The organism is Paenibacillus sp. p3-SID867 (genome assembly GCF_025142895.1).
GTDB lineage: Bacteria > Bacillota > Bacilli > Paenibacillales > Paenibacillaceae > Paenibacillus_AQ.
The window spans coordinates 1-57,671 of sequence record NZ_JAMBDM010000009.1; the positions used below are offsets into that span (position 1 = coordinate 1).

Sequence of the window (57,671 nt, forward strand, 5' to 3'; positions counted from 1 at the left end):
AGGATGTACCCGTTCGGCGGAGGGCATGCGCGCCGATTGCCAGAGGCTCGAGTAGAGCCGCCTGATCCAGTGACAGTCCTTCCATCCGGAATAGATGGGGGACGGGAACAGAAATCCGCTCGCGCATGCCGCCGCAGCAGTTCGTTTTGCCGCTTAGGCAGGCGACGCAATGGCCGCAGTGCAGGTACGGAATCATACTGACCTGAGCGCCCACTCTTAACCCTTCCGGATTATCGCCAATCTCTTCGATCACCCCGGAGAGCTCATCCAAGGATGCGAGGGTAAGTAAAATAAGGCTGGTTTCCCTGGTATGCGTGCAGATCCGTGCTACAGATGCCGATGCGCCGAATCGCGACGATCGCCTCCCCTTCGCCCGGGCAGTACAGAAACCGATGCCGGTCTGTAAAACGGCGAATACAATTACCTGGGAGAGTTGAGGGTGTCTCTGCGTTCGGGAGGGATGGATCAATTCAAACGTGAGAAGAACAATAAACCTAATACTGAAGATCGGCACTCTAGGGTATTTAATTGATCCTTTGTATAGGGTGAATTTCGCTATAATAGATAATGTGCCGACATACACCATCCATATTTCGTATTATTTATACATGTCTTATGGATACAGTTAAACAGCGGTACAGAATCAGATAATTGAAAGATAGGAGCTGGCCCTAAATCTGATTTTCCCAAGGTCAGTAGGTAAATCAAAGATGCTCTAAATTTGCAATTATTAACTTAAAATGCAGATGAGGGATGTGAAATGAAAGCACTTCACTCTAATGATGAGTGAAGTAATCAAAAAGCCAATCGCCCTCACAGTTTCGAAACGTCCACAATCAAACCATGCAAATCTAGAGAGGATGTGTCTCGATTGACTTATATACAATCCCTCGACTTGAACAGAAGTTTGCTAGATTTTGCCTACAAACGAAAAAGTACGGGCAAGGATCAATACCAAGGCACGTTTCATGCCCATCAAGGCATCGAGATATTAGTTATCCATGAAGGGAAAGGTACCCTTATTTTAAATCAAAAGAGCTACGAAGTAGCGTCCGGGACGCTGTGCGTATTTCAGCCGTATCAGCTGCATCATGTTCAGATGGACATGCAGCCACAGACGCCCTTCGTTCGCACGGTCCTTCATTTTGAGCCTTCGCTCTATGAAGCCTATTTCAATAAATGGCCGAGCTTGATGGCTTTCTTCAAACATATTCATACGAGCAAGTTGCCCCAGCCATGTCTTTATAACCTGGATGAACCGGATCAGTTTCACGCCCTGTTTCAAAGCTTGGAGCGGAAGCGATCCACTCTCAGTAAGAAGGATGAACTGGAAGAGTATTCCTTGTTTATACTCCAATTTTTCCATGCTTTCAAATCGATATGGGAGCAAAGCTCCGGACAGATCAGCCCCAGCTCTACACGCAAGGTGCATCAGGCGGAGCGCATCCTCGTTTGGCTGGAGGGTCATTACACGGAGCCGCTGCGCCTAAAGCAAATGGCCGCCGAGCTCCACCTGTCACCGTACCATTTGTCCCATTTGTTCAAAGAATGTACGGGGTCTAGCATTTCTGACTATGTTACGGCAAGGCGCATGCAGCAGGCCATGAAGCTGCTGACCTCAACGGATCAAGCCGTCGCTCGAATCGCTGAGGCTATCGGCGTGACGAACTGCTCCTACTTTTGCAAGCTGTTCAAAACCCATTTTGGCGTCACCCCGCATCAATACCGGAAGCAGCTGCTCAATTGGTCCGGCGTTACCGCTGGCCCGCATTCGTAATCATAATCGCATCGCGCTGTGTAATGAGGCAGAGCTCCGCCGCCTTGAACGCATGCTCTTGCGTCATGGCATTCTCCGTGCGGTTCAGGCAATCCAGAATCCATTGGCCGAAGTAAGGGTAGCCGACTTTGCCGTTCACAGCAAAATGCTGCTCGCCATCCCGGTTCACCAGATAAACATGATTGCCTGTGTTCTCGCGAACGATATCGACATATTTGCGTATCTTAATAAATCCGTCGGACCCGAGGATGGTCATTCGGCCGTCTACCCCAAGTGCTGAGACCGTCCGGCGTCATCCAGTCCACCCGGAAGTACTCGGTCGCGCCGTTATCGCCAATCAGTGTGGCATCGCCAAAATCCTCAAAGTTCGGGTATAGCAGATAGTTACAGTTTGCGACCTTGCTATGAATCACTTCAGCATCCTTTGCTCCGGTAAACTGTAGGAACTGCTCGATCTGATGGCTCCCAATATCGCATAGAATACAGCCGAACTTCTCTTTCTCAAAAAACCATGCCGGCCTATTCTTCGCATTTGATCCGATGCGCTCCAAGTCCGATTACCTGGTGGACGCGACCGATCGCTCCTTGCTTAATGAGCTGTTCCGCATAAACCGAGCTTTCCACATGCAGGCGCTCGCTGTAATATACCGCATATTTGCGTCCGGTCTCGGCGACCTTCGAGCGAGCTTGCCACTCGAACCTCCGGATTAGTGCTGACGAACGCTTATCCACCTTCGCCGGGTCAGATCGTACACCCACATAACTGACCTCCCACTTCCCGAAGTCCGCTGCACATGCCGTAGATGTGTCCGTGATCCAAAGCCGCGGCGGCAAATATAAACTCTACAGGCTGACAAACAGCATTGAAGTGGCTCTTTGGGTGCGTAATTCATTCCGTCGCTTTTTGCATGTTCGGTCACTCCTCCTATTTAAAAGTGACGCCGGTTGTAATCGTCTGCGGCGCAAAATTCTCGATTGCGTTTTTCTTCTCATAGAAATGAGTTGCATTTGCCTGCACGCCGCTTCTTGTGTAGAACGAGTCCTCGCTCGTGAGTGGAAGCTTGACAAGCGCGCCGGTGCTGGCTGATTTATAAATAGCTGTAATAAGCTCCAAGGTTTGCCGGCCGCTTTCGCCGTCGATCAACACCGGAGTGCCCGTCTCGATGGCTGTCAGCACATTATCGATTTGCCCTGCATGTGCTTCATACGCAACTTCCGGCAGCCCCTCGTACAAAGCATGCAGTTGGGCCTCCAGCTCCTCGTTCTTCTCAGGGAAACCGTTAGACTTAGATGTCGACGCTTTCACCTTCCAAGGGGCGGACACTCTCGCCTTCTCTCCCTGGAAAATGAGCTGCTGCTCCTCACCGTGATGAACGACGGAGCTCGTCACCTGACCAAGCGAGCCGTTCGGAAAACGCAGCATGCCGATGGAAATGTCCTCTACCTCTGCGTTATCGTGCGCGACATTGCTCATGAACGCCTGCACTTCCGTCGGACTTCCCACCATCCACAGCAGCGCATCGATGTGATGCACGGCATGATTCAGCGTCGGTCCGCCGCCTTCCTTCTCCCAAGTGCCGCGCCACCAGAGATCGTAATAGCAGTGGCCGCGCCACCAGAAGGAATCGACCTGAACATGGCCGATTTTGCCCATGAGTCCGCTGTCCAGCACGGATTTTAATTTCATCATTGGTGTTTTGAACCGATTTTGGGCCACCACGGACAAGATGTTGCCGGTGCGCTTTTGAGCTTCGATCATCAAATCGCACTCTTCCAGAGAAGAAGCCATAGGCTTCTCCACGATGACATGGGAGCCTGCCTCCAGAAATTCCGTCGTAAGTGTTGCGTGCGTGTATGGCGGTGTACAGATCGATACGAGATCGATGTCTTCCTGCAAGAGCTCCTTATAATCCTTGACCACCCGTGCATTCAGCTGAAAACGATCCATGCTCTCCTGTGCTTTATCCACATAAATATCACTGATCGCCACAATCGTGCATCGCTCCGGAAATTGTAAATATCCCTCAATGTGAGCTCTTGAAATCGCGCCTGCTCCAATGATCGCTACCTTCAACATGCTTATCAGCCTCCTGTGCTTTGACTGATCCTAGCATACCAAGAATAAGCTCTCCTAAGTGACACTACTTTGTGCAAAAATACTACTACTTTGCGGTCGGATGTTGAAATTAAGTCATGAGGAGGGGGAGGTATAGCCGAACTAGAGATTGTTCTTGTCTTCCTAACCTGATGTTGTTTGCTGGAGGGATTTATTACATGAGAATACAGGGCGTGCAAACAAGAGTTATTCTGAGGAAGTTAACAAGGACGATATGAGGCTGGCTATTGAGGAGAACTTGTCCTTTCGAGAAGTGGCCAGGTGATTAGGGATTCGGAATAAAACACATGTTGAGGTACGGGTGTAATGGTATCAACAATTTGTAAGAATGCCGTTGTACCCCCAATGCCAGTATTTAGAACCGTGGCTTTTTCCACTCGCTTGCTAAGCTGTTCATCACTAAGCCAGAGTTAAAGCAGTGGATACTGCGGCATAGCGGGCAAGTCGAGTGTCGTGCGTCGCTTCTACGAAACACTAATGTCTCTTTTACGTAATTTCTTAAATACCGAGTATTCCTTATTGGACTTAATAAAACTTAATATCTTTTCGGCACATTCTGTTGGATTCATCTCTTCCGTATTTACTTCGAGGTCATATTCATCAAAGCAATATACTTTGCTTATCTGTGAAGCTGCTAGTCCAATCTGTCTATCTCCTCTTGTTTGCTCTCTTCTTATGAGTTCTTCTTTCGAGCATATTACACCTATAAAAAACGTAGACTGGTCGAAAAATAGATCAAGAAACTCATTAAACCTCTTGTCATTGTCAATTACGGTATCAGCTATTACATTAAAACCAAATTCTAATAACAATTTAATTGTCGAATTGTACACTGAGAATATGGAATCATCAAGTATTTGTGAGACAATTTGATGATCTATTTCTTTTGGAGGTTCATCTGGAAATTTATTATTAAAAAAATCATTGTAATTATTAAAAAAATCATCAATTGATAAATGATAAAAAAGTATCTCTTTCTGATTTATCAGTTCAGTCGATATGGAGGTCTTTCCGGAACTTGAAGTTCCATTTAGAAAAACTAATATTCCTTGCTTCAATTTAATCATCCCTTCAAAAAAATAATCATTTCGTATCATTCAGACAACGTTATATTCACAAAGTTCATTAAATAATCCAACTGATAAAATATTCGAGAAGCGATTAAACTTTCCTGCCCGTTCGTATTATGAGGTAAACCCTTGAATTCGTTTGTCTGCCTCATAACAAGCACAACTTCAATTCATTCTCATCCATCAACGTCAAGGCATTCCTCCATAAGATAATTACATATTCTCTCCAAAATTCTCGAAAGGGTTGACAATCCGAAATAAATGCCATATTTTAAGAATGAATCATTCATTCATAAAACTCAAACTTTCTTTTTAACTTTTTTCAGGGTTACTTGCACTCAGCATTTATTGAAAGGAGATAATTTCATGAAATTAATACTAACGTGACCATTTTTACTCCGTTCGACAGGACCCTCTGACCATTTCGACAATTCTTTGAAATATCAGTCGTAATTATAAAATAGGAGGAATGAATTTATGAACACGGAACGCGCGATTATTATTGGCGGAGGTATCGCCGGACTGCTGGCAGCCAAAGTACTGTCAGGATTTTATGGTGAGGTTATCATTGTGGACCGAGACGCTTTTCCTGAGGAGCCTGAAAACCGTCCCGGAACACCTCAGGCCTTCCAGCCCCACCGGCTTACGCCTCGCAGCAGGATTATTCTAAACCGTTTATTCCCTGGATTTATTAATGAATTAATCAACAATGGAGCTCACCCCACGCTTGGGAAGACCACGCATCTTATCAGCCCTTACGGGCGGATGATCGCAGTCGAACAAAATCACGATGCGTCCTTCAGCAGGGCGTTGTTCGAATGGGTCATGCGCAGCTATATTCAGGGTATCGATAATGTTCTTTTGCTTGGCTTGAATGATGTGATTCATCTTCAAACGACAGAAGATCATTCACGAGTAACAGGCATTGTTATCAGGGAGCGTACCTCGGGTGAACGTCAGCAGTTCACGATGGCGGCAGACCTTATCATCGACACGAGCGGCCGTTTCTCCAAAACCGTTCAATGGTTATCCGAGCTCGGGTATGAAGTTCCGCAGGCTGAGCGACTAAAAGTATCTTTGGGGTACAGCACACGACGTTATCGCATCCCTGTAGGGCGCAAGGAAGAGCTGGATGGGATTCGCATGGAAGGCGATCCTCACGCAGCGTCACATGCAGGCGCTTTTTCGATCATTGAAAACGATATAGCAGAAATGGTACTCTGGAATTTGAACGGTCGTTATCCCTCCACCGATCCGGCATTATTCGAACAAGAAATTCGGCAACTAGGGAACCCATTATTGAATGAAGCGCTGCAAGGACTGGAACCGATCGGGCAACCGCGTGGTTTTCGGGTTCCGGAACTGTCAAGGCAGCGATTTGAACAGATGGAGCGATGGCCTTCCGGATTGCTGGTCATGGGAGACGCCTTCTGTCAACTTGATCCTGTTTACGGACAAGGAATGACGCTTGCGGCGATTGAAGCGGAGATTCTTGAAGCATGTCTTCACCAACAGGTGAGTCGCCCCAAACCTGACTTCGAACTCGAAGTCCTTACTCGGATACAAGAAATCATCGAGCCGGCCTGGTGGTTAAATGTCGTGTCTGACCTCCGCTGGGAAGGCGTGGAGCACATCGGTGCACAACCGATTCAAGGTTTGACGTTCGTGCAGCATTATTTCGAACATATCCTTAAATGGTCTACGGAGCATGACAATTACGACATTTTCGGATTATATTGGCTCGTCAACTCCTTGTTCTTATCCCCGCGGGAACTGTTTAATGCGGATATGGTCACATCCTTGCTGGCTGCGGGTGGTTCCGGTGAAGCTAAGCAATGGTTAGACCGATGGATCGAGGATTCGGATCGACCGCTGCATGAACGACTGGAACAAACGATTCCTTCATTTGAGCGAGCTCCCTTCGCAACCATAGAGCAACTTATGCCATCATCATGATCATATACAGCAAATAAGTAGTAAAAGGAGTGCTAACCAGTGACACCATTATCCGAAGAACAGTTGATTAAACGGCGAGAAACGCGAAGACAGCAAATCTTAGAAGCTGCCTTAAAGGTATTTGCCCAACGTGGCTTGCATGGAGCCAAGATGAGCATGATCGCTGAAGAAGCCAATCTTAGTGCTGGCCAGCTCTACCGGTTTTTCGAATCGAAAGAAGAGCTGTTCGTCACCCTGATCCGGCAAGTTGCCGAGGAAACTGCTCGGGAGATGGAGAGGATCTACGAGATCCCGGGTTCCCCTTTTGACAAACTTCGCATCTTTACTGCGAGCATTCTGAAAGAGGAAAGCACACAATATCCGTTCAAGCTGATCCAGCACGCCAATTCGGCTGAAGATGTGCCGACTGAAGCTAAACAACTGCTGCAGCATTTTTCCGTGAAGCGCTATATGGATCAGCTGCTTCCTTTGTTCGAGGAAGGCCAGCAGATTGGGGATTTCGCACAAGGCGATGCCCGCCAGCTCATCTCCGCATTTTTGACCATACTGTCCGCATTGATTACACTCAACATGCCAATCGATGACGATCATCAGCTGCCAGATGCGGATATACTCATGCGAATTGTAGCGGGTCCGCGCGTCCAAGAGCGCTAAACCATACTCAGGAATTAAAAGGTGATTGATCAAGTTCCGTGGGATCCTGATCAATCACCGAAACCTTTCCGGCCCAAGTCCCATCTTAAACTAATCGGTTACTAACGGATTGCCATTTCTCGCTCCAGTGTCGTTTTTCCTCAATAAAACTTTAAGAGATTGTGCCTTTTTCATATTAAGTACTTTTTCAAGTCTCGGTCTATTTAGAGGTCATCTTTAAATGTCTGGTTTACGGGGGTTAATGAGTATGTACGGTGAGGGATCCCTTAATGATGCAACTGATCTTCTTTCTGTTGTTCTGAAGCCCAACCTTTCTCAGGATGGTAACCCGAATCAGGCACACTCCCCATTTTCCGAAAAAAAGTTATCCTGCTCCTCATGCGTCACATATCCAAGATATAGGCCTATCGCCCTTGCAATAAACGGGTCGATTGCACATAAATCAGATGTAGAAATCTCGGATAGACTTGTCAAGATGGACTGTCATTTTTGCATTGTACACAACAAGGTCCGTTGGCGGTTCAAAAAGCCATTTGATCTCCAACAGGCGCCATCATGACAGTAGTGCCCATATAGATGGCATCAGCCCCGAGCGCCATCGCTTTTAGAACATCCCCCGGTGTAATTCAATCCCCCCGTTGCAATTAAGCTTACTTCACGGGTTGCACCTTTTTTCGCAAGAAATTTGGCCGCCCTGGTTATGGCAAACATCGTAGGAAATCCGAGGTCATCTTCCATAATAGGCGCAGTTGCATGAGTGCCTCCTTCGGCCCCGTCCACTGTAATAAAATCAATCCCGGCCTCCAGTGCAATGCCTGGGCTCCCGGTTTTCAATAACATCCATCCTGGAATATTTGTCTCTACTGTTTAGCCAACTCCCTCGGTACCATCATCGATACATCGATTCCTTCGAGGAAGATCGCTCCGCACAGATTGGTCGACCATCCTAACACGATTAGTGCTGGTGTAAGCTGATTATGTCGCATATACTGTGTCTATGGAAAGAACGCACTTTATTGTGCTATTAGCACCAGTAAGTGATATAGGTACCAAAAAGTTCCTGTATTTTATTGAAACGATCATTGACAGGAGGAGACACCTCATGGAACTGCAACCGAAACGAAAGTACATGATACCGGCAGAAGCCACAATCAATGTTATTGGAGGCAAATGGAAGACGCTGATTCTATGCCACTTGTCTTATGGACCCAAACGAACGAGCGAGCTTAAGAAGGCCATGCCGGACATTACGCAAAAAATGTTAACGCAACAGCTGCGCGAGCTGGAAGAAGACGATATTATCTTCAGGACGGTCTATAATCAAGTCCCGCCGAAAGTGATCTATGAAATGACCGAAACAGGTGAATCATTGAAATCGATTTTGGATCTGATGTGCGAGTGGGGAGAGAAATTTATTCAAGGCAGTTTCAAGAAAAGCAGGACCGAATAAAGACAGCAACGGCAGCCTGGGACGTGAACATTACGTCCTGGACTGCCGTTGCTGTTTGCAGAGGGATACCCTGCCATAAACGAAGTCAATATCAGCTTCTATTTTGCCAAATTCAGACCCAGATTATAAGCTTGCGTCAGCATGTTGATGATGAAGACTGCTATTGCCGTAAGCAAATCCGTTGTTCCACCTCGGTTGAATATTGCTTATGCTTACCTGTCCAATCGGGCTCGTCAGCGTCCCCCAATACAGGATCAAAGCCGCTGCGAAGCAAGTCCAACACCTCCGTCTCATGCCCTGCTTTTATAAGGCCTTGTACAAATCGATCCGCAACTGCAAAGCTTAAGGAATTTGTTCTTGGATGCGTAACAACCGTGAGTACTTTCATTAGGGTACACCTTCCTTTTCTAAACTAAGAACTTCGATTTTCATTTTCTTTGAGTAAGGTGTATAAAATCGTACGCACTCTTCTGTTATATAGGTACCAAAACGTACCTATTAGAACAATAGCATGACATATACAGGCACAGGTACTAATCAGTACCTATATCACTTTTTGGTGTTAATAGCACAATAAAGTACGTTCTTCTCAATTCTATTTCCATGCTTTAGAGTTTGATTTGCAGGAACATACACTTAACCGTTTTGAGGAGGATTTATATGAACAAGTATACAGGTAAGAAAGCCGTTGTCACAGGTGGTACCCATGGCATGGGGTTAGCAATTGTCAAGGCGCTCCTTGAGGGGGGAGCTGAAGTCGTGCTCACTGGCCGAAACGAGAAGAAGATCAACGAGGCCCGGAACGAGCTCAATTCGAGTTCGGCGCATGTCGTACGATCTGATGCCGCGAGCATGGCGGACATCGAAGCGCTCGGAGTATTTGTAGAGGAAAAGCTGGGCCGCATTGACTATTTGTTCGTCAACCACGGCATTGCAGAGATCAATTTGCTTGAGCAGGTGACTGAGGCTTCATGGGACCGCCACTTTAATATCAACACCAAGGGCTCGTTCTTCACCGTTCAGCGTCTTGCTCCCTTCATTAATGATGGTGGCGCGATTGTCTTCACTACAGTTGCCAATGATAAAATCTTCCCCGGCTTGAGCGCCTATTCCGGTTCGAAGGAGGCTGTGGTAGCGATTGCTCAGGTGCTCGCCGCTGAATTCCTGCCTAGGAAGATTCGCGTAAATTCAGTAGCCCCCGGTTACATTGATACCCCGTCTATGGGCGTTCCTGGTCTGACCGATGAGGAACGAGCGGAGTTTATGAAACAGGGAGACGAGATCACTCCGCTGAAGCGCCACGGCACAGTTGAGGAAGTTGCTGCCGCCGCCTTGTTTTTGGCCGCTGACGCGACCTTCACCACTGGCGTCGAGCTGCATGTTGACGGAGGGTTCGCTAGGGGTCTCGTGTAACATGAAAGGGGCTGTCCCCATAAATAACAAGTTTAAAATAAATAAAAGCATTAAATGACGTATCAATATAGTTTCTTTTTCGCCTACCCCGTTACTTAGGGAAATACGCACATTCAATTCGTTCAAGTCATATTTATAAAGATGTATTGAATCACGAAACTTCCCAACCCAACGAAGTTGATGAAAATAGCTTCGAACGAGCGTTTTCAAACCACTTATTCGAAAGGGGGGTTCTCATGGAGCCCGAGGAAGAGATAAAACAGTTGGAAGCATACGGCAAGCTTCCTCTGACGTTTATTCCCAATTCCGGGCAAGATGATGACCGGTTTTCGTTCTATGTACAAGGCAATGGCTTTCGTTACGCCTTCGCTCCGGACCACGTGATGATGACTTTTTATGTTATCGCCCCGCTCTCCTTGCCTTTTACCAAAATCGGGGCCGCCGGTTCACGTATTCGGGAACGGACGGATCAAGAACATGAGCGCCAAATAGATGGCGTCAACTTGATATGGCGTTTCTTAGATGCCCATTCCGCCATTACCGTGGAGGGCACCTCGCAGGAGCCGGGAAAGGTCCACTTCATTCACGGAACCGACTCCCAAAAGCATTACACGAATCTTCCGCTATATCGGGAAATTACTTACCGGAACATATGGTCCGGCATTGATGTCGTATTTCAAGGAATCGAAGGCAAGCTGAAATATGATGTGGTGATACAGCCGGGCAGCCGTGTGGAGGACATCCGGCTTGTATGCGAAGGTAGCGTTGATATCCTGATTGATGATGCCGGTAATTTGCAAATCTTTACTCCATTAGGAACGTTGACAGATCAAAAACCGGTCGCTTATCAAGTGGTAGATGGAAGCAGAAACATGTTAGACTGTGCTTTTCTACTCTCCGGAGAAGCGGATGGGAATAAGATCGTTGGCTTTAAAATGAAGGAAGAGTATAATCCGAACCTGCCTTTGGTGATTGATCCGATTCTGCTTTATTCCACTTATCTCGGCGGAGGCGGCGGTAATCTGCTTCTTACTCAGGCTCAAGGTATCGCTGTCGATGATTCGGGCCATGCGTTCGTAACAGGATATACGGATATCCCTAACTTTCCGACGACCCCGGGCGCTTTTCAAACGACCTCTCAAGGAGGATTTGACGCCTTTGTGGTAAAGCTGAATCCAGCCGGGACCGCCCTTGTCTACGCCACCTATCTCGGGGGAAGCGGTGAAGATCAAGGCTTCGCTATAGCGGTGGATGCTGCGGGTAACGCGTATGTAACGGGTTATACGGAATCCGCCGATTTTCCGGTGACCCCCACCGCCCTGGATCCAACCTTCAAGGGCATGCGGGAAGTTTTTGTGACTAAATTGAACTCATCCGGTTCCGCTTTGATCTACTCGACCTTTTTAGGGGGACTCGGTTCCCTTCGTGATGAGGGCCACGGTATCGCAGTAGACGCTTTGGGTAACGCGTATGTGACGGGATTCACAGATGCTACCGATTTCCCGGTGACCCCGGGCTCTTTTAACACGACGTTCAATGAGGGTATAAATGTATTCGTGACGAAGCTGGATCCAGCCGGCTCTTCACTCGTATACTCCGGTCTCCTTGGTGGAATGATGACGCCCAATAGTCAGGGTAGGGCTATCGCCATCGATCCTTCCGGCCATGCGTATGTAACGGGTTCTACCGAATCTCCCGATTTCCCGGTGACTCCCGGTGCTTTCGATGTCAGCTTCAATGGTGTTCTTGATGTTTTTGTCACAAAAGTGAATCCTGCCGGGACCGGTCTTGTGTACTCCACTCTTCTCGGTGGAAATGCAGCGGATGAAGGGTTTGGCATCGCGGCGGATATCTCAGGAAATGCCTATGTAACCGGGATGGCAACCTCAACCGATTTTCCGGTGACTCCGGGCGCTTTTAGCATAACGAACGGCGGTGGTGAAGATGGATTTGTAACCAAGCTGAACCCAGCGGGTTCCGCTCTCGTCTATTCCACCTATCTCGGGGGAAGCGCGAGCGATGCGGGGCGCGGTATTGCGGTAGATGCTTTCGGTAACGCAAGTGTGATCGGCGCGACATTTTCTGCCGACTTCCCGACCATTCCCGGCGCCTTTCAATCCAATTTGAGAGGAGCCGAGGACGCCTTCTTTACCCGGATAAGTTTAACGGGTACATCTTTGCTGTATTCTTCTTATCTTGGAGGAAGCAGTACTGACGGTGGTTTCGCAATCGCGATGGATGAATTCGGCAATGTTTATGCTGCTGGTCATACGGAATCGGCTGATTTCCCGGTGACCCCGGGTGCATTCGATGCGACACAAAGCGCATTTGATTCGTTTATCGTGAAAATAGGGGAAAATCTTGTGCCCGGACCACCGGGACCACCGGGACCACCGGGACCGCCTGGACTACCAGGTCCGCCGGGATCCGAAGGTCCTCAAGGGTCAACAGGTCTGCAAGGGCTGCAAGGACCGCCCGGGCTAAGAGGACTGCCGGGTACTGAGGGACCGCCCGGGTTACAAGGGGGCCCTGATCTACAAGGGGCCCCAGGACTGGAAGGGCCACCAGGTCTTAGAGGGCCGCAAGGGGATCCTGGACCACCTGGACCACCAGGTCCGAAAGGGCCGCCTGGCATTCGGAAAAAGTGTGCAAAGCGGATCCGCAAAAAACCGATCAAAAAGAAACGATTTCGAAGGGTATGCCGCAAAATTAAAAAACTCATTTAGGTCTATAGATAAATAGTTTTAGTGAAAACAATTCCCCCCTCCATCTTTCTTATAGATGTGGCAGTTCGGAAGAGCTACAGCTGACATGAGCGTAATGAAATAGCCCTGATTAAACCAAATAAATTGGTATGATCAGGGCTTTTAAACTTGTTCGCTTCGGGATCAGTCCACTATTAAAGCAAAATATAAATCAACACGATATTGCTTTAGAGATCAATACAGTTCCATTTGGGCGGATTCCTACCTCTTCGATTAACCTTCTACTGCTGTGAAAATGTTCCTACGCCCACCCATATCTTGAACTACAGCAAGTTCGAGAATAGCTGTAATGAGCTGGGCCAAATTTAAATTCTCGGCATCAGCAATGAATGCAACGGTTCCTCCACCAATTGGGAAGTTATTACATCCAATAATATATAATTGTCCGGGTGCAACATCGTAATTTTTTACATCTGGAGCTCCTGGTCCGGGAAACGTACAACCGGACTCTACTTGTTCACCAACCGTAGTTAAAACAATAACGTCTCCTATTGTTGGAACCGGTACTGTAATAGCCATGATAATTTTGTCCCCTTTCTTATCTATTTTTTTGTCAGCTGACATAGGTATCATATGAAATATAAAATAGAAAGTGTGGACTCAATACTAGTTTTTATGAGATATTCTCCTTGCTACTAACGAGAACTCTATCCTATTCTACCGCCCCTACCAGCTCAAACATGGTTTTTTGGAGGTCGTGAGAGAACCGTTTTTATTACGGGATCATTGCCCCTAAAGCCGCAACGTTCTCCCGGCTCCCCCATCGTAAAACGACTACAAAAAAAAAGCCAACCAGAAGATTCTGGCTAACCTGATAATACGAAAAGCCTGATAATACGAAAAGCCTGATAAGTCAGGCTTTTCAGCTGTAATAAATGTAGACACTTTTGTGTCATTAGACAGAATGTTTTCTTCATTCAAAACTATGGTCTCGTTAACTAACACATTTTATGGGTCCTTTTGTTCATTGCAGGATTAAATTCAGGATGATGGAAGTGGAAGAAATACCGTACTGCTCAATTTATATGGTAATCGGCGTAATTGCGATTCCCCGAGGGCTATCTCCAACCGGAATCACAGTTCCAATGACCGCGTTGGTGGCCGTACTGATCACCGAAACGGTATTATTGTTTAAATTGGCTGTGTAGGCGCGGGTACCATCCGGTGTGATGGCAATGCTCTCAGGACCATCCGCTGCGGGCGCTAGATTAATAGTGGTTATTACTGTATTCGTTGTCGTATTGATCACCGAAACCGTGTCGTTAAAATTTGCGATATAAGCACGTTCACCGTCGGGAGTGATCGCAATATCACTAGGACTGTCACCTGCGGGCGCAAGGCTAATGGTAGTTATCACCGTATTCGTTGCTGTATTGATCACCGAAACATTATCAGTACCAGCGTTGGCCGTGTAGGCCCGGCTGCCATCCGGAGTGAACGCGATCCCCGACGGATTGGTACCTGCTGGAGCCAGAGGAATCGTTGTCAGAACAGTATTTGACATGGTGTCAATCACAGTTACCGAATTGGTTCCCGTATTAATAGAATAGGCACGAGTGCCGTCAGGAGTTATGGCAATGTCATTGACACCGGTTTCCGGAGCCAGGGAAATCGTGGTGATGACCATATTGATTGTTGTGTCGATTACGGAGACGGTATTGTTCCCGGGATTTGCTGTATAAGCACGGGAACCGTCGGGTGTTATGGCAATACCGGTAGCATTGATTCCCCCAGGAAAAATAGAAATGGTCGTTAGGATGTTATTGGTTGCCGTGTCGATAACAGAAATTGTGTTTCCGCTATTTGCCGTATAAGCTCTTGTCCCGTCTGGCGTAATTGCTATTCCTTGAGGAGTATCTCCTACTGAAATCAGATCGATGACCGTATTGGTTGCCGTATTGATAACCGAGACCGTGTCATCGGCACTATTCGTTACATAAGCAAACGGACCAAAGTCAACGGAGCTAATTGTACAAATCGGGAAGATCCGTGTGCCAGACTCACCAATGAGAATCAGGCTTCCTTCATCGACCCGGAAAATTCGCCCTTGAATCGTATCAGGAGAACCCTCAGTTATTAGAGAAATAAACTGACCCACTAACCCTTGAAGCTTCGAACGAAGGTCTTGAAAGCAGATATTCTCAGTAGAGATTCCTGGTGGTCCGGAAGGACCTGGAACCCCTTGGGGTCCGGGTGGTCCAGCGGAGGCAGGAACTCCTGGAATTCCCTGAGTTCCTGGTGGTCCTGGAGGGCCGGGAACTCCTGGATTTCCCTCAGGCCCGGAAGGTCCCACTTCTCCTCGTAGACCTTGCAATCCAGGCGGTCCGATAAGACCTGTCTCACCCTGCGGGCCTTGCAATCCAGGTGGACCATGAATCCCCTGCAGGTTTTGAGGTGCAAGCGGAACATGAAATGACGGATTCGACCTACGGCGAATTCTCTTCTTAATATTACGAACTTTTTTCCTTTTCCATTTATATTTAAGAATGTTTCTAAGTTTGAATTCTCGAAGACGTTTGGTTTTTCTAAACCTAGATCCCATCCGCTGACACCCCTCATGACATTTGTATATTCTATGTATTCATTTATCAAATGGGTGTGCATAAACCTATTGACTGATTAAATGGGCATCCATTCATAACCTAGGTGGGGCTGTGATTTTTAGTATATTCTTATACATAATGCTAGGCGGTCTAAGCCGAGGAAAAGGTCCCACATAGTACTCCAGGTTACGTGTGGGTAGTATAGAATCAAACAATCGTTTGGAGAGAATACTCATAGTTATGGGTCCTAAATATCTAAATTAAATTCAAGAAGACGTGTCTGAGAAGAAGGCAAAAGAAAAGCACCCCAAGGATGCTACTTCTCCATCACAGGCCCCATATATTCCGCTTCGCACGAAACACAGGACCAAAAGAATGGATTGGGTTGATATTGCTTTACTTCCCCATCACATTTGTAACACTTGTACGAATTTTCTGAAACCTGAGTTAGTTTAAGAACCCTATGTGAGAGACCCTGCCTAAGAGTAAAATGTCGCTCGTGGAACATTAGAGATCCCCCTATCCTACTTGAGAATCATACTTCTTAAGTGATTGAACGGATTAAACAAGAATGGTTTTCTAACACCAGAGGCGATATCTTAGCTGGTATCGTGGTAGCTTTGGCTCTTATACCAGAAGCGATTGCATTTTCAATTATTGCTGGTGTTGATCCAATGGTAGGGCTATATGCTTCATTTTGTATTGCTGTAATTATATCCTTTATAGGTGGTCGGCCAGGAATGATTTCCGCTGCTACCGGAGCAATGGCCCTACTTATGGTTCCGCTCGTAAAGGAACATGGCATTCATTATTTATTGGCGGCAACGGTCCTCACTGGCATTATCCAATTGCTGTTTGGAATATTCAAAATTGGTAAACTCATGAAATTCATACCGAGAGCTGTCATGATTGGTTTTGTTAATGCTCTTGCCATTCTAATATTTATGGCTCAAGTACCTCATTTTGTAGGAATTTCAACGCTAACCTATATTTTCGTTGCCGTTACCTTGATTATTGTATATGTTTTACCCCGTTTCTTCAAAGCAATTCCAGCACCTCTTATCGCTATTGTCGTGCTAACTGCCGCAGCAATATGGGGCAATCTAGATTTGGGAACTGTCGGTGAATTGGGAGTCATCACTCAATCCTTACCCTCTTTTCTAATCCCTAACATCCCATTTAATCTTGAAACGTTACAAATCATTTTCCCCTACTCGATTTCCCTAGCTGTTGTGGGTTTGGTTGAATCTCTTCTAACCTCTTCGATTGTAGATGATATGACTGAAACAGACAGTAATAAAAATAAGGAAGCTCGTGGACAAGGCATCGCAAACATCATTACGGGTTTCTTCGGTGGAATGGCTGGCTGCGCGATGATCGGACAGTCTGTCATCAATGTAAAATCGGGCGGTCGTACTAGGTTGTCGACATTTGTAGCCGGTGTGTTTCTGATGTTTTTGATTATTGTTCTAGGTGGAGTTGTGGTACAAATTCCAATGCCTGTCTTGGCTGGGATTATGATTATGGTATCAGTTGGTACCTTTGACTGGTCATCATTCTCCTATTTAAGAAAAGCCCCTAAAAGTGATGCCTTTGTCATGCTGGCTACGGTCATTGTTGTTGTTGTTACCGATAACCTTGCAATTGGGGTTCTCTTAGGAATCATCCTAAGTGCCATATTCTTCGCTTCTAAAATATCAAAAGTAAGTGTTACAACCGATATCAGGGGGAATAAAACAACGTTCAAGATCTCTGGCCAACTCTTTTTTGCATCTGTAGAAGGATTCGTCAACGCATTTGATTACAACGTCACAGAGAGGGACATTGTTCTAGACTTTTCGAATGCACATATTTGGGATGACTCAGGCGTCGGCGCCGTAGATAAAGTTGTAATTAAATACCGTGCTAATCATAACCGTGTCACCATTAAAGGACTCAATGCATCAAGTGAAAAAATTGTAAATAGATTAGCTGTATACCACGATTCTAACGCGCAATTAAAATCTCATTAGAACAGGAGTGATATCCATGTATCAACATATTTTACTTGCTGCGGACGGTTCTAAAAATTCAGTTCGTGCTGCAACTGAAGCAGCTAGAGTCGCATCTCTTAGTGATGGTGCAACCGTTGAGGTTTTCTTCGCTGTAGATCCAACCAAAATAAAAGAAGAAGTGCTCCATTCACAGAACCATGAGGAAATTGAGTTAAAACGGAAACAAAAACTATTACCAGTTACAGAAGAACTGGGAAATAAAAACGTGAATCATCAAATCACAATAGTCATTGGTGATCCGGGTCCCACAATTGTTGATTACTCAAAAAAGAAAAATGTTGATCTGATCATTATAGGAAGTCGCGGCCTTAACTCATTCCAAGAATTTGTTTTAGGAAGTGTCAGCCATAAAGTAGTAAAGAGAGCCCGGTGCCCTGTTATGGTGGTAAAGTAATAATAATGAAATTAAACATGACCTATGTCAAAAGGAATTGTTAATCAGCTTCCGAGAAACTGCATCTAGGAACGCCACCGGAATTTGGCGGTAACATGAAGGTTTTCAATGGTTTGGCCGCTCGGACGAAAGATCTCTTTCATGCGGGAATATTTATATGCTTTATTTGCTTGGCGCAATACCTTTTATCAGCAATTCCGTCCATTGGGCGGTATAAGGGAGAATCTTCGGGTAGATATGCGGGCTGGAGATCCCTTCAACCAGTGCCTGGAAATAAATCAGAAGAAATTCATCCGAATATTTCAGATCAACCTTGCCTTCTTTACGCCCGCGGTGAAACAAATCCAACATAAGACTGTAGCTTTCCTTGACGTATTGCTGCATCATCAGAGATAATCCGTCATCATCTTTCTTTGTAAAATAATCCATTAAACCCAAATAAAATTGTTTGTTGATTTTTTCCAGATAATTGATTTTGTTCTGACTCATGGCAATGATCGTTTCTTCAAAAGGTTTATTCTCGGCCATGATTTCTCGGGCCGTTTCCCCCATTTGAGTTAAAAAATATTTAAAAACCTCATGAACCAGGTTTTCTTTGCTCCCAAAATACTTAAAAATCGTCGTTTTACCGACATGAGAATGTCTAGCAATCTCATCCATCGTTACATTTTCTATGCCGGCATCGGTATTTATCAATTTAAAAGCTGCTTCTAGAACTTGATTTTTCTTCGCTTGTGTCCTCTTTTCAAAACCGTTCATTCCTTATTCCTGCTTTCTAACTATTATGTCTAAAAAAATATTTTAAGGAGGATTTAGTTCGCATTTCCCCTTCCTATTTATTATATAGCTATAATTATGAATTATCAAACATAAAGGAGTTCTAAACTTATAAATTTTTGCGTTGACTATACGGATAATCGGGTGTATAACTGAAACTGTAAATGAACTTTGGTTTAAAACAAAGCAAATATTTCGAATTTACGAACTTAATATCATTTATTAGTTCGTTATTTATCAGCTTTGCTTTAAACTGGAAAGCACGTTACTAAAACTGGTCTAGAAGGAGTTTTAGTGCTATGACAAATATTGTAGAAGTGCAAGGCTTGCAAAAAAGATTCGGGAAATTCAAAGCGCTGCATGACGTGTCATTTACGGTAAATGCCGGAGAAGTTGTCGGCTTTATCGGACCGAATGGCGCGGGGAAATCCACAACGATTCGCACTTTGCTAGGAATCATCCATCGGGATGCCGGAGATGCAAAAATCTTCGGCAAGGATGTATGGAAGGATAGCCTTGAGATTCATAAACGAATTTCTTATGTTCCTGGGGACGTGGCTCTTTGGGGCAGTTTAACAGGCGGCGAAATCATTGATTTGTTTATGAAATTGCATGGCGGCGGAGACAAAAATAAACGCGACTATTTGATTAAACGGTTTGAATTGGATCCTAAGAAGAAAGCCAAAGGCTATTCCAAAGGAAATCGGCAAAAAGTCGGCTTGATCGCGGCTTTATCCGTTGACTCCGATTTGTATATTTTCGACGAACCGACTTCCGGCCTTGATCCGTTAATGGAAGCCGTCTTCCAGGATGAGGTCGAAAAAATCAAGCTTGCGGGAAAAGCCATCTTGCTGTCCTCTCATATTTTGAGCGAAGTGGAACGACTGGCCGATAAAGTAGTTATCATTCGTCAAGGCATAGTGGTTGAAACCGGGACATTGGATGAGCTGCGTCATTTAACGCGTTCTACAGTAACTATGGTAACGCAAGGCAATGTGGCTATAATGGCATCCGTTAACGGGGTTCATGATTTCAAGCAATCCGGCAATCAAGCGACATTCTCTGCGGATAACGAATTTATCAATGAGATTTTGTCCGAAGCGGCAAAATTGGGGGTTAAGAAGTTTGAGTCCGTGCCGCCTACGCTAGAAGACTTATTCATGCGTCATTATGAAGTCTAAGAGCGGAAACGGAGGAGATTATAATGCAAGAAAAATTTGCTCGTTCGCGAGTACTATTCGTCCAATACCTGAAACGTGATTGGAAAAAAATCATCATCTGGGTTTTAGGTTTAGGCTTGTTTTCAGCCGGATTTGTTCCGGCTTTTGAAGAAATCGGCAAAGGGCAAGGTTTGCAGGGAATGTATGAAACCTTGCAAAATCCTGCTATGATTTCCATGGTTGGTCCTACACCGATTGAGACCGCAGCGGATTATACTTTGGGTGCAATGTATGCGCACGAAATGTTGTTATTCTGCGGTTTGTTTGCGATGATTATCGCTGCTTTGCATGTGGTAAGCCATACTCGCAAAGAAGAAGATCTTGGGCTTACTGAACTCGTACGCTCCTTTCAAGTAGGCCGTCAAGCCAATTCGCTTGCGGTGATTGCCGAAGTCGTCATGATCAATATTCTATTAGCGCTCGTTATTGGCGGAATGATGACTAGCTTTGGCATAGATACGATTTCGGCCGAAGGATCCTTTTTGTTTGGCGCATCCATAGGGATGGCCGGGATCTTGGGAGCCGTAATTGCCTTAGTTATGGCGCAAATTATGCCGACTTCATCCGGTGCAACCGGTTCATCGCTCGGAATTGTAGGCTTGCTTTATATTATCCGCGCCGGAACGGATGTGTCGAATGTTGATTTTTCCATGATCAATCCGATGGGTTGGACTTATCTGACTTATCCATTTACAGAAAACAATGGGGTCCCCCTGATTTTGGCTATAGTCTTCAGCGTTATTGTCGTGATCATCGCTTTTGCCCTCGAAGGCGGTCGAGATATGGGTGCCGGTTATTTACCAGAAAGAGAAGGCCGGGAGTCGGCAAAAAAAACATTGCTTTCCGTACACGGCCTGTTTACCAAGCTGAACAAAGGCGTAATGATCAGTTGGTTGATTGCTTTCATCATCATGGGAGCAGCCTATGGTTCGATTTATGGAGATATGCAGACGTTCCTTGAAAGCAATGAAATCATGAGTCAGATGTTTACGATATCCGGCGTTTCCATCGAAGAAGCCTTCACCGGGACCATTATGATGGTCATGATTGGATTGGTTTCCATTTTGCCGATTGCGATCGTGAACAAACTTTTCTCGGAAGAAGCGCGGCAGCATTTAAGCCAGCTTTATGCAACAAAAGTGACGCGAGCTCAGCTCTATTGGACGAGTGTCATATTGGCCATTGTTGCTGGAATCGTTGGCATTTTGCTCGCTTCAAGCGGACTTGGCGGGACGGCCATTTCTGTCATGGGTGACGGCTCGTCCATGAATATGAGGGATTTTCTCGCCGCTGGCTATAACTTCCTGCCTTCCGTGTTGTTCTTTACCGCACTTGCCGCTTTGGCTTTAGGTTGGGCACCAAGATTAGGCAAAGCCGTATACGCGTATCTAGGCTATTCTTTTGCATTAAACTATTTCGGCGGCATTCTGGATTTGCCGGAATGGTTCTCGAAAACAGCCGTTCAAAGTTGGATTCCGCGGATGCCGGTAGATTCGTTTGATGCAGCAACCTTTATTACGATCACAGTGATCAGTATTGTTTTGATGGTTATGGGCTATATTGGATATCGCAAGCGGGATATGGTTGAAGGAGCTTAGCAGGAAAATAAATTCGTGATTTACATTATACTTTGAAATGAGAATTGAGCAAAAAACGGGCTGAAACGTGTATTTTCGGCCCGTTTTTTTGCATTTTATAGATAGCCAATACCGGTTCGGTGTCTAATCAAAACCAACTTATGCATCCAATAGACGGCGCAAACCAAAGCGTAAACCAAGAAGAATCCGTGCCGCCATTGGAAACGCAGATCGAAGGTAAATAGAACTAAACCTTTCATAAATGCTTCTTCCCTGTTACCTCGATGAATATTTGTTCCAATGACGCCTCCCTCCTGCGAATGAATGGTTTCAGGAGGATACTCCTGGATGAATCTAAGTTTTTGGCGAATCTAATCCCGTTCTTGATCGGAATTGTTTGGGCATAGCAATCCATCTCCTGGTTAATAATGATTGTATGAATAAAATCATTTTATATTCACAAAACACACCCTCTATGCTCGAATGTCAATCGATTTGGCGTTAAACGGGCTTTCGAGTACAATGGTTGGAGAATTTATCCTTTTGATGAGGGGTGCCTTATGCATCATTTTAATGAGGTTTTCGTTCAAGTGCTGATCTTGCTCGCCATATCGATGGGGGTTATCGCAATAGCCAAAAAAGTAAATCAACCTTACTCGATTGCTCTCGTTGTGGTTGGTTTGCTGCTCGGACTCATTCATGTGCCTGTGTTGGAAGAAGCCGAAACGTTCATTACGCAATCGAATGTGTTTCAGGCGATCATAATCTCGTTGTTTCTGCCTATCTTGCTAGGAGACGCAACTTTAAAGCTTCCTTTCTCGCATCTTCGTGAGCAGAGCAAGCCAGTGATTGCCTTGGCATTCGGGGGCACGTTGCTGTCTTTCCTTCTCATCGCCTTGGCGATGTACGGATTGATGGGATTGCCGTTGATTGTCTCTTTCACGTTTGCTGCACTTATGAGCGCCACGGATCCGATCAGTGTTATATCCATCTTCAAGTCCCTTGGCGTTCCCAAGAAAATTGTGACCATTATTGAAGGTGAATCTCTTTTTAATGACGGCATTGCCGTTGTCTTGTTTCAGATCTCTTCCATATACTTACTTACCTATATGGAAATGGGGTGGGTAGGAATCGGCAGTGGTGTATTGCTCTTCCTGAAGTTTAGTTTGGGGGGAATTGCAGTTGGGGCTGTTTTGGGATTCCTCTTTTCGCAGCTTATTCGCTTTTATGATGACTATCCACTCGAAATCGCCTTCTCAATGCTGCTGTTTTTCGGAAGTTATTTTATCGCCGAGCATTTTCACGTGTCCGGTGTCATTGCCGTAGTCGTAGGTGGCTTGATCTTCGGCAGCTACGGGGCTCGTATCGGTATGTCGGAAACCAGGAAGATGAACATCAATTCGTTCTGGGACGTCATCACCCTTGTAGCAAACTCGTTGATATTCTTAATGATCGGACTTGAAATCAAGCACATCGACTTCACGGACAAATGGGCACTTATTGGTGCTTCGATTCTTATTGTTCTGATCGGAAGAACGTTAGCCGTTTATGCGAGCATGAAATTCCTGAAATCCTTCCCCGCTTCCTGGCAAGTGATTTTGAATTGGGGAGGATTAAAGGGTAGTTTATCGATCGCGCTTGCCTTAAGCTTGCCCACGACCTTCGAAGGCCGTGACGATATTCTTGTGCTAACCTTCAGTGTCGTCCTCTTCTCTTTGCTCGTACAAGGACTCACAATCAAACCATTGGTTAAGAAATTGGGGCTCGGCAAATCAATGAAGGTAAGTGAATAGCTATAGAAACTGTAGAATGAGGCCGCGGTCATATTTTAAGTACCCAAAACAGAGTAAAGATATGGGGAATTTGCCGATGACCCGGCTTAACTTCCTCATACTCTTTACGCCGTCACACCTCTATGTACATTGCTACTACGTAAAACTTAATTCTAAGCGCTGCTTCAGCAGCCTTATCCTATGAGCACCTTCTCTTCGGGCAAACGGTATTTTTGTTTGAACATTCGCTGCGACAACGCGAATGCAAGTGTTAAGGGTCCAAGTCTGCCAATATACATGGTCAAAATAATGATCCCTTTTCCTAAGGGTGAGAGTTCTGGTGTTAATCCCATCGATAAACCGACTGTTCCGAAAGCCGAAGTCACTTCAAAGAGAACCTCCATAAAATCCTTCTGCAAACTATGCTCACTAATGGTTAGGACAAAAGTAGCCAAAATAACCACCCCGACTGAAATTACCATGACGGCTAGCGATCGAAGGATGATGGATTGAGGGATTCGCCTGTTGAGTATTTCAACATCTTGTTTGCCCCTTATAATACTTATCAAAGTGAACAAAAGAACTGCGAATGTGTTTGTCTTTATCCCCCCTCCTGTTGAACCAGAGGAAGCGCCGATAAACATTAAAAAAATCATAAAAAACTGAGAAGCCGTCATCATCTCAGCGATATTAATTGTATTAAACCCAGCGGTACGAGTGACTACGCCTTGAAAATAGCCCGCCCACATCCGTTCTGCCCACGTTAAGGAGCCAAACGTATGGGTGTTGAACAATTCGATGATGAATATAACCAAAAAACCCGTGAAACAAAGGAAGCCGGAAGTTGATAACACAATCTTGGAATGTAGGGATAGCTTTGTCCACCGCCTATGCTTCCACACATCTAAAACTACAGTAAATCCGAGGCCGCCTATAATAAAAAGCAGAGTGATGACGATATTGACTAATGGATCACCGACGTATCGGCTCAAACTATCGGACCAAAGACTAAATCCAGCGTTATTAAAGGATGAAATGGAATGAAACACACCGTAATATACGGCTTGGCCCAAACCCAGCTCCTCATTCCAGCGAATGATTAACAAGGCTGCTCCCATAAGTTCAATTATGAACGCTATAAGAAAAATACCCAGTGACAACTTCACAACACCTTGTGTCGATAAAGAGTTTGTAGATTCTTTTATGAGAAGGCGGTTTTTCAATCCGATTTTCTTACCCAGGACTACGGCTATCAACACACTAAATGTCATGAATCCAAGGCCGCCAACTTGAATCAAGCACATAATGACGATTTGACCAAAAAGGGAGAAATCAGTTCCGGTATCCAGCACAACCAATCCTGTAACACATACTGCAGATGTTGAAGTGAACAATGCGTTTAACCAACCGACACCGGTGCCTGTTGATGATGATATGGGTAGTGCCAACAAGATAGCCCCTAATACAATCGGGAAAGCAAAGCCTAACAGAATGAGACGCGAAGATGTTAAATGAAATTGCTTCATTGATATTTGGGGCTGTGATTTGCTCCGAAACATTAGATATCCTCCTTCTTGTCCTAATTTTCAATAAACGAAACCGTGCTGGGCTGCTTCTGCGTAGTATTAACCATATCAAAGCATTGATGCTACTGCAAAACAAATTTTCACAAAGCTGCTATACTGTATTTCGGTTACATTGACGGTATGGCAAACCAGATTCTTTGAATATGGAGCAGCATTTATCGCCAAACCAAACAAAAATCGTAAAACCTCAGAAATTATCGCGGAGACTGCCAACAGTTATCAAATAACGCAATTGATTATCGGTCAATCCGGACAAACAAGATGGCCACATCAATGATACTCATGAACGAGGAATCCAAGTCACTCTAATGAAAAATGGCCAACATTACCTGCTCAGCAAAGAGGAATCTGAAGGCGAACCATTGCCGCTGTTACCCCCTGCTGGGATTGGGATTCGAGTTACATCCGCTCCTTGCATACTGGGTGGATCCATGATTGCTCGGAATACGAATGTTCAAATGATCGAATCCCCGCTTATGAAGGTCCCAACCGTTTTAAACCGGGACGCTGGAGCTTCATTAAGAGGTCCGCTTTCGAGATCTACCTTTTAGTGCTGGAGAACATAAGTGTATTGGAAGGAACTTTGCCACACAAGAAATGAAAGTCATCGGTCCTCCCTTTCTCAGCAAGCAACAGACGTGAAGCAGGAAAAAAATCTAGAAAGACGGAGTAATGCTTACTGTTAGAAGTCAGCAGGAGCCATCGTACATAGGTTAAAATGACATGGGATTTTTTCATGGATATTGATGATATTTCAAATGGAAAGTATAATCAATATTTAATAGACGCTATTATCCTTTTTAGATGTTACAAAGAAACTCACCGGGATATCCAAGTTACCGGAATCATCGGGCTCATGGATAAGCGTTGACACCAACCATCTTTGCATAGCTATTCAACAATGGAAGGAGCAGTTTAGAATGACAACCGTTTCGCAGATTTTGGAGTTCAACCAGCAGTTTGTACAAAATAAAGAGTATGAAAAATACGTCACTGACAAATTCCCCGAAAAAAAACTCGTCATCGTAACCTGCATGGATACACGCCTTGTGGAGCTTCTGCCCAAGGCGTTGAACGTCCGCAACGGCGACGTGAAGCTCATCAAAAACGCCGGAGCGATCATCTCGCATCCGTTCGGAAGTGTCATGCGGAGCGTCCTTGTAGCTTTGTACGAGCTAAAAGCTGACGAAGTTATCGTCGTTGGGCACCTCGAATGTGGCATGGCAGCGCTCAACGCGGATCAAATGATTCAGCATATGAAGGAGCGCGGCATATCTGATGAGGTACTGTCGACACTGGAGAACTCCGGCATAAAATTGAACGAGTGGCTGCGAGGATTCGATAACGTACAAGAAGGCGTTAAAGGAACGGTGGGCCTGATTAAGAACCACCCTCTTCTTCCGCCCGGTTGCAACGTTCACGGGATGGTTATCGACCCGAAAACCGGCCAGTTGGAGCTAGTTATCAACGGTTACGAAGATTAAAATACGCTTGGCTTTAACCCCACACAGGTAGAGACTGACCTATAGTATGGTACAAATTAAACACCTTCAAGAGAATGCGCGTAAGTGCGTAACCCTTGGAGGTGTTTTTTTAGTGTTAACAACAAATCGTAATCTACCCCGTAGAAACTAAGATGGAAACGATCCTCGCTAGCAGTATTCCTGTAAGATGCCATCAGGGATAGCATCGCAGTGAATGACTTGCTTAGCAATGATTTATGCGCTTTCATATGTGATTAATGAAGCTCAGCGGCTAAGTGCCTACAAAGCGGTTAGTGAAATAAAGTTTTCAGTAAAATCCTTAAGGTCCATATGGTTTTGGACTTCTTCCTCTAAGTTTTAACCTCTCGTAAAATCCTTCTCGGTCATAATGAGCATCCTCTTCGAACCATTCTATCGTGGGTACTACGCTTGAATTCGATATCATATGTCTTTCGTATTATTGGGACTATGTTCTTATCCTTCGTCATTAGTGAAACCATTTTTAATGGACAAGAAATGGATAAATAAATGGATGATTACTTATACTAACAAAATCTAAAAATAAAAATGGAGAAATCTCTATATGATGAGTAAGTTATCGGAAGTATTCAATGATTGTATGGATTTTCAGAAACGCTCATTTTGCGAAGATCATTTACAAGTCGCGTATCTTAGCACGTTAATTGGCAATGACGAACTCGTGCGTGAACTTCTTCATCCTTTGTCAAAATTGGAAGAAAGGGACATTCTAAACCTATTAACCACCCCCCCTTTCCAATCGGCAGTTTCACTTGATGAATGTATTAAGGGTGTGTTGGAGGGTAAAGCTGCTTTGTGCTATAAGGAGCGAGGATTTCTTATTGATATCCACCACGTGGAAGGCCGGTCGATCCAAGAATCATCCATTGAGGGGGTCATCTCAGGTCCACATGATGGTTTTGTCGAAAATATTACGCAAAATATAAGCCTCATTCGCAATCGTGTCAAAAGCGAGCATCTTAAAACGTTCAAGCTTACGGTCGGATCATTAACTAAAACAGATGTCGTGTTAGTATATCTGGATGATATTGTCAACCAAAATCTGCTGGAGGATATTAAAAAGAAGCTTCAAGCAATTCGGATCAAAGCCATTTATGGGACACCGATGATTACGCAGCTAATCGAGGAAAATCCAGGGTCCATCTTTCCTCAATTTGTCATGACGGAACGGCCAGATTCTTCATGTTCTCAGATCGTTCAAGGCCGAATCGTTTGCCTGGTCGACGGCTCTCCTTCGGCTTTTAGTCTACCTACTTCTTTTTTTGAATTTTTCTCTTCTCCAGAAGATTATTATCAGCGTTGGCTGGTTGGATCGTCGCTACGCCTGTTTCGGTTTCTTGGATTGTTCATATGCCTGGTTTTTACTCCGTTGTATATTGCGGTAACCACATTTCACTATGAGATCATCCCATTCAATATGCTACTGAATTTAACCGAATCCAGACGCAAGGTTCCGTTCCCTCCGTTGCTTGAAGCATTGATCATGGAACTGACGATTGAAATGCTGAAGGAAGCCGGTGGAAGAATGCCTGCAAAAATTGGACAAACCATCGGGATCGTGGGCGGTATTGTCATCGGACAAGCTGCTGTGCAAGCCGGTATCACGAGTAATATCTTGATTATCTCGGTAGCGGTATCCGCCATTGCTTCTTTTATGATTCCTAATTTCATCATGAGTAATTCCGTCCGTTTCTTACGCTTTCTCTTGCTATTCTTGGCAGGTTTCACAGGAATATATGGAATCGTCATGGGTATAGGACTCATCATCGCTCATCTTGCTTCGATTTCAAATATGGGAACTTCCTATTTAGATCCTGTAGCACCAATGAAATTTAGGGAATGGCTTGATACGTTTATTCGTGGTCCCATACAAACTTTGAAAAATGAACCCACGCAGCCTAAGGAGAATAAATGAAACCGACATTAAACAGCTTCCATGCCTTTGTTATTGTCTACATGCTAGAAGTGAATGTCAGCATCTTCCACAATCCCCGCATCGGTGTCGAAAATATCGGAACGAACTACTGGCTGGGCATGCTCATTTTATCCTTGGCAGCCATGATCAACATATATTTCATTTCTCTTGTCATCCGCAAAGCGAAAGGAAGATCCGTGTTTGAAATCATGGAGGCCTCGATTCCGAAACCCCTGTTGTACCCAATCTATGCCGGGTTAGTCCTGCTTTGGGTCTCGTTTAGCAGCGTTTCTCTTAAACACTACGGACTGATTTCTCAATATATTGCTTTTCCGGTTCGAGATGGAATCGTCATTTATTTGATGTGCATTTTACTTGTTTATTATTTACTGCTACAGAATATTTACGGGCTGAGCAAAGCGATTACGTGCTTCTTTTTTATCGTGGTCTGGATACCGCTTATAATCTTGTATTGTATTCCTAGCTGGGATTTTTTGCGGTTAACTCCTTTTCTATTTCAAGGGACAACGAAACCAATCACTGTTTTCTCGTGGGCTGAGGTCTATCAGGTGTTTGTTGGCTATGAGATGGCGTTGATATTGATCCCCTATTTCGACAAAAAAGGAAAGTGGGTCAAGGGACTATACTGGGGGCAAGCACTTGTATCCGCAACGTACCTATTTACGGCAATTATCATTAGCGGTTTTTTTAGCTTTGAGCAGCTTCAGAAGATCACCTATCCGGTAATCACTCTTCTGTCTTATATTGAATTGCCATTCTTAAACCGTGTAGAAATCCTTTCATTTACCTTGTACACCTTCAATATTATATCTGTCACGACAATATATTGCTTTGCTGCTCTCCTGGTATTGAAGCGGCTATTCCCTGCTGGAAAAGTTAAATGGATGGCATTAGCGATCGTCTTGGCTTTGTTTGGTTTGGTAGTCGGGTTCGATATAAGCAGACACACTGAACGGTTCTTTCGAATATTGAACAACTTCGAGATTAGCCTTGCTGTGATAAGCCCGTTTGTTCTTTTAATTCTGTTGATGATACATCAAACGCGCAAAGAAAGGAGAACGTGATAAATGCGCCGAGCAGCTCTATTACTGTTATCCTTGCTCTTATTGTCAGGTTGTGAAGATCAACGAATACTTGAGAAGTTAGGCTTTATTTTGGCAGTTTCTTTTGATATGGAGAAAACAAAATCAGAGGAAGATACCTTAAAAATCGGCTTTAGCATTCCACGCTCTCAACAGGATAAACAAATTTTCATATCGACCCTCGCACAAACTTATAAGAATGCGATCTTGAATCTATCTCGAGAAAATAACTATGAGTTGGTGAACGGTCAATTGCGATTGATTCTTTTTAGCAAGGAATACGCCCAGTCAGGCTTGGACAAGCAGTTGGATACTTTTGAAAGAGACCCGAAAATAGCGGGGAATGCCAAACTAATTGTAGTCGACGGCGACGCCGGTGATCTTCTTAGCAAGGACTTACCGCAGTACGATCAGACTGGACTGTTTCTCAATAATATGCTTGAAACTGTGAACAAAGTTCACCTTATTCCCTTGGCCGACATCTATACTTTCACTCGTGATCTCTATGATGATGGAATCGACCCGGTCATCCCTGTTCTAAAAGCGAGCTCCGAAAAAATCCAAATTACTGGAATCGGCTTGTTTCATGACGCTCGTTATATCGATAAACTCGACCCTATGCAATTTCCAATATTCTCATTACTTCAGGGAACGTTCAACGGGGGCGCTCTCGTAATGCGAGTTAACGAAGAAACTGATAAAGCTATCCAGATTAGTCTAAATCATATATACGGTAAGCGAAAAGTAAATGTTACCCTTCAGCATCCGATTCAAACGGGCCATGATGTGAAAATCATGATCGATTTCAATATCAAAGGGGCCCTTACCGAGTATACGGGTTCACTAGATCTGGATAATCCTCAAAATCAAGTGAAACTTGAATCACTAATGAACAAGTACCTGGAACAGGAAGTCGCAAAAGTTATCCGTTCGTTCCAAGAGCTTAAAGTTGATCCCATCGGACTCGGAAAGTTTGTTCGCATAAAAACCACCTATCCCGAATGGAAAGCGAACGACTGGAGAGATATATTCGAATCTGCTGAAATAACAGTTAAAAGCAACGTGAAGATAAGAAACTATGGGAAAGTGCAGGAATAATCGGGCGAATATGTCTGGATAATCCACAATGACTGGGCTTCGAGGATTGCCGGGGTGCGGAGAGACCGCCCGAGAAGCAAGGGTTGCAATATAAAATAGAAAATGCGGACTCAATAATAGTTTTCATGAGATATTCTCATTGCTACTAACGAAAACTCTCAATGATACCGCGAAATTAAAAACGGGGGGCCACAACTCCACCACGGGGCAGCTTATTGTATTGTCTAAACCCTATTCATTGAACACAAGCAGACTCCGCGAAAATGCTATTGTTACGTCAGTCGGCACTCCCTAAGGACAACATCCTACATGCTGAATAATATGTGTGTGATGTGATGATGAAGTGCCAGAACAAAAAGAAGTAATTATTGTCTTTCGTAAAGAACATAATTTAAAACTTGTGACAGATTTTAGTATAGTTCATATTCTAAGCGCTAATATGAAAAGCACCAAATTTGGTTTGAAGTGCACCGCTTAGAACGGACATTGGAATAAACCCCTGGTTTATCCGATGAAATTCTAGGGGGGCATATTTTAAGATCTCTGAGACATCAAAGATTCTATGTGCAAAAGTAGGGTTTTCAACGGAGCTGACAGATGTTTGTCTCGATGGCGAACGGCAATCATTTCGTTTTTCAGCAAAAGGTCTTGAACAGACAGCGAAATCAGTTTCCCCTGCGATAGCGGCTCACTTACAAGAACATCCGGCAGAATCGTTATGCCGAATCCGGACTTGGCAGCTTCAATCAGTGCCTGGGAATTTACGCTTGTCCATGCAGGTTGTGCGGTATATCCGGATAAAAAAAGAACGCTGTCTAACGTATCACGGATCGCACTGCCCTTTTCACGAAGCAATAGTTTTTCGGAGCAAAATTCTTGTAGAGTCAATTCCCTGTGAGTGATGCGGTAGGCGGGAGCACAAACAAAATATAGCGGATAGGAAGCAAAAGGAGTACATATAAATGGTCCTTGAGGAGCCGCCCCTTCAATCAAAGCGATGTCGGCTTTGCCGTTCCTCAATATTTCAAGGGCATTTGCTGCGCTGACCACATCGACATTGATCTGTATATCAGGCCAATCTTTATGAAAGGCTTTCAATATTTTCGGCAACCAGAACGCTGCTATTGTAATACTGGAAACAATGTGCAGAGGGGCACGTTGTTCCAAACAGTTGATATGTGCCTCCAAAGTTTCGCACGCAGATAAAATCGGTAAAGTTTCCTCCAGCAAAAGCTGGCCGCTTCTTGTAAGTTGAACACTTTTTGACAATCGATCAAATAACGCAGTGCCTGCCTTTTCTTCCAATTCTCGTATCGCATGAGAAACTGCTGATTGCGTAATATACAGCCTTTCTGCAGCTCTTGTAAAGTTCCTCGTTTCAGCAACTGCCCTCAATATTTCAAGATGCCGAAGCGTCATCATAGATGGTCCCCCCTCCTTATATCATGAATAAAACTAATCATTATTATAAAATCATATCATTTCAATAATTGATTTACCATCTTTATAATGGAGAGGTGAAAAGGAGGTGACCAGATGATCAGCCAAAGAAACAAACTATGTATCTGGCTTCTGGGTATAAATATGTTTATTAGCGCATTTACATTTGGCGGCGGATATGTCGTTGTTCCAATGATTCGGAAGTATTTTGTATTCAGAAGAAAACTATTCAGCGAAGATGAACTCGTCGATATGGCTGCTATTGCACAGTCATCACCAGGAGCTATTGCAATTAACTTGTCAACTCTGGTAGGGTTTCGGGTAGCGGGGGTGACGGGGGCTGTAATCAGTTGCTTTGCTGCTGTCATTCCATCGCTCGTCATATTGATCTTCATCTCCATGTTCTATATTGCTTTTGCGGCAAACCCTTTGATCACGGCGGTATTGAAAGGAATGCAGGCAGGCGTGGCAGCCCTTATCGTTGATTTTGTTGTTGACATGAGCTGTATGGTTATCAAGGAACGTTCGTTACCTCTTATTCTAATGATTCCAACAGCATTTTTGGCAAACTTTATCTTTGAAATCAATGTGGCAATTATCCTCGCAGTGTGCTGTATTTTATGCATTACTCGAGTATGGTTGAACGAAAGGCGGAAGAAATAATGGCGGAACTTTTGAAACTGCTAATGGTCTTTTTTCAGATCGGTTTGTTCAGTATCGGGGGAGGGTACGCAATCATTCCGTTTATTCAGCAATTGGCAGTTGAAAAATACGCTTGGGTTTCGCAACGGGTTTTTACCGATATTATTACCATTTCGCAAATGACCCCAGGCCCGTTAGCAGTAAACACCTCCACGTTTGTAGGCTTACAAATTGCGGGGATACCTGGCGCAATTATCTCAACCTTCGGTTGCGTGATTTCAGGTGTCTGCATTTCTATTATGCTCTACCGTTTTTTTCAAAGATTCAATCAATCTGTCTATGTGTTGGAAGCTTTGAACGGCTTGAGGTCTGCTTCACTAGGACTTATTATTTCCGCTGCCGCAACAATATTGCTATTGACGTTTACTGGAACTTCGACAATGAGCGTGGCCACCAATGTGGATTGGATTGCCGTAGCAGTCTTTATAGGCTCTTTGTTTGTTTTGAGAAAATGGAAGATGAACCCTATTTTTCTCATGGTTTTGACGGGGATATTGGGCGGCATTATTCAATAAACATGGTATTGTTTATTATTTAAATAAATAGTAAGGAAACAAGAAAGCAAGGTAGCCATTTCTCACGACGCGCTTGTCTTTTCACGGCATGAGTTCGGCTACCAGTGGGGCCCTCTCGCATGTGGGTCGTTTTCGCTGATTATGTCTTTCTTCGCTGGAACTTGCCCTCCCTTGTGATATGGCTTAGCTTAACAAGTCTATGAATGGGTAAGCCGCTTCTGCTTCGGGTTTAAGCCATCCATCGCAAAGCATCCATCTGATCAAAAATAAATAAAAAACATCACTTCGTGCCAACGTTACGGTATCAGCGACAGCCTTTATTGCGCAAAGACGTTTCGATGAGATGTTATCAGGTGAATCCTTCGCTGCAACCCGTTTACCGCAGAACTCCCCGTAGTTCCATCAAATAAAACATATGATCGGTCGGGACCCCGGCATAACCCTGCTGCCTCAACATCGCGGTCACATTGCCTCGGTGATACGTCCCGTGGTTGACTACATGACATAGAATGTCGGAGAAGTTCGTATTAAATCGGCCGTAGCTCGGATGCTCAAGTGTCATCGCCTTATCACTGTCGGGCATCCGCCTCAGCAAATCGCGAAACTGTTCAGTAACGCTGGCGAACAGCCCCTGCATTTGATCAACTGTTTGGCCTCGTACCTCCTCCCTCCAGCTCGGGAATTTCTCAAAAATGTCCTCGTTAGGTACTTCCGCGAGCACAGACATATAGAGCCTTTCGGATACGTACATATGTGCAAACGTTTGTGATACGGACGGGAATACACTCGTCACTTCTGCATGAAACGCCTCCTTCGGGAGCAGCTCCAAATGGGCGAACAATCGGTCATTTGCCCAAACATGATAATCGTACAACTTATGCTGATGTTGAAGCATGGATGAATCACCTATTCCTTTATTCGTCGTCGTTTGGCTGCCACTGCCAGCCTTTCTCTATCGTATACCAGCTTCGCTGACAACGGTTGTCAGCGAAGTTAAGGAGGAATCATCTTTCGTCTTCGTCTGCCGCAAGCATGAGCTGAACTATTTTTCGTGTCGTATTTAAATTCCTGATCGTCATTTGTCGATACAACTCCGTGCCTATCAACTTTGTCATGTTGCCTTTGTTTACGTTTATTTTATCAATCGCCCATATAATCGCACCTGGAGCATATTTCACCGTTTCGATCTCCGGTTTGAAGATCAGCTTATCGAGAATGGATTCGTCATTGATAGCTTCCCATAAAAAAAGGATGTCGCATCTCAATTTATCATTACTCATCCATGATTCTGGGACCATGTATATCACTTTTTGCATGTCTTCTAAATGAAGCACCAGCACCTTGATATGCAAACTGAGGGTATCCATAATCGCCTTTTCGAGAATTTGCACGATAATGATTACTATGGAACGTACCGTGCGATGGAGGAACTCTATAAAGAGGGTAAAATCAGGGCGATCGGGCTTAGCAACTTCTATCCGGATAGATTGTCGATCTGGTGGAGTTCAGCGAAGTGGTGCCGGCTGTGAATCAGGTAGAAACCCATGTCTTTAACCAGCAGGCAAAAGCACATGAAATTATGAAAAAGTACAATACGCAGATTGAATCCTGGGGTCCCTTTACGGAAGGAAAGAACCATTTATTCACTAACTCAACCTTACAAGAAATTGGCGATAAATATAACAAATCTACAGCCCAGGTTGCTTTGCGCTTCTTGATTCAGAGAGACGTCGTGGTCATTCCCAAAACGGTCAATAAAAATAGAATGGAAGAAAACTTTAATGTATTTGATTTTACACTGACAGTGGAGGAAATGGAGAAAATAGTCGCACTCGATACAGGCGAAAGCTACTTGATCCGTTTTACTTATCCAACTCTCCTGAACTTAGTAGAAATTGACCACTGTCCATCCTGTTGTTCATGATGGCTGTTAAAAACCTGAGATCGGTTATGGTTATGATGCACCATTAAAAATAAAAAACTCTACTACCTGAGGTACCTAAGGACTCTATTTCTCCTAAGAAAACATCTCCTAGTTCAATCATTTTTAAATCCGTTGCCTTTAGGAATTTGAGGCTGCATATAACCCCCTCCTCAATTCAAATCATTATTCTAATATATGCATCGTACCTAATTCAGTACTGACAATTTACATACATCTGCCCAGCGCCCGATAGCTGAGAAAGACAATTGCCTACATATGTCTTTATTATGTTTATCCCCGCTCCCCTGCCCGTTAGCTTAATGAATAACTGTAGAATTTACGGAAATCGGAACATGTTCTTGTCCTCCGACACTTCCCTATCTAAATCATCAATGAGTTTTTAAAAATTTAATTTTCTTAATCTAGAAATTGTATTTTTCAGGATTTCTAAAAAAATCAAGATAATTATATCTTCCAATAGGTTCAAAGGTCTTCCTATCCTCATTGAACTCTTAAACAATTATATCTCCACTCAGTCCAAAATTAGTTTCTGTTTCAACTATGGCTATTCTGTTCTCAGCTAGCTGTACAACTGACTCGCTAGCGGATGGTGGAAATGGAACATCAGGTTCATTATTTTGGGGGTACGGCTTAAAAGCAATAAGTATAAGACAAATTAAGATTCCAATCAAAATATTTGTTTTGATTTTCTCCTGCATTGCTTCTCCTCCTACTAAGATTTTTTTAAGTATCTACATATGTAAAACACATTGTATCAAGTAAAGTTTGAAGTTATGTATCGGGACATATTTAAAGCCGGTAACTTGCCACAGCGGTAGCTACTGATTTCGGACATCACTACGAAATATGAGCAGAATACATTCTGTTTATGCGAGGTGTGTAAATGTTGGAACCAGAGTAAGCTTACGAATATTAATTAGATTTCTGTATAATCGGTTATCGGACCAAGTTCTTGCCCTTGACTCAGGACAAGAATTTGGTCCGATAAAACAAAAAAGCCGCTAAAATAGCGACTCTCAATGGGACTATGTTCTTGTCCCCCGACAGCAACATACCCGATTCTGCTTAATTCATCGTAAAGTGATTAGCAATACCATACTCTTTCAAACAAATTTAATACACAAATTAAATTCTCCCCTAGTTTTGGGATGAAGGTATATGCTGGACGTATAATCTATCTTTATGTTCGAAGAAAATAAAGTGTGAGACTGAGGTTGTTGATATGAAGCCGTTATAGAGTTGGAAAGTCGTCAGCATTTAAAAAATAAGTTCTAGAAGACTAACACATAGTACCCCAAACAGTGGAATGAATGGAAAAATAAAGTCATTGATCGCCACTGTTTTATTGAACTATCGCCCCTTTAGGTCACTGGGCCAATCGCAAAACTAAGCTGGAACGTAGGTCAACCTGATCACCTGCTCGCCAATTCGATCGCTTGCCACGAGTCGCAGTGGCGGCCGTGGACCGACGAATAACGGCTTGCCGCCACCCAGCACGACTGGATGTAGATAGAGTCGATACTCATCAACGAGACCGAGCTCCGTTAGACTGTGCGCCAACTCTGGCCCGGCAACTTCAATCTCCCCTTCATGCTGAGCCTTCAACCCACGTATGGCCGCCGAGAGGTCGCCCTCAATCAGAGAAGCGTTGGGACCGACGGACTTTAACGTCCTCGACACCACCCACTTGGGTTTGCTTTGCCACGCAGCTGCGTATTCCCGTTCAGGCGCATCCCACTCAAAATGGTCTCCGTCCCAATACCGCATGGTCTCGTACATGCGGCGCCCGTACAGGCAACCCGTCAGACCGCGCACGTCTTCGATGAAATGACGGAATAGCACCGGGTCGGGCTGAAATTCCATATGGTCGACGAACCCGTCCAGAGACTGGTTTAACGCAAAAACAATTTTTGCCATGCAACTACTCACCTCCCTGGTTTTTCTAGCACACTCATCATCAGGATTACACGTTCCATTTGCACCTCCTCTAGGTCTACATTTTATCATCCAACAGCATGCCCGGTTTCTCATGGATTGCTAATGTAATTGGTGGCTTGTAGAATACATTTAAGCCAGTTCTTCACCGAAATGCAATCCTGCAAATCGTACTCGTTGTGAAATAAAAAAGGCGCTAAATCCAATATCCAATCTCAAACTTAGATTGTTCATATCGAGCAAACGGTAACCAATGTTTCAATTCATTTATTGATGCTTGGATGCTTTCAAACACGACTTTGCCATCACCAGGAATTGGCATTCTAATGAGTAATCTATCTGTTGTAAATTGATGTGGAAAATCCAACATTATTGGATTCACATAAATCACTCCAATCACTTAAATGTTCTAATGTCTTCCGTTGATTTCCTATAACGTTCTCGAAAAAGGCAGCCGACTTTGGGGCCGGCTGCCTTCAATATCTTCATTGAGATATCGTGTCCCATTAACGGAATCTACTTTTGGAGACAAGGTCATCTAACCGTCTGGTAGACGAGGCCTATGGCTCCAGAATCAAATGTCTTGTTTTCGATAAGTTTAAGATTGACCTTCTCCTTGAGACCTTGGAATAACGGCAACCCGCTGCCGATCAGGACGGGAGAAACTGTAATTTTATACTCATCTATTAAATCAAGCTGCATAAGGTAGTGTGCGAACCTAGGACTGCCGAGGATGACCATATCCTTGCCTGGCTGCTGTTTGAGGTTTGTGATCACTTCCTCGACATCTTCTTTCACCAGTCTGGAATTGTTCCATTCGACTTTCTCCAGCGTCGTGGAAAAAACGATTTTGGCTGTCTTTTCGATCCACTCGGCATGATTCCGTTCATGCTGCGAGGCTGATGGGTTCGAAGGCACAGATGGCCAGTAACTGTGCATCATCTGATAAGTCCCACGGCCCCAAATGACAGTGTCGGCAGTACTCAGAATTTCTTTCGCGTGCTTCTCCAAATCAGCATCGTAGGAAACCCAGCCAATGTCCATTTCACCGTTCGGCCCTTCTACAAAACCGTCAAGCGATGCGTGCAAAAATAATACGAGTTTTCTCATTTTCAGTTCTCCTTTGTGCATAAGGGATTTCTCCATTAACTACATTATAGGACATTTCTGCATGAGTTGTTTCTTATGGATTGCTAATCACTATGCCATTTTGTCGTTTGAGGAGGTGCGACTTTCCACACTGACAACGTAACATTGATCGCCCATACTTCATTTTTAACCGACTGTAACAGAAGTAAGCGCGGCATCCGCCGATCGGCAAAATCTCCTCAACTTAACTTCCCCACCAAGCTGAAAAAGGAACAGTAACCTCTCCAGTTAATGAAACAGTTTCGCCAATTTTTGGAGTAATTAAATTAACATTTGCTTCGTTTGCCTTTTGTAATGCTCGTTCCACCGGTTCAGTCCAAGCATGATAAGCAAGGGTGAAAGCCCCCCAATGAATTAACATCATATTCTTCCCATTTACGTCTAAATGAGCCTGAACAGCTTCTTCTGGTGTCATATGTACCCAAGCCCATCGTTTGTCATATTGACCGCCTTCAATTAAGGTCATATGAAATGGTCCGTATTTCTTGCCTATCTCCTTAAAATGTGAATCGTATCCTCCATCTCCGCTGGTATAGACCCGTGTGTTCTTCCCAAGAATAACCCATCCACCCCATAAAGTAGTATCGCGATTGAAAATTCCTCTACCGGAGAAATGTTTCGAAGGAGTTAAAGCAACGGTTAAACCTTGAAACGCAATCTCGTCCCACCAATTGAGTTCTATAATTTTTTCCTTTGCAACTCCCCATCGATTAAGGTGGGCGCCTACTCCATGAGGAACAAAAAAATGACCGACCTTACTCTTCAGTCTTTGAATGGAAGGATAATCCAAATGGTCATAATGGTCATGTGTAATAAAAACAGCGTCTATAAATGTCATTTCATCAATAATATGCAGCATATTTTTTCCGTATCGTTTGCTGCCCGCGAAGGAAACCGGTGAAGCAACGGGTCCTAACATAGGATCTACCAATAACTTTTTATTATCAATACTTAATAGGAAAGCAGAGTGCCCGAACCACGTTAAACTATCTTTGTCGCTGTTTATTTTGTTCCAATCTATGATTGATTCCTGAATAGGACCGCTAGGACTACGATCTTTTCTTCCAGCAATAAAATCCTTCATCATGGAGAGGAGATCCATAGCACTCGTGCTCATCTTTGTTGGAACCTGATTGACAAATTTCCCATTGGAAAAATTATTAAACTTACTATATGCCGTTTTTTGTTTTTTCATTGCGTTGCCGCCAAACGTTGGGTGTATGCCTATAAACAATAAAACGATAAGAGAGACTACGACGAAAAAGAGGAACAAATAAAACATGATTTTTTCATTCCTTCCTGAGGTGTAAAAGCATTACCTGAACTGCAAACTATCAATCCGTAGGCAAAAACTGCACATAAGTGCACGAAGTATGGAGAGGCAGCCTTCCGATGCTGGTTGTGAAGTTAACGGCGTTAATATTCGGCAAAAAAACCCACCGCTTCTTTGTTCCCGACCACTCTGGTTGGGGATATGATCATAGGTCCATTTCCTATCTGCCATAATCATTCCTCCTTATTCGTGCTAGATTCGCATTCATCATGCAGCCAATCCAATCAACATGTCATCGTCCAACATTGATGATCTTCCTGACCCATGCTTGCTCACTCGTCGCCGCCCGCACTAGGCAGTCGGCACAGTCCATAAAGGGTATCGGCCGGAGCGGGGCGATGCGAGCTGATGGGCCTGCTGTATATTTTAGAGTGCCATCTGCGTATTTAAGCACGGACGCTCGTACAATGACCCAATCCAGTTCACTCAGTTTTACCGCATGCTCAGCAATCGCCTTATCCTCGATCGCCTTCCAATAGATGCGGCGCATCATGCTTACTGCCCAGCGATTTACAACAGAAAGTTCTTTTCCATTGCTCAAATTAATGCCGCTCTGCATGACTAGACGCTTAATGCCAGTCCGCTGACAGGCCGCAAGGATATTCGGAATCCCCTCCGACATGACGGTACCCGGTGAGAAGTTTGCTGCCATGACACTCTTTGCTGCCATGATATTCAGGAGTCCCTTCTTTGCGGTACCCGGCGAGAAGTTACTGGGTGGACCGATACAGCTGATTACCGCATCTGTATCGGCAATGGCATTAGCCATCCCAGGCGCGTCGAATACATCCCCCTGCCGGATGATTAGACGCTCTGCAGGGGTAATGACATCCGGCCGGCGAGCCACGGCTACAACCTTATGTCCCAATTCTAGCGCCCGCTCCATAACTTTCCTTCCAGTTCCCCCTGTGGCTCCAATAATCGCAATTTTCATTAAATGGTCTCCTTCGACAGTTGATCATGATTGACTTCATCCTCATAAACGCACAAAACTGCACAATAGTATACTAAGAAACAACTATGTATAATTGTAAACAGATGTTGAAAGTCTGCAATTATTAAAAAGGCAGGTTCCGTGCATTAGTTCACAAATCCTTTAGAACTGTGTATTTATTTTTCAGAGAAGCTGGTGATGCTCATTGTTAAAGATGGATCGAAGAATACGAAAAACCCAAGAAGCCATAAAAATGGCTGTAATTGAACTGATGATCGAAAAAGAATTTGATCAGATTACGATCCAAGATATTTCCGACAGGGCAGATGTTAGCCGAAGAACGATCTATCTTCACTACATGGACAAATTTGATCTTCTGGATAAGCTTATTGAGGAGCATATTGATGATCTGCGGAATATCTGCGAATCGACAGACGATGACGCCGACTATAGGGATGCGGGGTTATTATGGTTTGAATATTTCGAGAGCCATTCTTTATTCTTCTCCGCATTGCTAACGAGTAAGGGGAGCCTTTTTTTCCGCAATCGATTCCTTGCGTTTTTTATCCAAGAGTTAGAGAAAGAGAACAATATGTCCGAAGGGAGCAATCAAGGGTTAGCGGACGGTGTGAATGTTGATATCCAGTTTCTAGGAGCGGCTATCGTAGGGGTAGTGGAATGGTGGTTCAAGAATGGAAGGCCTCTCTCTCCTTCCTTTATGGCATGGCGGGTGGGGGCATTGCTTGAACGGAATCTTGATGCTGATTTACGCTTGCATGAAGGAGACTTCCACCAAACAACATCGGTAATATATGAAACTGGGCGACAATCAGACTGCACACGAGCGCCTCATTCATCCGCGGTCCGAGACACTTAATCCAGATACAGAATCTCAATCTCGCCCGGAGTGTAGGATTGCTCTGAGTTATTCCCTCCCCAATCACAAAGCGATCTCAAAATGGGTTCAAGTGACTGACCCAGTTCCCGAAGTGTTAGCCATAAGTTATTGACAAACGATCAAATTTAGAATTAATATATGGAATAATCGATCCATAATTCTTGATAAGTTAGAGACGAACTGGTCTCCTATATTACGGATAGGGATGTGTTGAAAGATGATAACGTTTAGAGACAAAACATATCGTTGCACCTCCGAAATTGTACTCAGCTTAGTTAGCGGCAAGTGGAAAATAGCTATTCTAAACCAGTTGGCAAAAGGTCCGATCCGATTTAATGAGCTGCAGCGGCTCCTTCCGGACACGACACAACGAATGCTTACAATGCAGCTAAGAACGCTTGAACAAGACGGACTCATTAGTCGCAAAGTTTATCCAGTCTCACCGCCAAAAGTGGAATACGATTTAACCGAGTTGGGCGAACAGTTGGCTCCCATGCTCCTGATGTTATGTGATTTTGGTTCGACTTATATTGAGAGCTTTCCCGATGAAGTATCGCACACCAATCAAAAGCATGCATGAGAAATAATGAGCTGAACGCAGCTCGCTGTCCTTTAATCGTTACACGCCATAAATAGAACATTAAGAGGTACCCAAAAAGGGTGCCTCTTAGCTTTGTATTTCGTATTCACAACCTTCCTTCGTATTGGCCGTGCTGTCCATTCTCCTCTTTTGACGTGCTGCTGCGGGCCACACGTTCCAGTCCATAGTTGATCAAAGCCAGCACCGCAGCTAATACGGCTACAATCCCTCCTACCCAAGAAATATCAATGAGCTCCATGTTCGTCGTGACAAATCCGCCCAATCAATGAAATTCAGCTGCATCGTCGAGTTCATAAGGTAAACAACAAGAGCCATGAATGAGATACTGACGAGGAGAATGTAAATCTCATTTCTTACGACTTACAGCAATAAAAATTGTGTACCGAAGCCTTTGCCTGAAACATAAGCCGCTTCCAGCTCCTCCGGATCCCCTTTGTCCAATAAAATCACATTTTCGGGATACAGTTTGCCTAACAAAGCCCATAAGACCAGTTCATTCCCGCCGGTTGCAATGAAATGGATGTCGTCTTTATTCGTCACCAATCCAGGGTGGGAGAGGATGTCTGCTGCAAAGTGCGAGCTGATGGTATTCCTCTGCGGAAATGAAGTGCCGGCATTGCCGCTTCTATGCGGCCGATACATAAAGCGCTGCCCCCTAAAAAGCTGACCGAGATCTACCGAAAATTCGTGTTCATCCACTTCTATGCTGAATCGCAGGGTCGTTCGATCGGTACCGTAATTTGGCAGCAACCAGGCAATGATAGGTTTATCGTAATTCTCCCCAGATAACGAAAATGTGTCTTCATTTAACGGTGTACCTTTTCCTGCTTCGACACGCGGCGCAGCATAATAGTCGTCATATTCATAATCGAAGGAGACCGCAATCACATCTTGTGTTTCATCTGCAGCTATCGTTTGTACCGGATGCCACTTCAGCAGATAAAGTGCCGCCGTCCGGGCCGATTCACCCAAGCCTGCCGGCAAGACGGTTCCCAGACTGTATTGGAAGCCGTAACCGGCTACGTTCAAACCCGAGCTGACCACACCTTGCGCATACTGAACAATCGATTTGTGCGTGAGTTTTTTTCCGAGTAACTGTGTTATAAATACCTCCCGGATCGGCTCCAGAAAACGCAGCCCATTAAACTCCGTATATTCCTTGACTTCAAACGGAACCTCTTCCCAGTTTGAGAACGGAAGCAAAGCATCCCGCAGCAAAACGAATTGGTGCAAGTATTCATTATAAATTTGCATGATTCTCGGGCCGCCATGTGGTCCCCATACTTGAGCGGTAGCTTCTGGGATCAGGGGATGACCATAACAATGGCTCCGAAATTCCAGCTTGCCAAGAGCTTCTGAACCATACTGTGCAAGCGCCCGCTTTTCTGAATTTATATCCCTCGCCCAGCTTACCAATTGTTCGCCTATGCGCACCGCTTGAGCTGTGAGCTCAAGGCCAGCTTTATCTTCTAGCGCCAGGGGGCCAAGCGGCAGGGCTGACAAACGTCCGGAAATCGCCAAGTTGGCCTGAAGGCTGTTCAACAGCACTGTCGGATCACCGTTTACCGGTTCCCCAAGCTGCACCAGCATCGCTTCAAGCATTTTGTCTAGCTCCATAACGATATCCTTTGCCCGATATATACCGGCAGGCAAATTCCAATCCAATGCCTCGTTCGTGCCCAATCTGATGGAGTCGTTCGGATACTTGCCAATAAGAGGCTCAATATCGATTGCCTTCCCCCATACGATTTGCTTATCCTTTAAAGCAAGTTGATACTTATGCATATTCTCGCACCTCACCTAACAGTTTTTTAAACGATCGTGCCGCTCAGTGAAATATGGAATGACCGTTCTATATGTAGGTTATCAGGTTCTTTTATGCTTGAGTAGTACGCACTTTATTGTTTGATCCGATCAATTTTGTAAGGTAGGATACTTTTTGATACTGGGACTATGAGGAGTAAAAAAACCTTCATTTCCTTATGAGCAGCTTATATGCATGCAGGATATTTATCTGGATTGCCGTACTTAAATATAAGTCGGATTAATAATCAAACGGCATCACTATTCAAAAGGAGACTTATAAAATGCGGAGCGAAGCCATATTGTTAGTGGATGATGAGGAAGGTATTTTGGTCATGCTTGAAAATCTGCTTCAAAAAGAAGGATTTATCAATATCGTAAAAGCCGGTTCCGCAGTTGAAGCGCTCCATGCCGTGCAAACAAGACGTTTCGATATGATCGTTCTTGACGTCATGCTTCCGGACATGGATGGATTTTCGCTATGCACGGAATTGCGCAAAACCATCACGACTCCGGTTTTGTTTCTGACTGCCCGTTCCAGCGACCTGGATAAACTTCGAGGTCTGTTCTTGGGCGGGGATGATTATGTAACCAAACCTTTTAACCCTCTAGAGGTTATCGCGCGGATTCAGGCACATTTAAGGCGGAGTATGATGGTTGAATCCAACCATAAATACGCCGAAGAACTTTATCAATTCAAGACGTTTACAGTGAACCGGTCAACGGGCCAACTCATTATCAATCAAAAGGATACCCCTTGTCCGGCTAAGGAATTTGAACTTCTTCTCTATTTCTGCAAACACCCCAACCGCGTATTTACTGCCCAGCAGTTATACGAACAAATATGGGGAACGATGGTTCATGGTGATGAGAAGACCGTCGTCATTCATATTTCAAGGTTACGCAAGAAGCTGGAAGTCGATCCGGCTAATCCTAAGGTCATCGTTACGTTAAGAGGAATCGGATACAAGTTCGTTCCGCCGTCGGGAGGCTAATACCATGAACTTTATGCTTCGCATCGCTCTTCAGCTGCTGGCGGCTTTCGTTGTTCTATTGATTTGTATTCAAGTGATCATCTTCGGGGTTGCTTGGTTATTCTGGCCGGATCTGATTCGAACCGGTAGCACTTCGAATCATTACGAAATCTTCGTGGTCGTCATGTGCAGCGTTCTCTTTGTTGTTACATTGCTTTTGATCGGATGGTATCTAGGGAAGCCGATTTACATCATGATCCTCTGGATCAGGCGCCTGGTTAGTGGACGGTTCGATCCGCCCCCGGGCTGGAAAGACCTCCGCTCCGATGACAAAGGCACGCTGAAAATTCCGTATTCGATATACAAGGAAGTGTTCGAGCACCTACGAATGCTTGGCAGCACGCTCCAAAACAACGAGAAGGCGCTCCGCGAAGCGGAACAATCGAAGCAGGAATGGATTCAAGGGATCTCTCACGATTTGAAAACACCGTTAACCTATATCTCCGGTTATTCCGCGATGTTAGTTCACCCTGATTATCGGTGGAGCGAAACGGAGCAAATCGAATTCCTGTCGGTTATACAGCAGAAAGCCGTGCATTTGCAGGAGCTTGTTGAGGACCTTAATGAAACGGTTAACGGTCCGATTCCTCTAAATGCCGAGCATACGGATATCGTTGAACTTGTGCGCAGAACGGTAGCGGATGTCAGCAGTGCTCCTTGGGCTGTCGGATATGCATTTGTCATGGAGTCTGAACCAGAACAAATATCGATAAGCTGCGACCCGAAACTCATGACACGTGCTATACGGAATTTGCTCGTTAATGCTGTCGTCCATAATCCGGAGAATACCCAGATTGAGGTTCGAATTAAGCTGCTCGATCTTCGGATTGCGGAGATTCGCATCAAAGATGACGGGGTCGGATTCAACCAGCTTGCGGAGCGTGATACGATTCAATCAACAAACGAACATGCGGGGCTTGGATTATCCATCGCTAAGAAATTTATTGAGGCGAACGGCGGGAAAATAACTGTCCAAAGCTCTCTTGGTGAAGGGACTTCCATTTTGATCAGGCTGCAGGCAGAACACATTTAGGGTGAAGTTTTGTTCCCGTTTACCTCATGTTTACCCAGGCTTCTTATACTGATCGTAATGATGTATAAGGAGGCGCGATCTATGAATCCCGCAAATGAAAAGAATGTATCCTCAGCCTTACCGGATCAATCGGAAACTTCAACTTTGCATTGGTGGAAGCGTTGGCCGGAGTGGGTCCCTTACGCGACGTTCATTTGGACGCTCACTTACGGTGTGCTTGGACTATATTGGTGGGCAGGAGGCCTGGGCTTCCCGCTAGGCTTGGTTAATGATCCTGGTGCGGCTCACTCCCTATTCCGGCAGGCAGCAGCCGTTAACGGCGGGCTGTTCATCGCTTGCCTGTGTTTACTGGGAGCATTGGCTATACTCTTATTAAATCGGAAAGCCCGCGGGATCACCCGGGCAATCATGCTGTTATACGCTTGGAGCGCAGCCATGGTCCTTTGCTTTGCGATCCCGGATCCCCGCGCTCTAATTGGGATGGCTTATGCCCCAGTATCTTTGATCGGAGCCTTATTCGGACAGTCGTTAAACTATCTCGATTTCTTCACATGGCCGGTCGTGAACCAATATATCTGTCTCATCGGCGGTTTGTTATGGGCCGCAACGGCTTTGACCTACCAGCGCCACACCCGCGATGCTTGCAGGTATTGCGGACGAAGCAAGGGTCATACGTTACGGCGGATGAACGCAATGGCTCGTTTGGGAATATGGGCAACCTATGCAGCGATTCTAGCTCCACTTTATTATGATATCACTCGTATAGCTTGGCTGTTCGGAGTTCCTTTGGGAATTACCAATGAAATGCTGTACAGCCTGCAGGCATCAGGAGCGGATTGGGCCGGTGCCGGACTTGCCTTGGTCTCGATCGGAGGTGCCTTTCTCACACATGGACTTATCAAGCCTTGGGGGGAAATCTTCCCCCGTTGGTTTCCTATCTTTGGTGGTCAACGCGTCCCTCCTGCCTTAGCCGTCATTCCTGCCGGATTCGTTGCGATCCTGTTAACGGTTACCGGCATCCAAGTCATTCTTGAGTTTACGATGAGCGGTGATTTTCAAAATTGGGGAGGCACAACGCCGCTTCTTCTTATGCCAATCTGGGGGATTGCTCTGGGGACAGCAACCATTTGCTACTATTACCGAAGACAAGAGAAATGCCGTCAATGCACATGATACGGGGTATCCCGTGATTCGGGTTACTCGGTCCGCACCTATCTTTTATAATGAAACTGGCGACATATAAAAAGAGTTTTAGACACTTTGTTTAGCTTTTGGAAAATTACTCTTGAAAGGTATGTGGTTCTGCCTCTATTTGGATAGCAAGAATTTAAGCACGGCGTTTAGAAAGTCATCAGGAAGCTGTATATTCGACATATGCACTACAGGTAATATGACTAGTTTGGAGTTAGGCACGGTTTGGGATATCAATTCACTGTGACTGGGGAGAGTTACCGTATCATACTGGCCAGCGATTACTAATGTTGGGCTTTTGATCAGTGCCCCAGTCCGGCGCATATCAAAATCGCGGATCGCAGCGAAGCTCCCTGCAAATCCTTGTCGATTGGTATGGAGTACCATGTTGCGAAACGTTGAAACGATCGAACGCTCTTTCTCCAGCATTTCTGGAGGAAACCAATTCCTCATAAACATGTCGGCGATTTCTGACATGTCTTCAGTTTGCAGCACGTTAGATATTTGTTGATCCCATTGCTCACTTGGTCCTAAGTATGATGAAGTGTTTGCCAGAACCAACCGGTCAATTCTTTCAGGAGTATGAATGCTCAACCATTGCGCAACGACACCACCCATCGATAGACCAAGGAAATGCACTCGATTGAATTGTAAAGCATCGAGTAGCTCAATCACATCTCGTCCGAGTCTGTCAAACGAATACGCCCCTGTTGGTACATCCGAGGAGCCATGCCCCCGGAAATCGTAGCGAAGGACACGAAAATGCTTCGTCAACTCGGGAATTTGCCTATCCCACATATGCAAAGTGGTACCAATTGAGTTTGCGAGAGCCAATACAGGTGCATCTTCTGGTCCATCCAGTCGATAAGCAATACGGTATCCATCGCCAGTTGTAAAGAAGTTTAGTTCGTTATTAGTTGTAAATATGTTTAATGTCATATTACTCATTCCTTTTCTATTAGTTAGCTAGTTTGTATAAAAAACCAAAATGGGTTTAGGAATCAACATTTCTCACTAATCAATTAGCTGGATCACTTATCTTTACAATCTGTTTCCCTAGGTTTCCCCCCCGAAAGAGATCAAGAAAAGCATTAGGAACATTTTCAAAACCTTCTTTAATGGTTTCATCGTATCTGATTTGACCTGTAGCTACCCACTCGGCAAGCTCCAGAAGTGCTTCATCATAACGTTTTTCGAAATCAGTAATATTAAAACCTTGCAATAAAGAGCGGGTTTTGATCATCTTGGGATGAATACGCGGACCAACATCCTCTTTTTCCGTGAGATTATATGTGGACATGGTTCCGCATAATGGAATTCGGGCAAAATTATTTAGAAAGTTCATCACCATATCTGAAACATGGCCACCAATATTATCAAAATAGACATCTACTCCATTTGGCAATGCTTCCTCAAGTGTTTTTTGTAAGCTATCTATTTTTTTATAGTTGATGCCCTTATCAAAGCCGAGTTTATTTACTAGATGTGTAACTTTCTCGTCTGATCCGGCAATACCTACCACTCTAGCCCCTTTAATTTTAGCGATTTGACCAGCGATTGAACCAACTGCTCCAGCAGCGCCGGACACAACCACCGTCTCTCCTTTTTTAGGTTGACCAATATCCAGCATACCAAAGTAAGCTGTTAACCCGGTTACACCGAGTACACTTAAGTACGCAGATAATGGAAAATCTTTGCGATCCATTAATTTGCTAACTTCTTGAGCATGGACGGTATTATACAGTTGCCAAGGTAGGAACCCTTGCACTTTGTCTCCAAGGTTTAATTGATCTGACTGAGAGGCAATCACTTCACCAATCATCGTTCCATTGATAGGTTCATGGAGAGTAAATGGTTCGATATAAGACTTTTCGTTATTCATTCTCCATCTCATATATGGATCAACAGACAGATAAAGCGTTTTGATTAGAACCTGACCAGTTTTCAACTCATCAATGGGAATATTACGGAATCCAAATGTTTCTTCTGTTGGTGTATTCGTAGGTCGATGGTTTAAAATAATTTGCTTATTTGGGAGATTCATTCTTCACACTCTCCTCCTATTTGTTTTTTTGAAAATAGTACTTGATTAAACATTTCCTCTTGAAGTTAGCAAACAATAGTGCTCAAGAGGTGGGTTGTTTAGTTTGCTTGTTTTTTAGTATAAGAAAACGCTGATTCACATTCTTGTAGAATCCAATCATCTTTTTGTACATAACCATCTTTTTTGAACCTCAAATAATTTGTCTGCGATATTCTTTTGGTGACAACCCCACTTCTCGTTTAAAATAACGATAAAAATGACTCTGATCAAAAAAACCTACCGAGGCTGCAATTTCTCCAATAGTTAGCTCTTGTTGCAGGAGTAACTGTTTGGCATGATCAATCCGAATCTTAATCAGATATTGATGCGGGGTTAACTGTGTCGCCTTTTTAAACAAGCGTCCTAAATGGGCTGGACTCATCTGAACCGCAGCTGATAACTCTCCTAAAGTAAAATTCTCTTTGTAATTAGTCTGTATAAAATCAAAAATACAACTGATCTGTGTTCTTTTTAATGTGTCCGGTTGTGATGGATCCATCTTTACCATCGGGTACTTTTGTAGTAGATGGATGCCCAGAAGATTTGCCAATGAATCAAAATAAAGCAATCCATTCCGCCCACCGTTTTTAAATTCATCTAATATCCATTGTGAAATTTGGAACATCTTAGGATCTAGTTGTCGAAAGGCATGAGCCAGTTCTATTTGTTGGGTATAGGAAAAATTAGTCTGTTCGGCAACTTCTTGGAGAAAAAAAGAAGCAATCTCTAGCCGAAAAAAAGAAAAATCCCGATCCCAAGCACAATAACTTTCCTCTCCAGCCGATGTCACATTGATTTCACCTGCATGGGCATAGCCTTCATGATGATACTGGTATGTTTTTTTCACCAATTTAACCGGTTGTGGATTTAGATGGACAGCAACAATATATTTATCTGTCGAAGGTACATATATCGCTTGAGGTTTCATATTTATCCAAGTTGAAGGACGAATACTCTTCCATCCTAATTCTTCAGAACTCAACTCAGGTTTCTTTTTTTCTTGAATCAAGGAGTTTATTTCGTCGTTTTTTTTCATGCTCTCCATAATAACTTCCTCCAAATGCGACTTATGTAGTTATCTGGCAGTTTTTCGCTGGTGATGAACCTGGAAAGGCTGCGCGTTCTTTTTTGCTTTATTTACTCATACTGTCTCGCCGCAGCCTAGTCCATAAAATCGCCTAGATAATCGTTCAGCGAGTCTTACTTAATTCCTAGCAATTAGGTCGCTGTTGACGATCGAGGAATTGATCACGAAAACTAGCCTCGTACTTGGTCCGCTGTCACCTTCATACTCCGTTCTTAAATTATGATCGCTTCTGCATTTATGACGATAAGAATGATATTAAGAACAGCAAATACAAGAGCAGGTGCCGTTTTGCCGAACGTATCCTTAGCCCTTACATGCATGAGGCACGCCACGAGCATGGTGATACCAAGCCAAATTGCGCCCCATGTTACTGCCAAGGCATACCAGTAGCCGACGATGAGCACTGCAGCACCGATTAATTGAACGACACCCGTCACGAGCAGAAGCCATTTCGGCAGTTTAAGATTCTCGAATATATCGGTCCAATATTTTACTCCGAGCATTTTTGCAGTCCCCGAAAAGATGTAGTATGCAATCAACAAGCTTTGAAGTGCGATTGAAAATATTGTCATTTAGAATACCTCCCTTATTTGATTAAAATAGGTCCGTTCTCTTGACCATCATGCATCGATGCTTCAAAATATTGGTCGTACTCACAATAATCAGCTCCTTCGTCTACAATAATCTTCCCGGGACATCTTCTATATGGTTTGTATTGCCCCGTTTCCCTGTCACTAACTATGTCGTAAGTCAGCAAAGAAACGTGACCAGTCCAGTAAAAAAAAATTGAGCAACATGCATTTTCGCACATCTCATTGTCACCTTTGTTGAGTTTCGTATGACAGATAAAACCTATGGGAGGAATGTCAGCAATGAATGATCCTGATTGGCTTGTAGAACAATTTGAGACACATCGAAATCATTTACAAACGATGGCTTACCGAATACTTGGATCTTTAAGCGAGGCGGATGATGCGGTACAAGAGTCATGGATACGACTTAGCCGCACTGATAGTAGTAAGGTCGAGAATATGGGTGGATGGCTGACGACGATCGTCTCCAGGGTGTGTCTGGATATGCTGCGCGTTCGCAAATCACGACGTGAAGAGCTTACGCTGATGAGAGTGTCGGAGCCATTGAATAGTAAACAAGACGGAAGCGATCCTGAGTACGAAGCTTTGTTGGCTGATTCTGTTGGTCTTGCAATGCTTATGGTTCTCGGAAACTTGAATCCCGCTGAACGTATTGCGTTCGTATTGCACGATATTTTCGCCTTAACTTTTTCAGAAATCGCACCAATTATCGGACGTAATGAGATTGCGGCCAGACAGCTTGCGAGTCGAGCACGCCGTCGTATTCAGGGAGCAAAAGTTGCTGCGGATTCCGAGGGGTTCAAGAAAAAGCGCGAACTTGTAGATGCTTTCCTAGCCGCATCGCGTTCGGGAGATTTCGAGAAGCTTCTTGCGGTTTTAGACCCCGATGTTGTACTACGACAGGATCCTGCATTCCCTCCGGTCGCAGCATGGCCAATTGTTCAGGGTGCGGAAGCTGTGGCCAAGGGCTTCGCTGGTCGTGCCCAGGGTGCACGACGGATTCTTATAAACGGTTCTATTGGCGCAGTCGTCGCTCCTCGGGGTAAAATGCTTTTCGTTCTCGAATTCAAGATTATAGAGGGCAAAATTACCGAGATTGAGATGATTGCTGAACAATCGCGGATTCGTCAGCTCGCCTTAGCGGAAATGAAGGATTAGATAAAAAGCAAAACGCATTGTCGCCGATCACAGACAGTGCGTTTTGTCTTTTTCAATGTAATTCTCCAAACCTCCGTGATAGCACTGCCCTTATTTACGCAACCTGCCCGTTAGCTTAACAGTTGGCATACTTAAATAAGCAGCAACTGGAGGTGCAGGAGAGGGTCATAATATTAGATGCGGCAATGCCTTTAAGTAAGACCTCAAACGTATGCTCAAAAGTGGGCCTGAGTCGCTCCATCAGCTGTTCTACCAGCTCCTCAAAGCTTAGGATTTGTATATGCGAACTCGTGTTCGCGTTCGGTATTGCCAGTTTGATTGGCTCGAAAGTCGGCGGCTACAGCGCTGATAGTCGGGGCATCAAATACACGCTCGTTTCAGGGATGGTGCTTCACGTCATTTCGTTGATTTTGCTATCCTTAGTCGGCTGTCGGCGCAGGAATCGGCGGGCTGATCGTTAACCGTGTTTCTTTGGCATCCATTTCCTGGTTCGGTGTACTCGGCGTACTCATTGCCGTGTTTGTTATGTCCAGCATGGATCACGGCATTCGGCGGTGCAGTCAGCAGATTAAGGGTATGCAAAACATACCTTACGGGACAAGTCTACTCATGGCAGCATAGCGAGCTCAGAGACTGGTTCGCTATGTTGCCGACTCCTTTTCCCGGGTCTGTGAACACGCACTGCAACCTCTGCCCATAACATTAGACACTCATCTAATCGGTAATCGGACTATGTTCTTGTCCTCGACTCGAGACAAGAACTTGAACCGCTAAAACAAAAAAAGCCGCTAAATTAGCGACTTTCAACGGGACTATAATCTTGTCCCGACAATTCCTACTACTGTTATTGCTTCTAAGAATTATCATATAGTATTGTATTCGATTTGTCGTAAGCACGAATCCCAAAAACCTCACCGGTATTAGTCTTAATATGAATATTTTCCGACCTAGTTATATAAAAATAATCCGCATGATTATTTACTTTCGAACCGGAAGCTTCTTTAACAGCAATCCATTATTCGTATAACGTCTTATCTACCAACTTCGTAAATGATTCCATATGTAGAGGATTCGTAAATTATAGAACTCCCCTGCCCTTTAGTTTAACACTGAGCATACTTTATTATTATTTTCCTCCAACATGAAACACACCAATTACGGTTGTACCTTCAACATCATAAAGAGGGATATCACGACCATCTGGTGATCTATTGTTCTGTAACGCGATGGCATCCTGGGGTGACATTGGTTGTTCACCGTCTAAATCTTTTTTCAGCACATATCCTGCAGTGCCATCTATGCCTATTGCGCTAATTAATTCGGGTCTGTTTCTGGAGAAGCAGCATCTGAGGATGAACCGTATGTTTGCCCATTTTCATTTTCAGGATAGTTAGGAGAATGTTCGGAGCTTTGATTATTCGTGCTTTTAGCAAATGAGCTTTGGTACCCCAGTACACCTCCTACTACACATACGATAATAACCAGACCAATCAATTTTCTGATGCCTTTAGAATACACCCTCACATTTTTCACTCCTTTCTCACACTTACTCTGTAATCGTTCCGTCCCGTTCTTTTCACCTTCTAGTCCCTCATCTTTGAATGTTAGACCGGATAAAAGCGTATACGATGAAATTATTTTTATTTTTTTTCATAAAAATAACCCCTCACTATTACCTGGTTTGTATCTTTGGTCACTTCCTCTTCAATATCTAGGTTAGCGACTTCATCTCTTGGAAATTGTTTTGGAAAAGGAGCATAATAAAAATCTCCATATTCAGTTACTACCCTTTCCGCCGGTTCCGTTAGTGCTTTTCTGTTGTATTCATTTTGCCAATCTGATACTGCTTTTTTTGGTGGAGTGGTGTCATTAATAGTCGAGTCTACAACTTGTTTATTAACTATAAGTTCTCTGACTATAAATAATGCGCTCATTAATACAAGACAACTTGCTGCAATGATTGTAGCTCTTCTTAAATACTTCTTATTCATGATCACTCCCCTCTTCAAAGATGTTTCAGGTATGCACTGGAATGTATAATCGTAAACGGTATAGTTTAGATATCTCCACTTCTCCTTCGTTTTTTTATTTTTGTAATATAACCATGTGTACGTTCATTTCTCCATATGATTTATGATCCACTTTCTCGTTTCCTTCAACTTAGTAAACACCAATAAAGGAAACAAAGTTACATAAAAAAATTGAATCAGATGAAATAGTACTTTTGGGTATATTTGTAACATGCCCATGGCCACTATTATCTCCAAGTGTTAGTGGAGTCATAGACAACTATCTAATCGGTAATCGGACCATCTTCTTGTCCTATACGGCAATCGGTATAATTTCCTGTCTTTGGCTCGGGATACGAAATTGTACCGATAAAATAAAAAAAACCGCTATAACAGCGACTGGACTGACCTAATGGTTACATTTTGTAAATCGTTATCCTTTTGTTATCGTAGCAAGATCATTCTCTATCCTTTAAAGTAGCCGATCCATATGGATCGGCTGCCTACTAATATTGAAACATAATCTTTTCATATTTCTCCAAATAATCAATTGGAATAGCAAGACCTACGGGGATAGAGCGGCCTCCCTGTGATGTAGTTGTTGTGGCATACACAACTGCAATCACATTTCCCTTATTGTTAATAACAGGGCTGCCGCTGTTTCCGTTATGAATTGGAGCCTGTATCATAAGCATGGGGAGCTGGGGACTCTCTAATGGAGTTAATCCTAGCACTGTGCCTTCAGTGGCGATTCGAGAGAATGCTAGCGGATTTCCGATGACATGAATAGGGTCGCCTTTTTGATAGGCTATCTCTGTTTCCAATTGGAGTGTAGGTAGGTTGTTCGCATTGTCTCTAATTTTTAGTATGGAGATATCGATCTCGCTGTCACTTACGATAACATCTGCCAAATATGTTTTTCCATTAAAGAATTGGATGATGCAAGCCTTGTCATTATCCATAACATGTTGATTCGTTATAATGAGTCCGTTTGGAGCGATATTAAACCCTGTACCTTTCCGACCACCAATACTAACGTTGACAACGGCTTGCTTATATTGCTGGATCTGTTCATCTTGTGATAACTGTGAATCCTTTTTCAAAAACCGTAGTGTCGGTAGATTATAAATCTGTGGTATAAAAGCAATTAGATTACCGAGTAGAAGAATGGCCAACATCATAATAATTGTTTTTTTGATCCATGTTCTTTTGGGTGGTGGATTCAACTCATCTTCTTCATTGTCATCTTCCAGGTTCCAAAATTCTTCTTCCCATTCAGGTGGGATATCAGTATCATTTACCGGATCGGCGGATGTTTTGGTATCATTCGGCTCATCGTTACGGATGGAAAATACCTCCCTGCTCAAGAGAAATAGAATAAAAACACGGATTCAAGATAATTATACCAAACCTTGGCAGACCGTGATCGGGAACGATTGGATAAACGTATAATACAAGTAAAACAAGCTACAATCTCATTGGAATGCAGCTTGTTTTTTTATTATTATCGTTTTGGACATAGTGTTCACTTCCTCTCTCTTTGAATCGTTGAGAAAAGTGGGTTGCCAAACCTCTTCATTCATGAGATAATTTTAGTTTTCCTAATAAGAATATGATAGTCTCGGAGGCGTAAGCGTGGAGCGATATCCTTTCTCCTATGATCCGTCAGAGCCGTTCGTCAAGCAGGTCGGCGATTGGGTTGCGGATGTTTTTTATGATGTGTTACCTGAACATGGATTTGATGTCCGGGATGAACAAATTTTTATGGCTTACCAATTGGAAAGAGCCTATGCCAGTAAGAAAACTATTTTCGCTGAAGCTGGGGTAGGTACGGGAAAAACTCTCGTGTATCTGCTTTATGCAGTTAACTTTGCAAGATATACTCGCAAACCTGCAGTGATTGCCTGTGCAGATGAGTCGCTCATTGAGCAACTTGTAAAACAGGAAGGAGACGTAGCTAAGCTTGCCCGTTATTTGGACTTACAAATTGATGCGCGGCTTGGTAAATCCCCTGATCAATATCTATGTCTTAAAAAAATTGACGGCGTTCGTCTTCAGGATGAAGATGCGGCGGTTATTGAAGACGTGTATGAAAATCTTCCTGATTTTGTTCATTCCCCAGGAACGATGCAATCTTTTTACCCTTACGGCGATCGTAAGGAATACCCTCATCTGAATGATGAACAGTGGAATAAGATCAACTGGGATTCATTTCAGGATTGTTTTGTATGTGATCAAAGACATCGCTGCGGCATGACCTTATCTCGGGACCATTATCGTAAATCTACAGACCTTATTATCTGTTCCCATGATTACTACATGGAACATGTGTGGACCTATGAGGGAAGAAAAAGAGAAGGTCAGCTTCCATTGCTCCCGGAACATAGTTCAGTCGTCTTTGACGAAGGACATTTACTCGAAACGGCAGCACAACATGCCCTCAGTTATAAGCTGAAGCATAGTGCATATGAAGAGATTATTACTCGTCTTCTAGATGGAGAGATCAGGGAAACGCTAGCCGAACGAATTGAAGATTCCATTGATCAGAGTCAGCTTGTGTTTTCTCTGGTAGCGGAGCAAAGTACAGCGATACCCGGTTCTGATCGAAAACAAATCCGAATGGATGAGAAGCTTCTTCAAGAACTGAATCGCTGGAAAGGTACGATCGAAGCTATTGATGAAGAGCTGGTCTTTGAAAGTGGCTTGCATACGCTTGATGAATATAAGCTGCGTATCGTTGAGGAGCATCTGGAGATGATCCAAACGGCTCTTCATCTGTTCCGTGATCCTGATACTTTCATTTGCTGGGCGGAAGAAAATGTGGATGGGGCTGCAACCCTTGCCATTATGCCGCAAACGGTCAAGGAAGTGCTGGAGGACCGGGTATTCGGGCTTCAGATGCCGATTGTATTCTCATCTGCAACCTTGTCGGTAGATGGATCTTTTGATTACGTAGCAGGAAGTCTCGGAATTAGCGAATTTTTATCTTTTTCCGTGAACTCTCCGTACGATTACGAGAAGCAGATGAAGCTCTTGGCACCGCGTGAACTTTTGCAAGATGGAGAGATTCGGAGTGAGGTTGCTGCTGCGAAGAAGCTGGCCCTGGCGGCCAAGCTGATCAAACGTACCGAAGGACGAGCTCTATTGTTATTTAGAACAATGAATGAGCTTCGCGAGTTTAAGCAAGCCGCTTCGCACCATCCAGATTTCGCATCCTATACCATGCTGTATGAAGGTGACCATGAAATTAGCAGCCTCATAGCTGAATTCCAAAATACAGAGGAAAGCGTGCTCTGTGCGGCAAGCCTATGGGAGGGGTTGGACGTACCGGGACCTTCATTATCCAATGTTATGATTTGGTCATTGCCTTATCCCCCGGAAGATCCTGTATTTATGGCTAAACGGGAAGCCGCTGATTCAGCATATGAAGAAGTAGACCTGCCATATATGCTGCTTCGCTTACGG

52 protein-coding genes and 6 pseudogenes (1 of these 58 running past the window's edge) are annotated in these 57,671 nt (G+C 44.2%); 28 read left to right on the forward strand and 30 right to left on the reverse strand.

Features of this window, described 5'->3' with window-relative positions; translation table 11 throughout:
* Window positions 1-416 (reverse strand): annotated as a pseudogene (locus M4D81_RS18790) (alcohol dehydrogenase catalytic domain-containing protein); the annotation flags it as partial.
* Window positions 417-871: 455 nt separating this feature from the next.
* Here M4D81_RS18790 and M4D81_RS18795 point away from each other — a divergent pair.
* A complete protein-coding gene (locus tag M4D81_RS18795; RefSeq protein WP_260067620.1) occupies window positions 872-1,777 on the forward strand; it encodes an AraC family transcriptional regulator in 906 nt (301 codons plus the stop codon).
* Here the strand turns inward: M4D81_RS18795 and M4D81_RS18800 are convergent.
* The 3 genes and pseudogenes from M4D81_RS18800 to M4D81_RS18810 all read right to left on the reverse strand — a co-directional run bounded on the left by M4D81_RS18800 (window position 1,755) and on the right by M4D81_RS18810 (window position 4,951).
* Window positions 1,755-2,670: pseudogene (locus M4D81_RS18800) on the reverse strand (Gfo/Idh/MocA family protein). The gene M4D81_RS18795 and the pseudogene M4D81_RS18800 overlap by 23 nt on opposite strands.
* Window positions 2,671-2,702: 32 nt before the next feature.
* Window positions 2,703-3,854 carry a Gfo/Idh/MocA family protein gene (locus M4D81_RS18805; protein ID WP_260067621.1) on the reverse strand — a complete coding sequence of 384 codons (1,152 nt, stop codon included), beginning with the start codon at window positions 3,852-3,854 and terminating at the stop codon, window positions 2,703-2,705.
* 503 nt (window positions 3,855-4,357) lie between these two features.
* Window positions 4,358-4,951, reverse strand: a complete 594-nt coding sequence (locus tag M4D81_RS18810) for a chloramphenicol phosphotransferase CPT family protein (RefSeq protein WP_260067622.1) — start codon at window positions 4,949-4,951, stop codon at window positions 4,358-4,360.
* Window positions 4,952-5,440: 489 nt separating this feature from the next.
* Here M4D81_RS18810 and M4D81_RS18815 point away from each other — a divergent pair, with 489 nt between their 5' ends.
* Both M4D81_RS18815 and M4D81_RS18820 read left to right on the forward strand, forming a co-directional pair.
* Complete coding sequence (locus M4D81_RS18815; RefSeq protein WP_260067623.1) at window positions 5,441-6,919, forward strand: NAD(P)/FAD-dependent oxidoreductase; 1,479 nt, start codon at window positions 5,441-5,443, stop codon at window positions 6,917-6,919.
* 39 nt (window positions 6,920-6,958) lie between these two features.
* On the forward strand, window positions 6,959-7,573 hold the full coding sequence (locus M4D81_RS18820) for a TetR/AcrR family transcriptional regulator (protein WP_260067624.1): 615 nt from the start codon (window positions 6,959-6,961) through the stop codon (window positions 7,571-7,573).
* Between the two features lie 521 nt (window positions 7,574-8,094).
* Here M4D81_RS18820 and M4D81_RS34845 read toward each other — a convergent pair.
* Both M4D81_RS34845 and M4D81_RS18825 read right to left on the reverse strand, forming a co-directional pair.
* Window positions 8,095-8,172 carry a hypothetical protein gene (locus tag M4D81_RS34845; protein ID WP_397376761.1) on the reverse strand — a complete coding sequence of 26 codons (78 nt, stop codon included), beginning with the start codon at window positions 8,170-8,172 and terminating at the stop codon, window positions 8,095-8,097.
* Entirely contained in the window at window positions 8,156-8,407 is a 252-nt protein-coding gene (locus M4D81_RS18825; RefSeq protein ID WP_260067625.1) for a glutamate synthase-related protein, read from the reverse strand. Before M4D81_RS18825 ends, M4D81_RS34845 begins: the two co-directional genes overlap by 17 nt.
* Window positions 8,408-8,675: 268 nt before the next feature.
* On the opposite strand from M4D81_RS18825, the gene M4D81_RS18830 reads away from it, so the two are divergent.
* Window positions 8,676-9,023 (forward strand): winged helix-turn-helix transcriptional regulator, encoded by a 348-nt coding sequence (locus M4D81_RS18830; RefSeq protein WP_260067626.1) that lies wholly within the window; start codon window positions 8,676-8,678, stop codon window positions 9,021-9,023.
* 141 nt (window positions 9,024-9,164) lie between these two features.
* Here M4D81_RS18830 and M4D81_RS18835 read toward each other — a convergent pair.
* Window positions 9,165-9,411, reverse strand: a pseudogene (locus tag M4D81_RS18835) (NAD(P)H-dependent oxidoreductase); the annotation flags it as partial.
* 272 nt (window positions 9,412-9,683) lie between these two features.
* Here M4D81_RS18835 and M4D81_RS18840 point away from each other — a divergent pair.
* The gene (locus M4D81_RS18840; RefSeq protein ID WP_260067627.1) at window positions 9,684-10,436 is read left to right on the forward strand and encodes an SDR family oxidoreductase; all 753 of its coding nucleotides are present in this window, start codon (window positions 9,684-9,686) and stop codon (window positions 10,434-10,436) included.
* Window positions 10,437-10,672: 236 nt separating this feature from the next.
* Window positions 10,673-13,162, forward strand: a complete 2,490-nt coding sequence (locus M4D81_RS18845; protein WP_260067628.1) for a DUF7948 domain-containing protein — start codon at window positions 10,673-10,675, stop codon at window positions 13,160-13,162.
* A gap of 252 nt (window positions 13,163-13,414) precedes the next feature.
* Here the strand turns inward: M4D81_RS18845 and M4D81_RS18850 are convergent, their stop codons facing one another.
* The 3 genes from M4D81_RS18850 to M4D81_RS18860 form a co-directional block, all read right to left on the reverse strand.
* Window positions 13,415-13,720: a hypothetical protein gene (locus tag M4D81_RS18850; RefSeq protein WP_260067629.1), complete on the reverse strand. Its 306-nt coding sequence runs from the start codon at window positions 13,718-13,720 to the stop codon at window positions 13,415-13,417.
* A 502-nt stretch (window positions 13,721-14,222) separates the two neighbouring features.
* A complete protein-coding gene (locus M4D81_RS18855; RefSeq protein ID WP_260067631.1) occupies window positions 14,223-15,299 on the reverse strand; it encodes a beta-propeller fold lactonase family protein in 1,077 nt (358 codons plus the stop codon).
* Window positions 15,299-15,793: a hypothetical protein gene (locus tag M4D81_RS18860; protein ID WP_260067632.1), complete on the reverse strand. Its 495-nt coding sequence runs from the start codon at window positions 15,791-15,793 to the stop codon at window positions 15,299-15,301. Before M4D81_RS18860 ends, M4D81_RS18855 begins: the two co-directional genes overlap by 1 nt.
* A 499-nt stretch (window positions 15,794-16,292) precedes the next feature.
* Here M4D81_RS18860 and M4D81_RS18865 point away from each other — a divergent pair, with 499 nt between their 5' ends.
* Window positions 16,293-17,756, forward strand: a complete 1,464-nt coding sequence (locus M4D81_RS18865) for a SulP family inorganic anion transporter (protein WP_260067633.1) — start codon at window positions 16,293-16,295, stop codon at window positions 17,754-17,756.
* A 16-nt stretch (window positions 17,757-17,772) separates the two neighbouring features.
* Window positions 17,773-18,192, forward strand: a complete 420-nt coding sequence (locus M4D81_RS18870; RefSeq protein ID WP_260067634.1) for a universal stress protein — start codon at window positions 17,773-17,775, stop codon at window positions 18,190-18,192.
* Between the two features lie 162 nt (window positions 18,193-18,354).
* On the opposite strand, the gene M4D81_RS18875 is transcribed toward M4D81_RS18870, so the two are convergent.
* Entirely contained in the window at window positions 18,355-18,951 is a 597-nt protein-coding gene (locus M4D81_RS18875; RefSeq protein ID WP_260067635.1) for a TetR/AcrR family transcriptional regulator, read from the reverse strand.
* A 317-nt stretch (window positions 18,952-19,268) separates the two neighbouring features.
* Here M4D81_RS18875 and M4D81_RS18880 point away from each other — a divergent pair, with 317 nt between their 5' ends.
* The 3 genes from M4D81_RS18880 to M4D81_RS18890 all read left to right on the forward strand — a co-directional run bounded on the left by M4D81_RS18880 (window position 19,269) and on the right by M4D81_RS18890 (window position 23,559).
* Window positions 19,269-20,150, forward strand: coding sequence for an ABC transporter ATP-binding protein (locus tag M4D81_RS18880; protein ID WP_260067636.1), 882 nt, complete (start codon window positions 19,269-19,271; stop codon window positions 20,148-20,150).
* 23 nt (window positions 20,151-20,173) lie between these two features.
* Window positions 20,174-21,787, forward strand: a complete 1,614-nt coding sequence (locus tag M4D81_RS18885) for an ABC transporter permease (protein WP_260067638.1) — start codon at window positions 20,174-20,176, stop codon at window positions 21,785-21,787.
* A 539-nt stretch (window positions 21,788-22,326) separates the two neighbouring features.
* Window positions 22,327-23,559, forward strand: coding sequence for a cation:proton antiporter (locus M4D81_RS18890; RefSeq protein ID WP_260067639.1), 1,233 nt, complete (start codon window positions 22,327-22,329; stop codon window positions 23,557-23,559).
* Window positions 23,560-23,732: 173 nt separating this feature from the next.
* Here the strand turns inward: M4D81_RS18890 and M4D81_RS18895 are convergent, their stop codons facing one another.
* Window positions 23,733-25,097, reverse strand: coding sequence for a TrkH family potassium uptake protein (locus tag M4D81_RS18895; protein ID WP_260067640.1), 1,365 nt, complete (start codon window positions 25,095-25,097; stop codon window positions 23,733-23,735).
* Window positions 25,098-25,667: 570 nt separating this feature from the next.
* Between M4D81_RS18895 and M4D81_RS18900 the strand changes: the two are divergent.
* From M4D81_RS18900 to M4D81_RS18920, 5 genes and pseudogenes are all read left to right on the forward strand, one after another.
* Window positions 25,668-25,766 (forward strand): annotated as a pseudogene (locus tag M4D81_RS18900) (cytochrome P450); the annotation flags it as partial.
* Between the two features lie 278 nt (window positions 25,767-26,044).
* Window positions 26,045-26,608 (forward strand): beta-class carbonic anhydrase, encoded by a 564-nt coding sequence (locus M4D81_RS18905; protein WP_260067641.1) that lies wholly within the window; start codon window positions 26,045-26,047, stop codon window positions 26,606-26,608.
* Between the two features lie 583 nt (window positions 26,609-27,191).
* A complete protein-coding gene (locus M4D81_RS18910) occupies window positions 27,192-28,562 on the forward strand; it encodes a spore germination protein (protein WP_260067642.1) in 1,371 nt (456 codons plus the stop codon).
* Window positions 28,559-29,647 (forward strand): spore germination protein, encoded by a 1,089-nt coding sequence (locus M4D81_RS18915; protein ID WP_260067643.1) that lies wholly within the window; start codon window positions 28,559-28,561, stop codon window positions 29,645-29,647. Before M4D81_RS18910 ends, M4D81_RS18915 begins: the two co-directional genes overlap by 4 nt.
* 3 nt (window positions 29,648-29,650) lie before the next feature.
* Window positions 29,651-30,763 carry a Ger(x)C family spore germination protein gene (locus M4D81_RS18920; RefSeq protein WP_260067644.1) on the forward strand — a complete coding sequence of 371 codons (1,113 nt, stop codon included), beginning with the start codon at window positions 29,651-29,653 and terminating at the stop codon, window positions 30,761-30,763.
* Window positions 30,764-31,297: 534 nt separating this feature from the next.
* Here the strand turns inward: M4D81_RS18920 and M4D81_RS18925 are convergent.
* The gene (locus M4D81_RS18925; RefSeq protein ID WP_260067645.1) at window positions 31,298-32,185 is read right to left on the reverse strand and encodes a LysR family transcriptional regulator; all 888 of its coding nucleotides are present in this window, start codon (window positions 32,183-32,185) and stop codon (window positions 31,298-31,300) included.
* 114 nt (window positions 32,186-32,299) lie between these two features.
* Between M4D81_RS18925 and M4D81_RS18930 the strand changes: the two genes are divergently transcribed.
* The gene (locus tag M4D81_RS18930) at window positions 32,300-32,866 is read left to right on the forward strand and encodes a chromate transporter (RefSeq protein ID WP_260067646.1); all 567 of its coding nucleotides are present in this window, start codon (window positions 32,300-32,302) and stop codon (window positions 32,864-32,866) included.
* Window positions 32,866-33,420, forward strand: a complete 555-nt coding sequence (locus tag M4D81_RS18935) for a chromate transporter (protein WP_260067647.1) — start codon at window positions 32,866-32,868, stop codon at window positions 33,418-33,420. Before M4D81_RS18930 ends, M4D81_RS18935 begins: the two co-directional genes overlap by 1 nt.
* A 376-nt stretch (window positions 33,421-33,796) precedes the next feature.
* Here the strand turns inward: M4D81_RS18935 and M4D81_RS18940 are convergent, their stop codons facing one another.
* Together M4D81_RS18940 and M4D81_RS18945 are read right to left on the reverse strand one after the other, a co-directional pair.
* A complete protein-coding gene (locus M4D81_RS18940; RefSeq protein ID WP_260067648.1) occupies window positions 33,797-34,315 on the reverse strand; it encodes a DinB family protein in 519 nt (172 codons plus the stop codon).
* Window positions 34,316-34,424: 109 nt separating this feature from the next.
* Window positions 34,425-34,787 (reverse strand): hypothetical protein, encoded by a 363-nt coding sequence (locus M4D81_RS18945; protein WP_260067878.1) that lies wholly within the window; start codon window positions 34,785-34,787, stop codon window positions 34,425-34,427.
* 54 nt (window positions 34,788-34,841) lie between these two features.
* Here M4D81_RS18945 and M4D81_RS34850 point away from each other — a divergent pair, with 54 nt between their 5' ends.
* Together M4D81_RS34850 and M4D81_RS18950 are read left to right on the forward strand one after the other, a co-directional pair.
* Window positions 34,842-34,949, forward strand: a complete 108-nt coding sequence (locus M4D81_RS34850) for an aldo/keto reductase (RefSeq protein ID WP_397376710.1) — start codon at window positions 34,842-34,844, stop codon at window positions 34,947-34,949.
* On the forward strand, window positions 34,946-35,344 hold the full coding sequence (locus tag M4D81_RS18950) for an aldo/keto reductase (RefSeq protein WP_397376711.1): 399 nt from the start codon (window positions 34,946-34,948) through the stop codon (window positions 35,342-35,344). The genes M4D81_RS34850 and M4D81_RS18950 overlap by 4 nt, the downstream gene beginning before the upstream one ends.
* Before the next feature lie 512 nt (window positions 35,345-35,856).
* Here the strand turns inward: M4D81_RS18950 and M4D81_RS18955 are convergent.
* From M4D81_RS18955 to M4D81_RS18980, 6 genes and pseudogenes are all read right to left on the reverse strand, one after another.
* Complete coding sequence (locus tag M4D81_RS18955; RefSeq protein WP_260067649.1) at window positions 35,857-36,063, reverse strand: hypothetical protein; 207 nt, start codon at window positions 36,061-36,063, stop codon at window positions 35,857-35,859.
* Between the two features lie 688 nt (window positions 36,064-36,751).
* Window positions 36,752-37,282, reverse strand: coding sequence for a dihydrofolate reductase family protein (locus tag M4D81_RS18960; RefSeq protein ID WP_260067650.1), 531 nt, complete (start codon window positions 37,280-37,282; stop codon window positions 36,752-36,754).
* Between the two features lie 229 nt (window positions 37,283-37,511).
* A pseudogene (locus tag M4D81_RS18965) lies at window positions 37,512-37,682 on the reverse strand (GNAT family N-acetyltransferase); the annotation flags it as partial.
* Between the two features lie 152 nt (window positions 37,683-37,834).
* Window positions 37,835-38,410 (reverse strand): dihydrofolate reductase family protein, encoded by a 576-nt coding sequence (locus M4D81_RS18970; RefSeq protein ID WP_260067651.1) that lies wholly within the window; start codon window positions 38,408-38,410, stop codon window positions 37,835-37,837.
* A gap of 223 nt (window positions 38,411-38,633) precedes the next feature.
* Complete coding sequence (locus M4D81_RS18975) at window positions 38,634-39,731, reverse strand: MBL fold metallo-hydrolase (protein WP_260067652.1); 1,098 nt, start codon at window positions 39,729-39,731, stop codon at window positions 38,634-38,636.
* Between the two features lie 283 nt (window positions 39,732-40,014).
* On the reverse strand, window positions 40,015-40,716 hold the full coding sequence (locus M4D81_RS18980; RefSeq protein WP_260067653.1) for an NAD(P)-dependent oxidoreductase: 702 nt from the start codon (window positions 40,714-40,716) through the stop codon (window positions 40,015-40,017).
* A gap of 214 nt (window positions 40,717-40,930) precedes the next feature.
* Between M4D81_RS18980 and M4D81_RS18985 the strand changes: the two genes are divergently transcribed.
* Window positions 40,931-41,593, forward strand: coding sequence for a TetR/AcrR family transcriptional regulator (locus tag M4D81_RS18985; RefSeq protein ID WP_311200687.1), 663 nt, complete (start codon window positions 40,931-40,933; stop codon window positions 41,591-41,593).
* Between the two features lie 238 nt (window positions 41,594-41,831).
* The gene (locus M4D81_RS18990; RefSeq protein WP_260067654.1) at window positions 41,832-42,194 is read left to right on the forward strand and encodes a winged helix-turn-helix transcriptional regulator; all 363 of its coding nucleotides are present in this window, start codon (window positions 41,832-41,834) and stop codon (window positions 42,192-42,194) included.
* A gap of 106 nt (window positions 42,195-42,300) precedes the next feature.
* Here M4D81_RS18990 and M4D81_RS18995 read toward each other — a convergent pair whose 3' ends face one another.
* Both M4D81_RS18995 and M4D81_RS19000 read right to left on the reverse strand, forming a co-directional pair.
* Window positions 42,301-42,477, reverse strand: a complete 177-nt coding sequence (locus tag M4D81_RS18995; protein WP_260067655.1) for a hypothetical protein — start codon at window positions 42,475-42,477, stop codon at window positions 42,301-42,303.
* Window positions 42,478-42,575: 98 nt separating this feature from the next.
* The gene (locus tag M4D81_RS19000; protein ID WP_260067657.1) at window positions 42,576-44,000 is read right to left on the reverse strand and encodes a hypothetical protein; all 1,425 of its coding nucleotides are present in this window, start codon (window positions 43,998-44,000) and stop codon (window positions 42,576-42,578) included.
* A 302-nt stretch (window positions 44,001-44,302) separates the two neighbouring features.
* Here M4D81_RS19000 and M4D81_RS19005 point away from each other — a divergent pair, with 302 nt between their 5' ends.
* The 3 genes from M4D81_RS19005 to M4D81_RS19015 all read left to right on the forward strand — a co-directional run bounded on the left by M4D81_RS19005 (window position 44,303) and on the right by M4D81_RS19015 (window position 47,258).
* Window positions 44,303-45,013, forward strand: coding sequence for a response regulator transcription factor (locus M4D81_RS19005; protein WP_260067658.1), 711 nt, complete (start codon window positions 44,303-44,305; stop codon window positions 45,011-45,013).
* A gap of 4 nt (window positions 45,014-45,017) precedes the next feature.
* On the forward strand, window positions 45,018-46,085 hold the full coding sequence (locus tag M4D81_RS19010) for a sensor histidine kinase (protein WP_260067660.1): 1,068 nt from the start codon (window positions 45,018-45,020) through the stop codon (window positions 46,083-46,085).
* A gap of 81 nt (window positions 46,086-46,166) precedes the next feature.
* Window positions 46,167-47,258 (forward strand): hypothetical protein, encoded by a 1,092-nt coding sequence (locus tag M4D81_RS19015; RefSeq protein ID WP_260067662.1) that lies wholly within the window; start codon window positions 46,167-46,169, stop codon window positions 47,256-47,258.
* Window positions 47,259-47,393: 135 nt separating this feature from the next.
* Here M4D81_RS19015 and pcaD read toward each other — a convergent pair whose 3' ends face one another.
* The 4 genes from pcaD to M4D81_RS19035 form a co-directional block, all read right to left on the reverse strand.
* Entirely contained in the window at window positions 47,394-48,215 is an 822-nt protein-coding gene (gene pcaD, locus M4D81_RS19020) for a 3-oxoadipate enol-lactonase (protein ID WP_260067663.1), read from the reverse strand.
* A 79-nt stretch (window positions 48,216-48,294) separates the two neighbouring features.
* On the reverse strand, window positions 48,295-49,320 hold the full coding sequence (locus M4D81_RS19025; protein WP_260067664.1) for an NADP-dependent oxidoreductase: 1,026 nt from the start codon (window positions 49,318-49,320) through the stop codon (window positions 48,295-48,297).
* Between the two features lie 190 nt (window positions 49,321-49,510).
* Window positions 49,511-50,404, reverse strand: a complete 894-nt coding sequence (locus M4D81_RS19030; RefSeq protein WP_260067665.1) for a helix-turn-helix domain-containing protein — start codon at window positions 50,402-50,404, stop codon at window positions 49,511-49,513.
* Between the two features lie 254 nt (window positions 50,405-50,658).
* Window positions 50,659-51,018 (reverse strand): DoxX family protein, encoded by a 360-nt coding sequence (locus M4D81_RS19035; protein WP_260067666.1) that lies wholly within the window; start codon window positions 51,016-51,018, stop codon window positions 50,659-50,661.
* Window positions 51,019-51,318: 300 nt separating this feature from the next.
* Here M4D81_RS19035 and M4D81_RS19040 point away from each other — a divergent pair, with 300 nt between their 5' ends.
* Both M4D81_RS19040 and M4D81_RS19045 read left to right on the forward strand, forming a co-directional pair.
* On the forward strand, window positions 51,319-52,197 hold the full coding sequence (locus tag M4D81_RS19040) for a sigma-70 family RNA polymerase sigma factor (RefSeq protein WP_260067667.1): 879 nt from the start codon (window positions 51,319-51,321) through the stop codon (window positions 52,195-52,197).
* A gap of 278 nt (window positions 52,198-52,475) precedes the next feature.
* Window positions 52,476-52,769 (forward strand): annotated as a pseudogene (locus M4D81_RS19045) (MFS transporter); the annotation flags it as partial.
* 742 nt (window positions 52,770-53,511) lie between these two features.
* On the opposite strand, the gene M4D81_RS19050 reads toward M4D81_RS19045, so the two are convergent.
* From M4D81_RS19050 to M4D81_RS19060, 3 genes are all read right to left on the reverse strand, one after another.
* Window positions 53,512-53,721, reverse strand: coding sequence for a hypothetical protein (locus M4D81_RS19050; RefSeq protein ID WP_260067668.1), 210 nt, complete (start codon window positions 53,719-53,721; stop codon window positions 53,512-53,514).
* A 116-nt stretch (window positions 53,722-53,837) separates the two neighbouring features.
* Window positions 53,838-54,188, reverse strand: a complete 351-nt coding sequence (locus tag M4D81_RS19055; RefSeq protein ID WP_260067670.1) for a hypothetical protein — start codon at window positions 54,186-54,188, stop codon at window positions 53,838-53,840.
* Between the two features lie 524 nt (window positions 54,189-54,712).
* Complete coding sequence (locus M4D81_RS19060) at window positions 54,713-55,573, reverse strand: S1C family serine protease (protein WP_260067671.1); 861 nt, start codon at window positions 55,571-55,573, stop codon at window positions 54,713-54,715.
* A 268-nt stretch (window positions 55,574-55,841) separates the two neighbouring features.
* On the opposite strand from M4D81_RS19060, the gene M4D81_RS19065 reads away from it, so the two are divergent.
* A protein-coding gene (locus M4D81_RS19065; protein WP_260067672.1) for an ATP-dependent DNA helicase crosses the window boundary here: on the forward strand, window positions 55,842-57,671 show its 5' portion. Its footprint extends 147 nt past the window's final position; only the first 1,830 of its 1,977 coding nucleotides appear in the window; the start codon lies at window positions 55,842-55,844; the stop codon falls past the right edge of the window.

Excerpts from the sequence above, each read along its gene's own strand:
- M4D81_RS18805 (WP_260067621.1), bottom strand. The coding sequence starts at position 3,854 with ATGTTGAAGGTAGCGATCATTGGAGCAGGCGCGATTTCAAGAGCTCAC.
- M4D81_RS18815 (WP_260067623.1), top strand. The coding sequence starts at position 5,441 with ATGAACACGGAACGCGCGATTATTATTGGCGGAGGTATCGCCGGACTG.
- M4D81_RS34845 (WP_397376761.1), bottom strand. The coding sequence starts at position 8,172 with ATGGCGCTCGGGGCTGATGCCATCTATATGGGCACTACTGTCATGATG.
- M4D81_RS18830 (WP_260067626.1), top strand. The coding sequence starts at position 8,676 with ATGGAACTGCAACCGAAACGAAAGTACATGATACCGGCAGAAGCCACA.
- M4D81_RS18840 (WP_260067627.1), top strand. The coding sequence starts at position 9,684 with ATGAACAAGTATACAGGTAAGAAAGCCGTTGTCACAGGTGGTACCCAT.
- M4D81_RS18845 (WP_260067628.1), top strand. The coding sequence starts at position 10,673 with ATGGAGCCCGAGGAAGAGATAAAACAGTTGGAAGCATACGGCAAGCTT.
- M4D81_RS18850 (WP_260067629.1), bottom strand. The coding sequence starts at position 13,720 with ATGGCTATTACAGTACCGGTTCCAACAATAGGAGACGTTATTGTTTTA.
- M4D81_RS18870 (WP_260067634.1), top strand. The coding sequence starts at position 17,773 with ATGTATCAACATATTTTACTTGCTGCGGACGGTTCTAAAAATTCAGTT.
- M4D81_RS18875 (WP_260067635.1), bottom strand. The coding sequence starts at position 18,951 with ATGAACGGTTTTGAAAAGAGGACACAAGCGAAGAAAAATCAAGTTCTA.
- M4D81_RS18880 (WP_260067636.1), top strand. The coding sequence starts at position 19,269 with ATGACAAATATTGTAGAAGTGCAAGGCTTGCAAAAAAGATTCGGGAAA.
- M4D81_RS18885 (WP_260067638.1), top strand. The coding sequence starts at position 20,174 with ATGCAAGAAAAATTTGCTCGTTCGCGAGTACTATTCGTCCAATACCTG.
- M4D81_RS18890 (WP_260067639.1), top strand. The coding sequence starts at position 22,327 with ATGCATCATTTTAATGAGGTTTTCGTTCAAGTGCTGATCTTGCTCGCC.
- M4D81_RS18895 (WP_260067640.1), bottom strand. The coding sequence starts at position 25,097 with ATGTTTCGGAGCAAATCACAGCCCCAAATATCAATGAAGCAATTTCAT.
- M4D81_RS18905 (WP_260067641.1), top strand. The coding sequence starts at position 26,045 with ATGACAACCGTTTCGCAGATTTTGGAGTTCAACCAGCAGTTTGTACAA.
- M4D81_RS18910 (WP_260067642.1), top strand. The coding sequence starts at position 27,192 with ATGATGAGTAAGTTATCGGAAGTATTCAATGATTGTATGGATTTTCAG.
- M4D81_RS18915 (WP_260067643.1), top strand. The coding sequence starts at position 28,559 with ATGAAACCGACATTAAACAGCTTCCATGCCTTTGTTATTGTCTACATG.
- M4D81_RS18920 (WP_260067644.1), top strand. The coding sequence starts at position 29,651 with ATGCGCCGAGCAGCTCTATTACTGTTATCCTTGCTCTTATTGTCAGGT.
- M4D81_RS18925 (WP_260067645.1), bottom strand. The coding sequence starts at position 32,185 with ATGATGACGCTTCGGCATCTTGAAATATTGAGGGCAGTTGCTGAAACG.
- M4D81_RS18930 (WP_260067646.1), top strand. The coding sequence starts at position 32,300 with ATGATCAGCCAAAGAAACAAACTATGTATCTGGCTTCTGGGTATAAAT.
- M4D81_RS18935 (WP_260067647.1), top strand. The coding sequence starts at position 32,866 with ATGGCGGAACTTTTGAAACTGCTAATGGTCTTTTTTCAGATCGGTTTG.
- M4D81_RS18940 (WP_260067648.1), bottom strand. The coding sequence starts at position 34,315 with ATGCTTCAACATCAGCATAAGTTGTACGATTATCATGTTTGGGCAAAT.
- M4D81_RS18945 (WP_260067878.1), bottom strand. The coding sequence starts at position 34,787 with ATGGATACCCTCAGTTTGCATATCAAGGTGCTGGTGCTTCATTTAGAA.
- M4D81_RS34850 (WP_397376710.1), top strand. The coding sequence starts at position 34,842 with ATGGAGGAACTCTATAAAGAGGGTAAAATCAGGGCGATCGGGCTTAGC.
- M4D81_RS18955 (WP_260067649.1), bottom strand. The coding sequence starts at position 36,063 with ATGCAGGAGAAAATCAAAACAAATATTTTGATTGGAATCTTAATTTGT.
- M4D81_RS18960 (WP_260067650.1), bottom strand. The coding sequence starts at position 37,282 with ATGGCAAAAATTGTTTTTGCGTTAAACCAGTCTCTGGACGGGTTCGTC.
- M4D81_RS18970 (WP_260067651.1), bottom strand. The coding sequence starts at position 38,410 with ATGAGAAAACTCGTATTATTTTTGCACGCATCGCTTGACGGTTTTGTA.
- M4D81_RS18975 (WP_260067652.1), bottom strand. The coding sequence starts at position 39,731 with ATGTTTTATTTGTTCCTCTTTTTCGTCGTAGTCTCTCTTATCGTTTTA.
- M4D81_RS18980 (WP_260067653.1), bottom strand. The coding sequence starts at position 40,716 with ATGAAAATTGCGATTATTGGAGCCACAGGGGGAACTGGAAGGAAAGTT.
- M4D81_RS18985 (WP_311200687.1), top strand. The coding sequence starts at position 40,931 with ATGGATCGAAGAATACGAAAAACCCAAGAAGCCATAAAAATGGCTGTA.
- M4D81_RS18990 (WP_260067654.1), top strand. The coding sequence starts at position 41,832 with ATGATAACGTTTAGAGACAAAACATATCGTTGCACCTCCGAAATTGTA.
- M4D81_RS19000 (WP_260067657.1), bottom strand. The coding sequence starts at position 44,000 with ATGCATAAGTATCAACTTGCTTTAAAGGATAAGCAAATCGTATGGGGG.
- M4D81_RS19005 (WP_260067658.1), top strand. The coding sequence starts at position 44,303 with ATGCGGAGCGAAGCCATATTGTTAGTGGATGATGAGGAAGGTATTTTG.
- M4D81_RS19010 (WP_260067660.1), top strand. The coding sequence starts at position 45,018 with ATGAACTTTATGCTTCGCATCGCTCTTCAGCTGCTGGCGGCTTTCGTT.
- M4D81_RS19015 (WP_260067662.1), top strand. The coding sequence starts at position 46,167 with ATGAATCCCGCAAATGAAAAGAATGTATCCTCAGCCTTACCGGATCAA.
- pcaD (WP_260067663.1), bottom strand. The coding sequence starts at position 48,215 with ATGACATTAAACATATTTACAACTAATAACGAACTAAACTTCTTTACA.
- M4D81_RS19025 (WP_260067664.1), bottom strand. The coding sequence starts at position 49,320 with ATGAATCTCCCAAATAAGCAAATTATTTTAAACCATCGACCTACGAAT.
- M4D81_RS19030 (WP_260067665.1), bottom strand. The coding sequence starts at position 50,404 with ATGGAGAGCATGAAAAAAAACGACGAAATAAACTCCTTGATTCAAGAA.
- M4D81_RS19035 (WP_260067666.1), bottom strand. The coding sequence starts at position 51,018 with ATGACAATATTTTCAATCGCACTTCAAAGCTTGTTGATTGCATACTAC.
- M4D81_RS19040 (WP_260067667.1), top strand. The coding sequence starts at position 51,319 with ATGAATGATCCTGATTGGCTTGTAGAACAATTTGAGACACATCGAAAT.
- M4D81_RS19055 (WP_260067670.1), bottom strand. The coding sequence starts at position 54,188 with ATGAATAAGAAGTATTTAAGAAGAGCTACAATCATTGCAGCAAGTTGT.